Consider the following 57,671-nt stretch of genomic DNA (forward strand, 5'->3'; position numbering starts at 1 on the left):
GAACCGCAGGCCTGAAGGGCTGAATTATCTCTCTTAATAAAGGAAACTTGCTATGGCAGTGATTAATACCAACACATTGTCGCTGACGACTCAGAACAACCTGTCCAAGTCTCAGGCTTCTCTGGGTACCGCTATTGAGCGTCTCTCTTCTGGTCTGCGTATTAACAGCGCAAAAGATGACGCTGCAGGTCAGGCGATTGCTAACCGCTTCACCTCTAACATCAACGGTCTGACCGTTGCTGCCCGTAACGCCAACGACGGTATCTCACTGGCTCAGACCGCTGAAGGCGCGCTGTCCGAGATCAACAACAACCTGCAGCGTGTACGTGACCTGACCGTACAGGCGCAGAACAGCTCGAACTCTGCCTCAGACATCGACTCCATCCAGGCTGAAGTTAACCAGCGTATGGAAGAGATCAACCGCGTAACGTCGCAGACCGACTTCAACGGCATCAAAGTGCTGAACACCGGTTCCGGCTCTACCGACTACAGCTTCCAGGTGGGTTCAAAAGATGGCGAAACCATCGCTATCACCATCAGCGCCAGCGATGGTTACAACCTGGCGAAAGCGGGCACCAGCGGCACCGCACTGAACACCCGTGCGATGACCTCAGGCGATACCGTTAACGGTACCGCGCGCTCTACTGAAGCCGTTGGTTTTGACGTGCTGAAAGGCGCAGTCACCGGCGGCGCGTCTGGCGCAGCGTCCGGCACCACGCCACTGGCAGACATCGATGCGGCCATCAAATCTGTTGACTCACAGCGCAGCCTGCTGGGTGCGTCTCAGAACCGTTTTGAGTCAACCATCACCAACCTGAACAACACCGTGAACAACCTGTCAGCTGCGCGCAGCCGTATTCAGGATTCTGACTACGCGACAGAAGTGTCGAACATGTCGCGCGCGCAGATCCTGCAGCAGGCGGGTTCTTCGGTGCTGGCGCAGGCCAACCAGGTGCCTCAGACCATGCTGTCTCTGCTGCGTTAATTCTTTCTTACGCAGATCAGGCCCCCAACTGGGGGCCTTTTTTATGGGCGGGATTAACCGCTTTTTTACTGGATAATGGCGCGATTGTTTCCGGGCGCGCCGCGTATTCTGAGCTGAAAGAGACGTCGCACAGACGTGAGTTATCGCCGAGGCTGAGGATACAACCGACAATGAACGCGAACGCACTGGTAAGCATAATCATCCCTGCTTATAAAGCCACCTGGTTTGAACTGGCGCTGAAAAGTGCATTAGCACAGGATTACCCTCATTGTGAAATCATCATTGGCGATGATTGTCCTGATGCAAAAATCGAGGATATTGTCAGTGCGTATCAGGTAAACAGTAAATTTCCCATCTATTACCAGCATCATCATCCCGCATTAGGCGAAATCGCCAACCTCAGTCAGGCAATACGTCGCGCCAAAGGCGAATACGTAAAATTCCTTTATGATGATGATGTACTTCTGCCGCAGGCCGTGTCGCAATTAGTCGCGGCGCTGTCGCAGGTACCGCAAGCGGTGATGGCGACAGCCAGACGTAATCGCATTGATTCCGTCGGTAAGGCGATGGCAGACGAGATTTACAGTGTATCGCCGGTATTAGAAGACACGATTTTTCATGGTCAGGATATGGCCCGCTGGCAGGCTGATTTCCTGAACAACTTTATCGGGGAACCCAGTGCCGTTTTGGTGCGCAGCGCGGCGCTGCGCAAGCTGGTAGACGAGCCGCGCGAGCTGCATGCGTTGATCGATGAAGGATTACCGTTCATTGCCGATCTGGTGATTTACCTGCGCTTGCTACGTTATGGTCATCTGGTCTATTTACCGCAGGTGCTGGCGCAGATTCGTATCTCGCGTGAGCAAACCAGTCAGGAAGCGCGCCTCGATGGCAATATAGCCAGTCAGTCTCACCAGCGCTTTCCGGAAGAGATCAAAAAACTGGGCTGGTATGATGAGCAGCTGCCGCAGGGCTGGATTCGTCACGCCACGCTGCGCAGCCAGCAGGACTTCCAGCCGTTTGACCTGACAACGGCGCTGCAGAATGCGCGGGTAGAGAGCCATTTTGCCGAGTGGTTCCGTCAACGCACGCTGCGGCCCATCGAACAACAGCTGATTGCACAGCATCTTACCAGTCAGCCGGTCGCACGTATTGCCGTCGTGATTGATGTGCGCGACGCGACTGAGACCGAGTGGCTGCTGACACAGGCCAGCCTGGATGTCGCTGTGGCCGGTCTGAGCCTGCTGCCGGTGGTGCTGGCGGCACCGTATCAATCATTTATTCCGGCCTCTGTACAGCGTATTGATGTGCGCGACAATCAGGTAGTCGCTGCGCTCAACACGCTGACCGAAGAGGGACATTTCGACTGGCTGATAGTATTACGGGCCGGCAGTCAGCTGTATACCTCAGGTTTGCAGGCGCTGGGAACGGTGCTGCCGGAGGTCGGTCATTGCCAGTTGATTTATGCCGATGAGGTGTATCCGGTCAATGGCCGTCCGGTTGGCGCATCCTTCCGCCCTGACTTTAACCTTGACCTGCTACTCAGTAATCCATCGAGAATGGCCTGCCACTGGCTGTTCCGCCGCGAATTTTTGCAACAGACAGGCGGGTTTGCCACGCACTGGCCGGGCTGTTTTGAACTGGACGTGATTCTGCGCACCATTGAAAGCCAGCCTTTTAATGTGATTGGGCATCTGGCTGAGCCGTTAGTGCAGACCGCCTCATTACGACAGCCGGTGGATGAAGAGCGCGCCCTCATCCGCAACCACCTGCAGCACCGCGGCTACGCACAGGCCGATGTCACCCTGAGCCCACACAATGTTTATCAGCTGCATTATGGTCACCCGCAGTCGGCCCCGGTTTCCATCATCGTTCTGGTGAGTAATCACCTCGCGAACCTGGTGAGTTGCGTCACCTCGCTGATGGAAAAAACCGCCTCACAGAATTATGAATTGCTCCTGGTTTCTGCTCAGGGCGGAAGTGCCGCCCAGGACGAATGGCTGCGCGGTATCGCTGAGATCGACCCGGCACGCATTCGCACATTGCAGATTGAGGGCGGTTTTCATCGCGCCAGAATGGTCAATGCCGCCGCCGCTGTGGCCAGAGGCGATTACCTGCTGCTGCTGAGTAGCGATTTAGCCATGCTTGATAACAGCTGGCTGGAAAACCTGCTTAACCATGCACAACGTCCGGAAGTCGCTATTGTTGGCGCCCGGCAAATCTACGCAAATGGTCAGGTACGCCACGCCGGTTATGTGCTGGGGATTAACGGCCTGGTAGGTGAGCCGTTCTATGGTGAGAGCCATGAAACCGCGGGACACATGGCGCGTTTGCAAGCCGACCAGAACTACAGCGCGGTGTCAGGCGATCTGATGATGGTGCGTACCGAGGTGTTTCGCGCCGTTGAGGGTCTGGATGAGACGCTGCAGCATTTCGACGATGTCGACTTCTGTCTGCGCGTGCGCGAAGCCGGGTTGATGACGGTCTGGACACCGTACGTGCGTATGCTGCGGCAGGTTAATCCTGAACTGACGGTCGACACGCAGAGTCGAAGCCAGGAGGAAGATCGTCAGCTGCAGAAATGGCAGGCCATCGTGACCCAAGATCCGGCGTATAACCCCAACCTGACGCTCAATAACATCAACTTTAGCGTGTCCTCCGACAGCGAACTGACATGGCGTCCGCTTTCGTGGCGGCCATTGCCGGTGGTTATGCCTTTCATGGCTGATTTTGCCGGTTGTGGTTACTATCGCATCATCAAGCCCTATGAGGCGATGCGTGATGCCGGCCTGGTGGATGGCAAACTCTCCTCCACGCTGATTAATGTTGCCGAGCTCAATCGCTTCGCGCCCGATAGCCTGATTTTCCAGCGCCGGATTGACGCGGAGTTTCATGAATGGCTGGAGAAAGTCAGTAAGCATACGCAGGCGTTTAAAATTTACGAGCTCGACGACTACCTGCCGAATATTCCGCTCAAAAACCATCATCGCTCACAGTTTGGCAACGATGTTAAAAAACTGATGCGGCGCAGCCTGAGTTATATGGATCGCTTTGTCGTATCCACCGAACCCTTAGCCGAAGCGTTCGCGGATATGCACCACGATATTGTGGTGTGTAAAAACCGTCTTTCGCATGACTGGTGGGGCAAGCTGCAGTCGCTGCGCAATCAGGGGAAAAAACCACGCGTTGGCTGGGCCGGGGGCTCCAGTCATACCGGCGATCTGGAAATGATTGTCGATGTGGTGCGCCATTTTGCTAATGACGTGGAATGGGTGTTTTTTGGCATGTGCCCGCCAAAGCTGCGGCCTTTTATTCATGAATATCACCACGGCGTAGAAATTGAGCGTTATCCGGCCAAACTGGCTTCGCTTAATCTCGACCTCGCGTTAGCGCCTGTCGAAGATAACTTTTTCAACACCTGTAAAAGTAATCTGCGCCTGATGGAATATGGTGCCTGCGGCATTCCGGTGATTTGCAGTGATGTGGCGTGTTATCGCGGTGATTTAACCGTTACGCGCGTGAAGAACCGCCACAAAGACTGGGTGGACGCCATCAATATGCATCTGCTGGACCCCGCGGCGAGTGCCCAAATGGGCGCCAGGCTGCAACAGGAAATTCGCCAGGACTGGATGCTGGAAGGCGAGAACCTGCAAAGCTGGTCACAAGCCTGGACGCTGAAGCGTTAATTTTTGACCTGCTGCACTGCAGCAGGTCAATGCAGTTTCAATCTGGATAACACCACACTCTGCGGTCATTCACCGCCTCATCGCTGGCTGAGGCGGAAACCTGTTCTGCAGGGAATGACCCGGCTGATAACTTTCAAGGGTGGGTTGGTGTGAAAAGGCACTCTGCTGAGGTGAAAGATTATGAATAATAAACCTGTGTATGTAACCAGCCCGCTTATGCCACCGCTGGAAGAGTTCATGCCTTACCTTGAACAGATCTGGCAGAATAAAGTTCTGACCAACGGCGGGCCCTTCCATCAGCAACTTGAACAGGAGCTGGCACGCTATTTAGGTGTTGAGCATCTCTGCTTATTTACCAATGGCACGCTGGCGTTGCTGACGGCGCTGCAGGCGCTGCGTATTACCGGTGAAGTCATCACCACACCTTATTCTTTTGTCGCCACCTCGCATTCTCTGTTGTGGAATGGGTTAACCCCGGTGTTTGTCGATATCGACCCGGTAAGCTGTAATATCGATGCCTCCAAAATAGAGCAGGCCATTACACCGAGAACCACAGCCATTATGCCGGTCCACTGCTACGGCAATCCGTGCGACGTGGAGAATATTCAGCGCATCGCTGACCTGTACGGGCTGAAAGTCATTTACGATGCTGCTCACGCCTTTGGCGTCCGTAAAAACGGCAACAGCATATTGAATTATGGTGACTTGTCGATTTTAAGTTTTCACGCAACGAAGGTTTTCAATACCATTGAAGGTGGCGCAATTATTTGCCCGGATGCTAAAACCAAAAAGCGCATCGATTACCTGAAGAATTTTGGTTTTGCAGATGAAACCACCATTGTGGCGACCGGCATTAACGGCAAGATGAACGAGGTGCAATCGGCCTTTGGCCTGCTGCAGTTAAAGCACATCGACCAGGCATTAGCGGAGCGGGCGCGTATTCAGGCACACTATTATGATTTGCTCGCGGAAATCGATGGCATTACGCTGCCGCATATTCCGGCTGATGTTGAATGGAACTACTCTTATCTGCCGGTGATGGTAACGGAAGATTTTCCGCTGAGTCGTGATGAGCTTTATGCTCATCTGCGTGAGCACAACATTATTGCCCGTCGTTATTTCTATCCGCTGATCACCAGTTTCCCGATGTATCGTGGATTACCTAGCGCTGATGAAGCGGCCTTACCGATTGCACAACAAATGTCTCAGCGCGTGTTATGTTTGCCGGTCTATCCTGGCTTAGCATTGGCCGAAGTTGACAATATTGTGCAAATCATTCACCGCCTGGCTGAGCAAAAGCTAACGAGCCGCGCGTTACCTCTGGTGGGATAATAACAAGGCGTCTGAGACGCCTTGTTTTATATTTATTGCAGGGCGGTAATGTCAGGAACAGGCTGAACGGTGGCTGAATCACCGGTTAAGCAGGCGGATTGCATGCGGTTTTGCCAGTCCGATGCCTCAACCCCCAGCGCCGCTATCCGCGCGGTATTCATTACGCTGTTGACCGGCCTTGCGGCAGCCATCGGATATTGCGCGCTGCCAATCCCTTTCACCAGCACATCCCGCTGCGCGGCCACAAAAATCGCCTGGGCGAATTCGCACCAGCTGACCGCCACATCGCCACAGTAGTGATAAACGCCGGCGGCTTCCGCGCGGGATGCCAGGGTGATAATCGCCTGTGCCAGATCGCCGGCATAGGTCGGGCAGCCGCACTGATCGTTCACCACGCTGATTTCGCTGCGGGTTTCTGCCAGCCGCAGCATGGTTTTGACAAAGTTTGCACCGTACTCACTGAACACCCATGAGGTGCGAATCACTACGGCATCGGGCAGCACGGAGAATACGCGTTTCTCACCCTCCCATTTGCTCAGGCCGTAGAAATTAATCGGGCAGGGCAGATCGCTTTCGGTATAAGGCGTTTTTTTACTGCCATCAAACACGTAATCGGTGGAGAGATGAATCAAGCGGGCGCCCTGCTGGTGAGCGGCGATGGCGAGATTTTCCGGGCCGATGGCGTTGACCTTCATGGCGCGGATACGGTCGGTTTCTGCCTTATCGACCGCGGTATATGCGGCGGCATTGATGATCACATCGGGACGGAATTTCTTCACCACCCGTTCCACCGCCGGGCGGTCGGTAATATCTAACTCGGCAGAGCCACAGGCCAGCAGGATCCACTCTGCCGGCACCCGATCCAGTAAACAACGGCCAAGCTGGCCATAAGCACCGGTTAACAAAACGCGCATTGCACTAACTCCTGCAGGGAGAGTCCTTGTTGATCTTTTACCGATAGCAGAGGCGTCGCTACCGGCCATTGCACCGCAATTTCAGCGTCATTCCACATCAGGCAGGCTTCATCCTGTGGGTTGTAGTAATCAGTACATTTGTATTCGAAGTCAGCGACCTCGGAGAGCACCACAAAACCGTGTGCCAGACCCGGCGGGATCCACAGCTGGGTTTTGTTCTCTTCAGACAGCTCCAGCCCGGTCCATTGGCCAAAGGTGGGCGAATCCGCACGGATATCGACGGCAACGTCAAATACCGCGCCGCGTACCACGCGCACCAGTTTGCCTTGCGGCTGGGTTTTCTGAAAATGCAGCCCGCGCAACACGTTACGCGCCGAACGGGAGTAGTTGTCCTGCACAAAATCCAGGTCAATATCCAGCAGTTGCTGATAACGCCGCTTCTCAAAGGTTTCGAGGAAGAAGCCGCGGGCATCGCCAAACACTTTAGGCTGGATAATTTTTACATCAGCAATTTTCGTGGTGATGACCTCCATCTCACTCCTCCACCAGCATCTTCAGATAGTGACCATACTGCGTTTTACCGAGATAGGCGGCGCGCTTCAGCAGCGATTCGCTGCCGATCCAGCGCTTGCGCCAGGCGATCTCTTCCAGACAGGCAATTTTGAAGCCCTGGCGCTTTTCAATGGTATGAATGAAGTGTGACGCTTCGAGTAAGCTCTCGTGGGTACCGGTGTCGAGCCAGGCAAAGCCACGTCCCAGCACTTCGACGTTGAGCAACCCATCGTCGAGATACATCTGATTGAGGGTGGTAATTTCCAGCTCGCCGCGGGGAGAAGGGCGAACTTCCCGCGCCATGGCGCAGACGTTTTTATCGTAAAAATAGAGGCCGGTGACGGCATAGTTCGATTTTGGCTGTGGCGGTTTTTCTTCAATGGACAGCGCGCGGAATTGCTTATCAAACTCCACCACGCCGAAGCGCTCGGGGTCCATCACCTGATAGCCAAATACCGTAGCACCCTGCGGTCGCGCGACCACGTCTTCGAGCTTTTTACCAAAGCTTTGCCCAAAGAAAATGTTATCGCCCAGCACTAATGCGCAGCGCTCACCGGCAATAAAAGACTCACCGATGATAAACGCCTGCGCCAGGCCATCGGGCGATGGCTGCACCGCGAACTGCAGATTAACGCCGAAATGGCTGCCGTCGCCCAGCAAACGCTGGAATCCCGCCAGATCTTCAGCGGTAGTAATCACCAGGATGTCACGAATGCCTGCCAGCATCAGCACCGAAAGTGGATAGTAAATCATCGGTTTGTCATAAACCGGTAACAACTGCTTCGATACGCCGCAGGTTACAGGATGCAGGCGGGAACCTGTCCCGCCCGCCAGCACTATACCTTTCATCATTGCCTTCCTTATTACGCGTCTCTGCTCTCCACAGAGTCATGCTGTGAGCATACGAGCGCGCAGGAATAATTGATGGCGCGAATAACCGATAAAAAAGCGGGCATTGCCGGGGATAAGCGGAAGGAGAGAAAAGCAGCGCGTGGGCATTCCTGCTGAGCTAAATCAAATTGGGCTCTTGCGCGGCAGACGATTTCCCCTTGCGCATCATAACCTCAAAAAAGTAACCATCCTGTTACAGCCTGGGTCAGAACTGCCGATAACCCTCTTCAGAATCATTCCAATTTTTACGCTCTATTTTTCCTGTTTCTGGGGTGTCTATGCGCTTCAATTATGACTTGTTACCGGGTGAGCAACTGACCTTCGATGAGATCGCGCTGCGCTATGCGCAGCAGCATCCGGAGGAGAAGGAGCTCACCGCCCGCGGGTTGCTCAGCCCGTCAACCAGCTACCGCAACCTGGTGATCCGCGCGCTGTTTGCGCAGGAGGAGCTGAACAGTCCGCTGGAGGATCTGCTGTTCGTCTCCGACGATAACGAGCGCAAAAACTACCTGCGCCGCTTCGAGCATTACCTTAAGAACCAGCAGGCGTTTCTCTATTTTCGTCGTAACGATGAAGCGCGTAAAAGCGGACGCTGGAAAGTGATCGGCGAAACCCGGGTGTACGCGATGCTCGATCCCCGCTCGGCGGAAGCGCAAAACCTGCTCAACAGCCGCGGTTTTAAGCTGGTACTGATGCGTCAGACCGAAGAGGATGAGTACTGGCAGCTGTTTGATCCGCAGGCGCATCCCTGTTTCCCGCTGTCGCGCAAGATCCAGTTTTTAGTGGTGCTCAGCACGCCGCAGCAGAAAATGCCCAGCGCGGTGATGCCGGGTACCGAAGTGGGGCGGCGCGTCAAGGCGAAAGTGTTCCAGCGCGCCAGCCAGGCGGAGTTCAGCGCGGCGGTGAAAGCGCGCTATGGTGCCTGCATTATTACCGGCACGCGCTTAACCGAGCGCCACAGCTGGCCGTGGGTGGAAGCCTGCCATATCGACACCCAGGAGAATGAAGAGGGCTTTCTGGCGGATAACAGCGTCGACAACGGCCTGTTCCTGCGCAGCGACCTGCAGCGGCTGTTTATCAACAAAATGATTAGCATTGACGCAGAAACCGGTCAGGTGCTGTTTAATTCCGCGCTGGAATGCGACGAGTCCATTAGCCCTTTTTATCAGGCGCTTGAGGGCAAAACCTGTGCGCTGTGGGACGCCGTCCCGCCTGGCACAAGGCAGCGGCTGCGTAATCTGCGCTGAACCTGCGCACAATGGCGGTGCGATCCACCGCCATCCATAACAAATTTGAAATAACCTCGCTTTTGCCTGCCTATTCTGCCAATCGAAACCGCTACAGAATTGGATAATCATGCCGATAACTTTATTAACGCAGGGTAGTCAACGTGAACGATCTCTATACCGCCGATGGCGTGATGGATAAACATTCGCTCTGGCAGCGCTACGTTCCTCTGGTGCGGCATGAAGCGCTGCGCCTGCAGGTGCGTTTGCCAGCCAGCGTTGAGCTTGACGATCTGCTGCAGGCCGGTGGTATTGGCTTACTGAATGCCGTGGAGCGCTATGACGCGCTGCAGGGCACCGCCTTTACCACCTACGCCGTGCAGCGTATCCGGGGCGCAATGCTGGATGAGCTGCGCAGCCGCGACTGGGCACCACGCAGCGTACGTCGTAATGCGCGCGAGGTGGCCGGCGCCATGCATCAGGTAGAGCAAGCGTTGGGGCGCGCGGCTACCGAGCAGGAAGTGGCTGAGCGGTTGAATGTTTCGCTGGAAGAGTACCGGCAGATTCTGCTGGATACCAATAACAGCCAGCTTTTCTCGTACGACGAGTATCGGGAAGAACACGGCGACAGTGCGGAACTGGTCACGGAGGGGCATGAGGAAGCCAACCCGTTGCATCAGTTAATGGAAGGAAACCTGCGTGAACGCGTGATTGAAGCGATTGAGGCGTTGCCTGAACGCGAAAAATTGGTGCTCACACTGTACTACCAGGAAGAACTGAACCTGAAAGAGATTGGCGCGGTGCTGGAAGTGGGGGAATCCCGCGTCAGCCAGTTGCACAGTCAGGCGATCAAACGCCTGCGGGCCCGTTTGACGGGAGCGCGCTAACAGACTCAGTTCCTGGGGAACCAAAAATAAAAAAACCGGGGACTCAGCAATGGGAGCCAAAGTTAAAGCCAGACCGTTAAGTCGCTACCTTAAAGACTACAAACACAGCCAAAGCAACTGTTCACACTGTGGCAAAGTTTTAGACCGTATGGCGTTAGTGTTCCGCGGCCAGATCATCAATAAAGAGGCCATCGCACGCATGGACCAGATGATTGACGATCAGGTATGGATGAAACTCCAGCCGGAACTGACGGCGCTGTGCCGTTTCTGCAGCGATATTTTTTGTAATACCCATCCGAATTACTTCGATATCATGGCGTTCAAACAATATCTGTTTGAGCAGACCGAGATGAGTCACAGTACCATTCGTGAATATGTGGTGCGTCTGCGTCGTCTTGATGACATGCTGAAAGCGAAAAATTTCCCGGCAGAAAGGTTACGGGGCAACAGCTGGCATGAGTGTCTGCAAAACGATCTGCCCGATGCGGGCAACAATAACTACCGTATTGCACTGCGCAAATATGACCAGTTCTTAGGCTGGCAGCGCGGCTAAGGGTGATTCAGCCCCGGTTACTGGTGAGCATGCCAGCAACCGGGGCGCGTCGCGATCAATTCCGGATGCGACTTTTCTCATCTTCTGCAACACTGTAGGGATAACTGCATATTGCCCGAATGGAGGCTGCATTGTCCTTACATCTTCTGCACCAGTTTCCCCGTCTTGAACTGCTTGGCGCACCGACGCCATTAGAGCATTTGCCACGCCTGTCTGATTACCTCGGACGCGATATCTTTATTAAACGTGATGACGTCACGCCGGTGGCGCTGGGCGGTAACAAGCTGCGTAAACTGGAGTTTCTCGCTGCCGATGCGCTGCGGGAAGGCGCCGATGTGCTGCTGACCGCCGGCGCGATCCAGTCCAACCACGTGCGCCAGACGGCAGCCGTGGCGGCGCGCCTGGGCCTGAAGTGCGTGGCGCTACTGGAGAACCCGATTGGCACCGACGCCGCCAACTACCTGAGCAACGGCAACCGCCTGCTGCTGGACCTGATGGATGTCGAGGTCGTGATGGTTGATGCGCTGCACAATCCGCCGCAGCAGCTGGCAGAGCAGGCAGAACGGCTGGAAGCGCAGGGCTTCCGGCCTTACATTGTGCCGGTGGGCGGCTCGAATGCGCTTGGCGCGCTCGGCTACGTCGAATGCGCGCAGGAGATCGCCCATCAAAGCGAAGGCGTGGTGGATTTCGCTGCGGTGGTGGTGGCGTCGGGCAGTGCCGGGACGCATGCCGGGCTGGCGATCGGTCTGGAACAGCTGCTGCCGAATAGCGAGCTGGTGGGCGTTACGGTGTCGCGCAAGGTTGAGGCGCAGCTGCCGGTGGTGGAGCGCATTCGCAGCGCGCTGGCACAGCAGCTGGAGCTGGAAGCGCGTGCGCCGGTAACCCTGTGGGATGACTATTTTGCGCCGCGCTACGGCGAACCCAATGACGAAGGCATGGAAGCGGTGCGCCTGCTGGCGCGGCTGGAGGGCATTATGCTCGACCCGGTCTACACCGGCAAAGCGATGGCGGGTCTGATCGATGGCATCAGCCAGAACCGTTTCCGCCGGGAAGGGCCGCTGCTGTTTGTGCATACCGGCGGCGCACCGGCGTTATTTGCTTATCATCCTTCGGTATGAGACAGCAGCAAAAAAAGGTTTATAATCCAGCGGTTATTACAAAGAGCACATGCCGGAGCGGCACCCTTTATTGCGAGATAAAGCGCCGCGCCCAAAATGAGCGTTAATTAACCATAAGCACACAACACATCACAATAATGGGGTAAACATGGCTTTCTCTCCGATTCGTCGCCAGCTGGTGATGGGAATGATGGCGGTCGCACTGGTGGCGGGCGTGAACGTAAAAAGCTTTGCGGCAGAAGATTTGCTGGCGCAGGTCAAGAGCAAAGGTGAGCTGCGCGTCGGGCTGGAAGGCACCTATCCGCCGTTCAGCTTCCAGGATGAAAACGGCAAGCTGACCGGTTTTGAAGTCGAGTTTGCCCAGGAGCTGGCAAAACACCTCGGCGTGAAAGCGGATCTCAAACCGACCAAATGGGACGGTATGCTGGCCTCGCTGGATTCCAAACGTATCGACGTGGTGATCAACCAGGTGACCATCTCCGACGAGCGCAAGAAGAAGTATGACTTCTCCACGCCGTACACCATCTCCGGCGTGCAGGCGCTGACGCTGAAGAAGAACGCGGGCTCCATCACCAAACCGGAAGATCTGTCCGGCAAGAAAGTCGGCGTGGGTCTCGGTTCTAACTATGAGCAGTGGCTGCGCGACAACGTCAAAGGCGTGGATATCCGTACCTATGATGATGACCCAACCAAATATCAGGATCTGCGTTCAGGCCGCGTTGATGCCATTCTGGTCGACCGCTTAGCCGCGCTGGATCTGGTGAAAAAAACCGGCAATACCATGGCGGTGGCTGGCCCGGCGTTCTCCCGTCTGGAAGCGGGCGTGGCGCTGCGCAAAGGCAATGAATCGCTGCTGAAAGCGATTGATGGTGCGATTGCCGACATGCAGAAAGATGGCTCGCTGAGCAAGCTGTCTGAGAAGTGGTTCGGCGCGGACGTCACGAAATAATGCAGGAAAGTTTACAGCTGGTGCTGGATTCAGCACCTTTTCTGCTGAAAGGCGCGCTGTTCACGCTGCAGCTGAGTATCGGCGGGATGTTCTTCGGCCTGATACTCGGCTTCGTGCTGGCGCTGATGCGCCTGTCACGCTTCTGGCCGGTCAACTGGCTGGCGCGTTTCTATGTGTCGATCTTTCGCGGCACGCCGCTGATCGCCCAGCTGTTTATGATCTACTACGGTCTGCCGCAGTTTGGCATTGAGCTCGACCCGATTCCGTCAGCCATGATTGGTTTGTCACTTAACACCGCGGCCTATGCCTCGGAATCGCTGCGTGGCGCGATTGCGGCTATTGAGCGCGGTCAGTGGGAAGCGGCCGCCAGTATCGGCATGACGCCGTGGCAGACGCTGCGTCGCGTTATTCTGCCGCAGGCGGCGCGAACCGCGCTGCCGCCGCTCGGTAACAGCTTTATCAGCCTGGTGAAAGATACCTCGCTGGCGGCCACCATTCAGGTGCCGGAGCTGTTCCGGCAGGCGCAGCTGATCACCTCGCGCACGCTGGAAGTGTTCACCATGTATCTGGCGGCCTCGCTGATTTACTGGGTGATGGCTACGGTGCTGTCGGCGCTGCAAAACCGGCTGGAAGCGCACGTCAATCGTCAGGATCGGGAGGCAAGATGAGTGCAATTGAAGTCCGTCAGCTGGTGAAACAGTTTCACGGCCAGACGGTGCTGCACGGCATCGACCTCGATGTCGCGCCCGGCGAAGTGGTGGCCATCATCGGTCCGAGCGGCTCGGGCAAAACCACGCTGCTGCGCAGTATTAATCTGCTGGAAGTGCCGGAAAGCGGCCTGGTCAAAGTCGGTGACATCAGCATCGACGCCAGCCTCGGCCTGCATAAGCAGAAGGATAAAGTGCGGCAGCTGCGCCAGCAGGTCGGCTTTGTGTTCCAGAACTTCAATCTGTTCCCGCACCGTTCGGTGCTGGAGAACATCATTGAAGGGCCGGTAATCGTCAAAGGCGAAGCGAAGGCGGAAGCCATTGCGCGCGCGCGCACGCTGCTGGAGAAGGTTGGTCTGCACGGTAAGGAAGAGAGTTTTCCACGCCGGCTTTCCGGCGGTCAGCAGCAGCGCGTCGCAATTGCCCGGGCGCTGGCGATGCGTCCGCAGGTGATTCTGTTCGATGAGCCAACCTCGGCGCTGGATCCTGAACTGGTGGGCGAGGTGCTCAGCACCATCCGCGCGCTGGCGCAGGAGAAACGCACTATGGTGATCGTTACGCATGAGATGAGCTTCGCGCGTGACGTCGCCGATCGCGCCATCTTTATGGATCAGGGGCGTATTGTGGAGCAGGGCCCGGCTAAAGCGCTGTTCAGCAATCCGCAGCAGGCACGCACCCGGCAATTTCTCGACAAGTTTCTCAATCAATAATCTCTCCGGGCCGGTTCGCTGGCCCGAATTATTTTTCCTCTAGCAAAATATTAAATACCGCGCTTACCTTTTTGACGCATTAATAAATTTATTTCCCGGCGATATAATTAATGCTGGTTTACTCCGCTGCGGAATGTTCTTAATTTCCACGCGGCATTACGTGCGCGGCGCACCGTCAATTTATGCCATGAAGGCTTAAATAACAGCTATTCACAGCTAACCCGCCGGGCGGTCAATTTATCTCTGGTACTGTAAAGTATTGTTATATCAGGACCAGCGAAAAAGTTTTAGGAGTTTCGCTAGAGTCAGCCCCTGCTGCTTGTTGAATAATCGTTGAATAACCATAAAGGCTTCACTGCCTGTTTCTTCATTCTTCTCCTTTAAGACCTACACCTCAGCAGGAGTCAAAAATATGAATAACGCCAGGAAAGAAGATATTGCATGGGTGAATACCCTGAAAGGGGTGTGCATATTGCTGGTGGTGCTGTATCACACCGTATTACCCGGCTTTGAGGGCACGGTTAAATATCTCAGCGCCGGCTGGATCCCGGCGGAAATATGGGTGCAGTTTAATACGGTGTTATCACCGTTGCGTATGCCCGCCTTTTTCTTCGTCTCCGGCCTGCTTGCCACCAACGGCATTCTCAACCGGCCGTGGAAACAGGTATTTACCAGCCGCATTACCAATCTGTTCTATCTCTATGTGCTGTGGGGCTTTATTCAGTGGTGGTCGATTGTCGGCATTTCGACTGAAATCACCGGCCAGCGTATCTCGCAGAACCTCAACGCGGCTTACGCCGGTTCGCTGCTGGAGTTCCTTAAGCTGACCTTCCTGGCGATGAGTACCTCGTGGTACCTGTACGGTCTGGCGATCTACTTCCTGTGCGCCAAAATCTTCCGCCAGCACAAAGTGGCGCTGCTGGTGGCGGCGGTGGTGCTGAATTATCTGGCGGTGGAGAAGATCATTCCCTACTGGGGACCGCAGAGCGTGGCGCAGTATTTCCTGTTCTTCCTGCTGGGCGCGTTCTGGAGCCCGCTGATGTTGCGCCTGAGTCAGCTGCGCCGCGAGAACCTTCTGCCGTGGGCCGCGCTGGCCGCGCTGTCCGGCCTGCACGTGATTTTTGGCCTCGATAAGAGCCTGTTCATGTGCATCATCGCGGTGCTGGTGAGCGTGGCGGCGTGCCGCTGGCTCAACGCGCACTTCAGCATGCGTTACTTCAACTGGATTGGCCGCAACACGCTGCAGATCTACGTTATCCACCGCATTTTTATTGAGTTCTTCGGCATGTCAGCGATTCTGTTTGCGCAGCGCCATCATCTGTTTGAGCAGGCGTGGTTTGCGCTGCTGTGGGCGTGCTTCTATCCGCTGGCAATTGTCGGCATCTGTTCGCTGTGTTCGGTGGCGGTGTGGTCGCTGACCAACCGCGGGCTGGGGCAGTCGCTGTTTGTGTTCCCGACGCTGATTGGTTTGAAACGCAGTAAGTCGGTGGCGTGATGTGCGCAGGTAAGTTTTAAAATGGTACAAAAACGACGGAACGTTTCGTAGCGGCGCGATTCATCGCACAATGAATCGCGCCGCTACGACCTTATTGCAACTTGCGGTGTCCTTCACCGATCTCCATTACGCCATCCATGGCGATCCTGCTTTACTTAACCAATGGTCATCAGGCTGGCGTTGCCGCCGGCGGCCGCGGTATTGACGCTCAGCGAGCGCTCAATCAGCAGACGTTCCAGCAGCAGATTGGTCTCGCCGCGGGCAAAGCCCTGCACTGACACAATCGCGCCTTCGCGGGCGGCAATCTGTTCGCACAGGCTGCGCAGCTGATCGGCATCGCCGTGATAGATCACCGCATCAAACTCCGCCGCCAGCATATCTTTCGCCAGCGTGATGCGTGCCTGCACCGCGGCCGGCAGCGACTGGCGCAGCGTCCGATGCAGTTCGTCATCCTGCCACAGTGCCTGGCTACCGACGCTGGTGACCGCCGCCAGCTGAATCAGTGCATCCTGCTGATTGTCCGCGATACACAGTACCCGATCGCGCGGCAGCAGCGTAAAGGTATTGCGCTCACCGGTCGGGCCTGGCAGCAGTCGCACGGTCCCGGCCTGGCTCAGCGCATCGTAACGCTGACACAGCGCCAGCAGCTCCGGCTTATCCTGTGCCCAGCTCTGCAATGCCTGATGCGCGCTCAGCAGCGTGGTGCGCACGCTGCTGTCCACCGGCCGTTCGGCATCCTGACGATCAAAGGTGATGCGCAGGGCACCGTCCGGACGATGGGCCAGCAGGCGGTAGAGATAGAGCGGACCGCCGGCTTTCGGACCGGTGCCCGACAGGCCTTCGCCACCGAACGGCTGCACGCCAACCACCGCGCCAACCATGTTACGGTTAACGTACAGGTTGCCGACTTTCGCCCCGGCCGTCACCTGCGCAATGGTTTCATCGATTCGGGTATGCACGCCGAGCGTCAGGCCATAGCCCGAGGCGTTAATCTGCTCAATCAGCTGCGGCAGGTTGTTGCGCGCAAAGCGCACCACGTGCAGCACCGGACCGAACACCTCTTTATCCAGATCGCTGACCTGATCGAGCTCAATCAGCGTCGGTTTGATAAAGGTGCCGCTGTGCCACTCTTTGCTGTCCTGCGGATGCTCCTGCACCGCCTGATACACGGTAAAGCCTTTATTGCGCATCGCCTGGATATGGCGCTCGATGTTGGCTTTGGCTTCAGCGTCGATCACCGGACCGACGTCGGTCGACAGACGCTCCGGATTGCCCATGCGGCATTCGGCCATGGCACCACGCAGCATCTTCAGCGTGTGGTCCGCCACATCGTCCTGGATGCACAGCAGACGCAGCGCCGAGCAGCGCTGACCGGCGCTGTCAAACGCGGACGCCACGATATCCACCACCACCTGTTCGGTAAGCGCTGAAGAGTCGACGATCATGGCGTTCATGCCGCCGGTTTCGGCTATCAGCGGCGTCGGGCGACCCTGCGGATCGAGACGGCCAGCCAGGTTGCGCTGCAGCAGGGTGGCGACTGCGGTTGAGCCGGTGAACATCACGCCGCGCACCCGCTCGTCGCCGGTCAGCTGCGCACCCACCGTTTCGCCCTGGCCGGGCAGCAGTTGCAGCACGCCGGCCGGTACGCCGGCATCCAGCATGATCTGCACCGCCTGCGCGGCAATCAGCGGCGTCTGCTCGGCGGGTTTCGCCAGCACGCTGTTGCCGGCCGCCAGGGCGGCAGCAATCTGGCCGGTAAAGATCGCCAGCGGGAAGTTCCACGGGCTGATGCACACTACCGGACCGAGCGGGCGATGGGTTTCGTTATCGAAATCGTCACGCACCATGCCGGCGTAGTAATAGAGGAAGTCCACCGCTTCGCGCACTTCGGCAATGGCGTTGTTGTAGGTTTTACCCGCCTCACGCACCAGCAAACCAATCAGCTGCTGCATCTGATCTTCCATCGTCTGGGCGGCACGTTCGAGGATCGCGGCGCGCTCCTGCGGCGGCGTGGCGAACCAGATCGGTCCGGCATTCACCGCGGCATCCAGCGCACAGGAGACCTCTTCAGGGGTGGCTTCCCGCACGCTGCCGACGATATCCGCCGGCGTGGCCGGGTTGATCACCGCGCGGCTGCTGCCGCTACCCAGCTCGCCATCAATGATCGGCTGAGCCTGCCACGGCTGGCTGGCGCTGGAGAGCAGGGCGCTGGAGAGCGACGCCAGGCGGTGTTCGTTGGCCAGATCCAGACCGGCAGAGTTAACACGCTTGTCGCCATACAGATCGCGCGGCAGCGGGATCTTCGGATGCGGCAGACCAATTGCGCCTTCTGCGACACCCATTTTCTCCACCGCAGCCACCGGATCGGCCACCAGCTCGTCAATCGGCAGCGTGTTGTCAGCGATGCGGTTGACGAACGAGGTATTGGCGCCGTTTTCCAGCAGGCGACGCACCAGGTAGGCCAGCAGCGTTTCGTGGGTACCGACCGGCGCATAAATCCGGCACGGCCGGTTCAGCTTGCCGTCGGCCACTTTGCCCACAACCTGCTCGTACAGCGGTTCGCCCATGCCGTGCAGGCACTGGAACTCGTACTGGCCAGGATAGTAGTTGTTGCCCGCCAGCTGGTAGATCGCCGCCAGCGTGTGGGCGTTGTGGGTGGCAAACTGCGGATAAATCAGGTTAGGCACCGCCAGCAGTTTACGCGCACAGGCGAGGTAGGAGATGTCGGTGTACACCTTGCGGGTGTAAACCGGATAGCCTTCAAGGCCTTCCATCTGCGCGCGCTTGATTTCGCTATCCCAGTAAGCGCCTTTCACCAGACGGATCATCAGACGACGGCGGCTGCGCTGCGCCAGATCCACCAGCGCATCAATCACAAACGGGCAGCGCTTCTGATAAGCCTGAATCACGAAACCGATGCCGTTCCAGCCTTCCAGCTCCGGCTCAAAACAGAGTTTTTCCAGCAGATCGAGCGACAGCTCCAGGCGATCGGCTTCTTCGGCATCGATGTTGATGCCGATGTCATACGAGCGCGCCAGCAGCGTCAGCGATTTCAGGATCGGGTAAAGCTCTTCCATCACCCGCTCATACTGCGCGCGGCTGTAGCGCGGATGCAGCGCCGACAGCTTAATGGAAATGCCCGGACCTTCGTAAATGCCGCGTCCGTTGGAGGCTTTACCAATGGCGTGAATCGCCTGCTGATAGGAAATAAGATAGGCTTTGGCATCGCTGGCGGTGAGTGCCGCTTCGCCCAGCATGTCATACGAGTAGCGGAAGCCTTTCTCTTCCAGCTTGCGCGCGTTGGCCAGCGCCTCGGCGATGGTTTCGCCGGTGACGAACTGTTCGCCCATCAGGCGCATCGCCATATCCACGCCTTTGCGGATCAGCGGTTCGCCGCTCTTGCCGATGATGCGGTTCAACGATTTAGACAGGTTGGCTTCATTGTGCGTGGAGACCAGACGCCCGGTAAACAGCAGGCCCCAGGTGGCGGCGTTGACGAACATCGACGGGCTGCGGCCCAGATGGGACTGCCAGTTGCCGTTGCTGATTTTATCGCGGATCAGCGCATCGCGGGTGGGCTTGTCAGGAATACGCAGCAGCGCTTCCGCCAGGCACATCAGCGCCACGCCTTCCTGAGACGAGAGCGAGAACTCCTGCAGCAGGCTTTGCACCATGCCGGCGCGTCCGGTTGCCCCTTTTTGGTGCCGTAGCTTGTCCGCCAGGCTGTATGCCAGCTGGTGGGTTTTCTCTGCCAGCGGGGCAGGGAGACGCGCCTGCTCCAGCAGCATCGGCACCGCATCGGTCTCCGGACGACGCCACGCGGCGGTGATGGCCGAGCGGCTGACCGACTGCGGCAAAATGTGTTCGGCGAAGTCGAGGAAAGGCTGGAAGCTCTCTTCCGGCACACGCTCATCGTCTGCGGCATCATTCAGCTGCAGCGGGATCTCCGCCAGCGTTTCTCCCGCTTCCAGCTGGCCGAGATAGTTAAAAATTGCCTGCTTGATCAGCCAGTGCGGCGTGCGGTCAATCTTTTGCGCCGCCAGTTTAATGCGATCGCGGGTGGCTTCATCCAGCTTCACCCCCATGGTGGTGGTTCCCATGATTTCCTCGTCCTCAAAGTGTGAATCAACTTCAGCGTGGGCTGCACTATCACTCATGTTGCAACTTTGTGCAACCGTGTTAAATGTGACCTCGGTTGCACGTTTTTAACCGCCTTTTTTGTTAACGCAGCAAAAGCGGCACAGAACTTGCTGCAAGAATCTCGCCAGAGTTGCAACCCACCGCAACAAAACGCATCCTGGCTGACATCAGGTGCAACTTAAAATGTGAACAGGCGCAACCTGTGAGCATGAAAAATGCAAAGTCAGGTGAAACCCAGGTAACAGCTGTGTTAAATGCATTGTGCGCGTCGCACCTTTGCGGCAGGATACCGCGCCTTATGAGAAATCGCTTTCTCTGGATGCGGTAAAGCCCTGACGTTATCCCGTTCCGGTAACGCAGGAAAAAGATTTCTCTTAAGAGATCAAATAATAAGTGGAGAGACAGATGACAGTAAGTACACCGATGCTGGTGACATTTATCATTTACATCCTCGGGATGGTGTTGATTGGTTTTATCGCGTACCGCTCAACCAAAAACTTTGACGACTATATTCTGGGCGGTCGCAGCCTGGGCAGCGTGGTAACCGCGCTGTCGGCCGGGGCCTCGGACATGAGCGGCTGGCTGCTGATGGGACTGCCGGGCGCGATTTTTCTCTCCGGGATCTCTGAGAGCTGGATTGCCATCGGCCTGACGATTGGCGCGTGGCTGAACTGGAAAATTGTTGCGGGTCGCCTGCGCGTGCAGACCGAGCATCACAATAATGCCTTAACCCTGCCAGACTTTTTCACCAGCCGCTTCGAAGACCACAGCAAAATTCTGCGCGTCATCTCGGCACTGGTAATCCTGATCTTCTTCACCATTTACTGTGCCTCGGGCGTCGTGGCGGGTGCGCGCCTGTTTGAAAGCACTTTCGGCATGAGTTATGAAACCGCGCTGTGGGCCGGCGCGGCAGCAACCATTCTTTATACGCTGGTGGGCGGTTTCCTGGCGGTGAGCTGGACCGATACCGTGCAGGCCAGCCTGATGATTTTTGCCCTGATCCTGACGCCGGTGATTGTGATTATCGCCGTCGGCGGACTGGATGATTCGCTGGCGGTGATTGAAGCGAAAAGCCTGGAAAACCTCGATATGCTGAAGGGCCTCAACTTCGTGGCGGTGATTTCACTGCTCGGCTGGGGCCTTGGCTACTTCGGCCAGCCGCACATTCTGGCGCGCTTCATGGCCGCAGACTCGCACCGTTCTATTCGCACCGCGCGCCGCATCGGCATGGCCTGGATGATCCTGTGCCTGGCTGGTGCTGTTGCGGTGGGCTTCTTCGGTATCGCCTATTTCCAGAACCATCCGGAGCAGGCGGCGGGCGTAAGCGAAAACGGCGAGCGCGTGTTTATCGAGCTGGCGCGCATTCTGTTCAACCCGTGGATCGCCGGTATTCTGCTGTCGGCCATTCTGGCGGCGGTGATGTCGACCCTGAGCTGTCAGCTGCTGGTGTGCTCGAGCGCGCTGACTGAGGATCTGTATAAAGGGTTTCTGCGTAAAAATGCCAGCCAGAAAGAGCTGGTGTGGGTTGGCCGTTTAATGGTGCTGGTGATTGCGCTGGTGGCAATTGCGCTGGCCTCCAACCCGGAGAACCGCGTGCTGGGGCTGGTGAGCTACGCCTGGGCAGGTTTTGGTGCCGCATTCGGTCCGGTGGTGCTGTTCGGCGTGTGCTGGAAGCGTATGACGCGCAACGGCGCGCTGGCCGGCATGATTATCGGGGCCGCTACGGTGCTGATCTGGAAGCAGTACGCCTGGCTCAACCTGTATGAAATCATCCCGGGCTTCCTGTTTGCCAGCATCGCTATTGTCGTGGTGAGCCTGGCCGGCCGCGAACCGTCGGCTGAAGCGCAGCAGCGTTTCGATGCCGCCGAAGCAGAATACAACACCAAATAACGGTGTTGGTCTGAGTAAAGCGGGGAGCGCGAGTGCCGTGCTCCCCGCAGTTTTCGTGTCTCGTCCTCTGCGCACGATTTATCGCGCAATCTGTCCCCCCGTCCTGACTTTCCCGCATCGCTACCTGGTCCGCAAAAGCAAAATTAATTTCGCGCGGTGACTTGTATTTTCATCCGCGATAATGATAATCGATATCGTTCGCACTTTACGTATTTTTACCTAAGGTTTACCCTCCTTAACATTCAAGAGGTTGGTGATGTTCGTTCCCTTTCTCATTATGCTGCGCGAAGGTCTCGAGGCAGCGCTCATCGTCAGCCTGATTGCCAGCTATCTCAAACGCACCCAGCGCAGCCAGTGGTTCCCCGCGATGTGGGCTGGCGTGTTTATCGCTGCGGCGCTGTGCCTCGCGCTCGGTATTTTCATCAACGAGACCACCGGTGAGTTCCCGCAGAAACAGCAGGAACTGTTTGAGGGCATCGTGGCGGTAATTGCCGTGGTGATCCTCACCTCAATGGTGTTCTGGATGCGCAAGGTGTCGCGCAATATCAAAGCCACGCTGGAAAAATCCGTCGATCAGGCGCTGCAGAAGCCGGGCGGCAGCGGGTTGCCGCTGGTGCTGATGGTGTTTCTCGCCGTGGCGCGTGAAGGGCTGGAGTCGGTGTTCTTTCTGCTGGCAGCGTTTACCCAGGATGTCGGTTATGCGCCGCCGATTGGCGCGGTGCTGGGTCTGGCGACCGCCATCGTGCTGGGCATGCTGATTTACTACGGCGGCGTGCGGCTTAACATGGCGCACTTCTTCCGCTGGACCAGCCTGTTCATCCTGCTGGTGGCGGCCGGTCTGGCGGCGGGGGCGATCCGCGCCTTCCATGAGGCGGGACTGTGGAACCACTTCCAGGCGACCGCGTTTGACTTCAGCAACACGCTCTCTACCCATTCGATCTTTGGCACGCTGCTGGAAGGCATTCTGGGTTATCAGGAAGCGCCGAGCGTCAGCGAAGTCGCAGTATGGCTGATTTATCTGATCCCGGCGCTGCTGCTGTTTTTCTTCCCGGCGCGTCCGGCACCCAGCGCTGCACGTTCGGTGCGCTAAATTTTCGCAGGCGCGCGTGCGCCTGTACCTTCATGTAACAGGGATATGACTATGACGATTCGCTTCCGCCGTAAGGCGCTGTTGCTCTCCATGCTGGCGCTGTCCGGTGCCGCTTCTGCCGCTGCCGTACCGCAGGTCACGGTGACGGTCACTGACAAGCAGTGCGAGCCGATGTCGCTCAACGTGCAGGCCGGTAAAACCCAGTTCATCATCAAAAACAACAGCCAGAAAGCGCTGGAGTGGGAAATCCTCAAAGGCGTGATGGTGGTGGAAGAGCGCGAAAACATCGCGCCCGGCTTCAGCCAGAAGCTCACCGCCAACCTGGAAGCGGGTGAATATGACATGACCTGCGGCCTGCTCACTAATCCGAAAGGCAAGCTGGTGGTCAGCGGTGACAGCAAAACCGCCAGCAGCGGCAAGCCAGATGTGCTGCAGCTGGTCGGGCCGATTGCCGATTACAAAGTCTACGTGATGGCAGAAGTGAGCGCGCTGGTGGCCGGCACCAAAGCCTTTACCGACGCGGTAAAAGCCGGTGACGTGGAAAAAGCCAAAGCGCTGTATGCGCCGACGCGTGTGCACTATGAGCGCATCGAGCCGATTGCCGAACTGTTCTCTGACCTCGACGGCAGTATTGACGCGCGTGAAGATGACTTCGAGAAAAAAGCGGAAGATCCGAAATTTACCGGCTTCCACCGGCTGGAAAAACTGCTGTTCGCCGACAACACCACCAAAGGCGCGGACGCGTTCGCTGACCAGCTGTATAAGGATGTGCAGGATCTGCAAACCCGCGTCAGCGAGCTGGCCTTCCCGCCGGCGAAAGTGGTCGGTGGCGCGGCAGGCCTGATTGAAGAGGTAGCGTCCAGCAAAATCTCCGGTGAGGAAGATCGCTACAGCCGTACCGATCTGTCCGATTTTCAGGCCAACATCGACGGCGCACAGAAAATCGTTGATCTGCTGCGTCCTCTGCTGCAAAAAGCCAATCCGCAGCTGCTGGCGAAAGTGGACGCGAACTTTAAGAAGGTGGATGGCATTCTCAGCAAATACCGCACCAAAGACGGTTTTGCTTCCTATGAAAAGCTGACCACCAGCGACCGTAATGCGCTGAAAGGGCCCATCACCACGCTGGCGGAAGATCTCTCCCTGCTGCGCGGCACTTTAGGTCTTGATTAATCATGAGTAAAAAAAATGACGCGGCGCAACCGTCGCGTCGTCGTCTGTTACAGGGATTGGGCATGCTGGGTGGCGCGGCGGCACTGGGCGGCGGCTGTCCGTTCCATGCCGCCAGCGCGGCAGAGAGTTTCTCACCTGGCACGGTTGCACCCGACGCGCGCCAGCAGGCGCAACCGTTTTACGGCGCTCATCAGGCCGGCATCCTGACGCCGCAGCAGGCATCTATGATGCTGGTGGCGTTTGATGTGCTGGCCAGTGATAAAGCCGAACTGGAACGCCTGATGCGGCTGCTGACGCAGCGCTTTGCCTTTCTCACCCAGGGCGGACCGGCGCCGGCGGTGCCCAATCCGCAGCTGCCGCCGCTCGACTCCGGCATCCTGGGTGCTGACATTGCGCCCGATAACCTGACCCTGACGCTGTCGGTGGGTGATTCACTGTTCGACGAGCGCTTCGGGCTGGCCGCGCATAAGCCCAGCCAGCTGCAGACGATGACACGCTTTCCCAACGATTCGCTCGACGCCGCACAGTGCCATGGCGACCTGCTGATTCAGATCTGTGCCAATACCCAGGATACGGTGATTCACGCGCTGCGCGATATCATTAAGCACTCGCCGGATCTGCTGGCGGTGCGCTGGCGGCGCGACGGCTTTATCGCCGATCACGCTGCACGCAGCAAAGGGCGCGAAACGCCGATCAACCTGCTGGGTTTCAAGGATGGCACCGCCAATCCGGATACCCACAATACTCAGTTGATGGACCAGCTGCTGTGGGTGACACCAGAACAGCAGGAACCGGCGTGGACGCACGGCGGCAGCTATCAGGCGGTACGCATCATCCGTTTTCACGTTGAAATGTGGGACCGCACGCCGCTGGGCGAGCAGCAAACCATTTTTGGTCGTGAGAAGTTGTCCGGCGCGCCGCTGGGGATGCAGCACGAGCACGACGTGCCGGATTACGCCCGCGATCCGGACGGCGAGATTATCGCACTGGATGCGCATATCCGGCTCGCCAATCCGCGCACGCCGCAAACCGACAGCAGCCTGATGCTGCGACGCGGCTACAGCTATTCCTCGGGGATTACCGGGGCAGGACAGCTGGATATGGGGCTGCTGTTCGTCTGTTATCAGCACGATTTAAGCAAAGGCTTTATTACCGTGCAGAAACGACTCAATGGCGAAGCGCTGGAAGAATATATTCGTCCCATCGGCGGCGGATACTTTTTTGTTTTGCCCGGCGTGGCGGACAAAAATCATTATCTGGGGCAGCCGTTGCTCGAAGCCTGATTAATTAATGTACAGCGCTTGTCCGCCGTTCGCGGTGCCAGGCGCTGCTGTTAAGCCCGCCTTAAATTTCTCCTGTCTCGCTGTCATGTCCGAATTTTCTGAAACAGTTTGTTAAGTGCTGAATTACCTATCTTACTGAATATTAATATTAATTTAATTTAAGCGCACCGGGCTGATGCAGCGCCACGCGGGTTTTCTTTGCCGTAAAGTAAAAATAGTGTTGCAAATCGGCGGAAATATGATGAACTTTAGTCATAGCGTCGTCAGTTGTGTGGCTAAGTCCACTGGAGTTCGCGCATGGCCCGGTCCTTATACGGACAGTTAAATACACTTCAGCTAGCGCAGTACGCTGTGGGGGATTGCCTCCCGCGTGAGAATCCTCTTCACTTTTCTTTTATCGCCTTCGAATTCTTTTCCGATGTTTACCGGTGCGCGGCAGCGTTTCGGCGTTGTTGCACACTTTTCTCACTGGCTCGATACGGCTTACAAGGAAGCCAACAAAACCTCTAAAGCGTTCAAATCATCGCCGCGGGTGATCCGCCGCGATAAATGAAACCAACTGTAAGGTGCCACTATGGGAAGACAGAAAGCAGTGATCAAAGCGCGTCGTGAAGCCCGCCGAGTGCTTCGCAGTGACTCTCGCAGTCATCGTCAGCGTGAAGAAGAATCGGTCACTTCGCTGGTGCAGATGGGTGGGCTGGATGCAATTGGCATGGCGCGCGATGTGCGTGACCGGTCACCAATTGAGGCCAGAAACGATGCTCAGGCGCACTATCTTAACGCCATAGAAACGAAACAGCTGATATTCGCGACCGGTGAAGCCGGCTGCGGTAAAACCTGGATCAGCGCTGCGAAAGCAGCCGAGGCCCTGATCAATAAGGACATCGAAAGGATCATTGTGACGCGCCCGGTTTTACAGGCGGATGAAGATCTCGGTTTCCTGCCAGGAGACATCTCCGAGAAATTCGCCCCCTATTTCCGACCGGTTTACGACGTTCTGGTTAAACGTCTCGGCGCTTCCTTTATGCAGTACTGCCTGCGACCCGAAATCGCCAAGGTAGAGATCGCGCCCTTCGCTTATATGCGCGGACGTACCTTTGAGAATGCGGTGGTGATTCTGGATGAGGCGCAAAACGTCACCGCTGCGCAGATGAAGATGTTCCTGACCCGCCTGGGCGAAAACGTCACCGTGATTGTCAACGGGGATATCACCCAGTGCGACCTGCCCGCCAGCGTCAAATCTGGCCTTGCCGATGCGCTGGCGCGCTTCGAAGAGGATGAGATGATTGGCGTGGTGCGTTTCGGTAAAGACGACTGCGTTCGCTCGGCACTGTGCCAGCGTACGCTGCATGCTTACAGTTAACCTTGAAAAAATAGCTAATCTCAACCCGGCTGCGGCCGGGTTTTTCATTGCTATGCTTACGGGAAGAAAAAGGGCGGAAACGATGAGCGGAGAAAGTCATGCACTCTCTTGATGTGCAGGTGGTAAGGATGGCGCAGCAGTGGGCGGAAGCGCAGCCGGTGTGGCTGTGTACCGTGCTCAGCACGTACGGCTCATCGCCGCGCCCGCCGGGCGCGATGATGGTGATTCGCGCCGATGGGCGCTATAGCGGTTCCCTTTCCGGCGGCTGCGTCGAGGAGAATTTTATCACCCGCGTTCAGCAGCAGGCGTTCTCTGCCGCCAGTCAACTGGTGCGTTACGGTGAGGGGGGCGACACGCCTGACCGCGCGCTGCCGTGCGGCGGCGTACTGGATATTCTGGTCGAATGGTTGCCTGCAGGTGCCGCCACGCTGCGCTACTTACAGCAGCTGGAGGATGCGCTGACCGGCGCGCGTGCCATCACCAAACGCCTGACGCTGCCGCAGCCGTGTCACGCGCTCGAACCGGCGCCTTATACCCACCGCACCCGCACCCAGGTCACTGACGGTGAAATCGTTCTGACCCTGAGTGCCGCGCCGCGCCTGATCCTTGCCGGACTCTCCAGCGTCGCCGTTTACTGTGCCAACTTCGCGCTGGCGCTGGGATTCGAAACCATCGTCTGTGAACACCGTGAAGAGGTGCTGAGCAACATGGCGGCCGAACTGGCGCCGGACGTCAAACTGGTGCAGCAGTTTCCGGCGGTGTATCTGGAGCGCGAGGGCTGTCATGCCGCCACGGCAATCCTCTCGCTGACGCATGATGCGCGTATTGACGATCTCACCATGATGGAAGCGGTCAATCTGCCGGCGTTTTATCTCGGTGCGATGGGCTCGCAGCGCAACAGCGCAAAACGCAAAGCGCGCCTGAGCGCGATTGCGGAGCTGACGCCGGCGCAGTTGCAGCGCATGCACGCACCGGTTGGGCTGGATATCGGCAGCAAAACCCCGGCGGAGATCGCGCTGGCAATCATGGCGGATATTGTGCGTCACAAAAATGGGTTAGCGGCAACGGATGCGCTTAGCCCGGTGCACGCAGCGTCTGAATGATCACATCACTCATCCCAAGAAAAACCCGGATGCACCAGGACGCCAGCAGACGGGAACGGCTATGCCAAATTTTCGCGCCGCAAATAATCAATAAGCTATGCTTTATGTTTCATGATGTGATCAACGCTTGCGCTTTACCGGTAACATCTTATCTTCAGAGAAGCGTGTACAAACACCTAAACTGAGAAGGGGTATTTATGGCTAAGCGTCATTGGGTTAAATCAATTGAAATTACAGCAATTATTGTCTTCGCGCTGGTGATCGCCTGGCTGGCCGTCACGGGCATCCTGTCATCAACCGGCCTCGATCATGCGTGGCCTTATCCACATCAATAACTGAGTCCGGCACCAGGGAAATCAATTACGCTTAAATATAAACAAAATAAATTATCTAACCTGTACACCCGTATCAGCGGTAACACCGTGGCAGCACACAGGGTTTCGCTCTCAGGTTTGCCGCGTATAAATCAGCGACGTTCGGGAAACACGTTATGCTGTTATTCGAAATCCGCATGGCGGCTGAACATGCTCTCGCTGGTTTCACCACACTGATGCATGATTTCAAGCACCATGGCATCACAGGTGATGAAGCAAAGCTGCTCAAAGGCCGAGCCCATTGGCTGCGAGAATCGCCCGGCGCTGCGTGCGTTATCGGTTTTAACGGTGCCGGGTAACACCAACACGCATTTGGCCAGTCTGCCGATGCCTGAATCTGCTTTCAGGGTAATCAGCGCCACATCGACACCGCGCTCAACGGCGTTCAGCGCCAGCGCTTTCAGGCTCGCGGTTTCGCCACTGCCAGAACCAATAATCAATAAATCGCCAGGTCTGGAGTGGGGTGACGAGATTTCACCCACCATGCTGACAGAGAAACCCAGATGCAACAGACGGTTAGCGAACGCGCGGATAGCAATGCCGCTGCGCCCGGCGCCCTGCAGGAAAATGTGTTTCGCGCTGCGAATATGTGCGATCAATGCCTGCGCCTGGCTCTCGTCTATCTGCCGGGCGTTGTGCGCGAGTTCGTTAAGAATGTGGGATACGTTTGACTGAACGGCCATGTTAACGCTCTCCCGTCAGGCAATGGTTCGTCCGTCTCATTAAGCAGCGAAAAGAGTGGCCGGAACATGGCCGGTGCTTTTTCAGTCTGGTCATCGCGCATTCCCTCTTAATTCAGCGACATCATCAGTGGATGAAAAGGATACCCTGCAGAATTTCCGGTAAGAGTACACGGTCCGCTGCCCACGCGATATTGCAGCGAAAGGGGATCTTTCGATTATGCGTCCTGTGGCACAAAAGCACCTGGAGAACAGACAAATAAAAATGCCCAGCTGTTAACCGGGCACCTATATATAAATGATGGCGGTGAGGGGGATTGATGAGCTTCGCTCACCCTGCGGGCAGTGTCGCAGGCTCCGCTGTCCAACTGGCATGCGCCAGTTGTCGAACCCCCATCGGGGATTCTCATCCCCCCCCCAGGTCGGGAGAATATACAAATAAAAATGCCCAGCTATTAACTGGGCACTTTTATATAAATGATGGCGGTGAGGGGGGGATTGATTCGCTTCGCTCACCCTGCGGGCAGCGTCGCAGGCTCCGCTGTCCAACTGGCATGCGCCAGTTGTCGAACCTCCAATCGGGGATTCTCATCCCCCCACGCGTGGAGAATATAAATGAGAAAAGCCCGTACTTGCGTACAGGCTCTTCTCTGAATGATGGCGGTGAGGGGGGGATTCGAACCCCCGATACGTTGCCGTATACACACTTTCCAGGCGTGCTCCTTCAGCCACTCGGACACCTCACCACATTTTGTTTGCTGACCGCACTGGGTCAACGGGGCGCTACTATAGGGAGTTCAGCGATAAGGGTCAAGGGCTATTTTCTCCTTTTTTTCTATTCGCTTAACCTCTGCGCAGATTGCCTTAAGCCTCTCCACTTTGCCGGCTTTGTCATCAAAATATTCCTTAACTGACACAAAAGTGTCACCGCACTGTCGCAGACTTGTCGGCGGAAACATTTGGTTATATCTACGGATAAGGATGCTGATAAATGAAACACTTACCTCTTTTCACGCTCTCTCTGCTGGCTTCACTCACCACCACGTCCGCGCTGGCAGAGAGCGCCAGCTATCAACGCGCCGCCATCGGCGATATCACCCAGCACGGCGGCGCGCGTCGCCTGAGCGGCGACCAGACCGAGGCGCTGAAAGCCTCATTGAGTAATAGCACGGCGAAGAATGTCATCCTGCTGATTGGCGATGGCATGGGCGATTCCGAAATCACCGCGGCACGCAATCAGGCAATGGGGGCTGGCGGTTTCTTTCCCGGTATTGATACGCTGCCGCTCACCGGCCAGTACACCCATTACTCACTGGACAAGAAAACGCATAAGCCAAACTACGTAACGGATTCTGCCGCGTCGGCCACCGCCTAGGCCACCGGCACGAAAACTTATAACGGCGCGATTGGCGTCGATGTCAACGGCACAGATCAGGTCACGCTGCTTGAGCTGGCCAAAGCAGCCGGCAAAGCCACCGGCAACGTCTCCACCGCAGAACTGCAGGATGCCACGCCGGCCGCGCTGATGGCGCACGTTACCTCGCGCAAATGCTACGGCCCGGAAAAAACCACTGAGCTGTGTCCGGGTAACGCGCTGGAGCAGGGCGGGAAAGGATCGATCAGCGAGCAGCTGCTGCAAACCCGTCCCGACGTCACGCTGGGCGGCGGCGCCAAATCCTTCGCTGAGCGAGCTAAAGCGGGCGACTACCAGGGTAAAACCCTGCGCGAGCAGGCCGAAGTACGGGGATTCCAGCTGGTCGATAATCTCGCCGCGCTGAATGCGGTACAGCAGGCTAATCAACAGACGCCACTGCTGGGGCTGTTCTCGGAGGGCAACATGCCGGTGCGCTGGCAGGGGCCAAAAGCCAGCTATCATGGCAATCTGGATAAACCGGTGGTGACCTGTGAGGTCAACAAAGATCGTCCGGCATCAATGCCAACCCTGGCGCAGATGACACAAAAAGCCATCGACCTGCTCAGCCACAACAGTCATGGCTTCTTCCTGCAGGTGGAGGGCGCGTCGATTGATAAGCAGGATCACGCTGCTAACCCGTGCGGTCAGATTGGTGAAACCGTCGATTTAGATGAGGCGGTGCAGGTGGCGCTGGCGTATGCGCGCGAGCACGGCGATACGCTGGTGGTGGTAACCGCCGATCACGCGCACAGCAGCCAGATCGTCGAAAACGGTACCAAAGCGCCAGGTCTGACTCAGGCGCTCAACACCAAAGATGGCGCGGTGATGACCATCAGCTACGGTAACTCGGAAGAGGATTCCCAGGAGCACACCGGCACCCAGTTGCGCATCGCGGCCTACGGTCCGCACGCGGCGAATGTGGTCGGCCTGACCGATCAGACCGATCTGTTCTTCACGCTTAAGCAGGCGATGGCACTGAAGTAAGCGCGTCAGTGCGGGCGGATGCGCAGCACCAGCAGCCCGCCCAGCACCAGTCCGCCAGCGGCCAGCAGCAGCGCAGGGTGCAGGGAAGCAAAAATCTGCACGCTGGCGGCGGAGATCAGCGGCCCGATCAGCTGACCAGTGGCATAGCCTGACGTCAATATCGCCACGGTTTTTGCCACGCTGATATTGGAGACGGCGCGCGCCAGCTGCATCGACAGCTGCATAATCGAAAGAAACCCCAGCCCGACCATCACCGTTGAGATCAGCAGCCCGCTCACGCCCGGGATGAGCACGCCGCTGGCCACGCCCAGCCCCTGCAGGATCATAACCCACGCCAGGCTGAGGCGCGTATTCAGGCGCGCTGAAAACAGCATAATCAGCACCACACCAGCCACTGCGCAAAGTCCAAACAGCGGCCAGAAAAGCGCTGCCAGCTGACCCTGAGCAAACAGGCTGTGCGCCATTTGTGACAGAAACGTCGCGGGCAAAATGTAGCCGAAACCGGCCAGCGTATAGGCCAGCCATAGCCGTTTTACCGAGCGACCTGGAGCCGCCGACGCACTTTCCCGCTGCCGGGCGGGGAGCGACGCGGGCAGCGCGCGCCACACCAGCAGCACGCCAGCCAGCGCGACCAAGCCATAGCATTGCCAGGCGCGATCGTCATTCAGGTGTAACCGGGCGATAAGCCACGCCAGCACGCCGCTCAGGGTGATGCCGGCTCCCGGGCCGGCAAATACCGCGGCGGACATGCGCGGGGCCTGCTGCTGTGCCAGCACCATCTGCGTCCAGGAGGTGACGATAATCAGGGCCCAGGCACCACCGATACCCGCCACCACACGGAACAGGCACTGCAGTACCCAGGCATGACTAAAGCCGGAGAGCAGAGTCACCAGCGCGGTGGCCAGCAAACCGGCCTTCAGGTAGCGCGCGTGATGGGCGGTGATCCGGCTCACGTGCAGTGCACCCAGCAGGTAGCCGATGTAATTCATCGCCGCCAGCACACCAGCGCTGGAGAGGGTCAGGTGACCGTTGGCGATCATCAGCGGGATCTGCGGCGTGAGTGAAAAGCGGCCGATACCCATTGCCACAATCAGGGTCACCATGCCGGTGAGCATGGTGATCAGGCTCACCCGGGTGTGCCGGACTGCTTGCCGTCCGGCGGAAACTGAATCTGCTGACATACTTTGCTTTACTCCGCTGAGATACCTTACTCTGTCCGGTGATAGTAAATGTCAATCAGTCAGTGAAAAATGGGGTGGTTTATCCTATGACTACAGGTCATACCCAGGCCGTAAAATCGCGTGGTGAAGATGTGAAAAACTTCCTTACCCGCCAGCGCGCGCGTATTGATCCGCAGATCTATGGCTTCAGCCGGCAAAACCGGCGCGTCAGCGGACTGCGGCGCGAAGAAGTGGCACAGCTGGCGGCGGTTAGCGTCAGCTGGTACACCTGGCTCGAGCAGGGTCGCGACATCAGTATTTCGCCCGCTGCGCTGCAGCGCATCGGCAAAGTGCTACAGCTCTCGGTCACCGAGCAGGAGTATCTTGAAGCGCTGGTGTTTGGCAACGCACATTCGCAACCTTTCAGTCATGAATTGCCGCCTGAGGTGAGGGCGATGGTGGATGCGCTGGACCCACATCCGGCGTTTGTGCGCCGCGCCAACATGGATATTGTCTACTGGAATCCGGCGGCGCAGTCGCTGATTGTCGACTGGGCGGCCCTGCCACCGGCGGATCGCAACTCGCTCAAGCTGATGTTCATCAGTGAAGCCTACCAGCAGCGCATTCATGGCTGGGAAGAGGCGGCGCGCCATACGCTGTCGGCGTTTCGCGCCGGTTATGCCGCCAGCAATCAGGCGCAGGAATTCGAAGTGGTGATCGAGGATTTGCTGGCGCGCAGCGCCGGGTTTCGCACGCTGTGGAATGACCATGATGTGGGGAAAATCGGCGCGGGCAATAAAACCCTAATTGATGTCGAAGGCAGGATGCAGACATATACCTTTACCTCGCTGCAAATTGAGCAGGCACCGGGTATGCATCTGATCTTCTATCTGGCGCATTAGCGCGGCGTGCGCGGGTCGGGCGCACGCCGCCGGGGAGGTTACAGACCGCGCTGTGCCATCAGGCGCGCGAGGTCAACCAGACGGTTAGAGAAGCCCCATTCGTTATCGTACCAGGCAAGGATCTTCACCAGGTTGCCACCAATCACCAGCGTCGATAAGCCGTCGATGATCGATGAGCGCGCATCGCCCTGATAATCGCTGGAGACCAGCGGCTCATCGCTGTAGCCGAGGATACCCTGCAGCGGGCCGGCAGCAGCAGCGGCTTTAAAGGCGTCATTCACCTCTTCGGCCGTCACGTCGCGTTTCAGCGTCACCGTCAGATCCACCACCGACACCACCGGCACCGGCACGCGCAGCGAGTAACCGGTTAAGCGGCCTTCCAGTTCCGGAATCACCCGGCCGAGCGCTTTAGCCGCGCCGCTGGAGTACGGTACAATCGACAGCGCCGCCGCACGCGCGCCGCGCAGATCTTTCTCTGGCTGGTCATGCAGCGCCTGACTGTTGGTATAGGCATGGGTGGTGTTCATCAGACCGTGCTCAATACCAAACGCCTGATGCAGCACCTGCGCGGCCGGCGCCAGGCCGTTAGTGGTACAGCTGCCGTTACTCACCACAAAGTGCTGCTGCGGATCGTAGCGCTGGTCGTTGACGCCCATCACAATCGTCAAATCATCATTTTTGCCCGGCGCAGAGATGATCACGCGTTTGGCGCCGCCGTGCGTGATATGCACCGCGGCCTTGTCACGCTCGGTAAAAAAGCCGGTGGCTTCGATGACGATATCCACGCCCACGTCACGCCAGCGAATATTGGCCGGATCGCGCTCGCTGAACACCCGCACTGGTTTGCCATCAATGCGCAGCTCGCCGTCGCCAGCGCTGACTTCTGCCGGCAGCCGACCCAGCAGGGAGTCGTGCTTCAGCAGATGCGCCAGCGTTTTGCTGTCGGTGAGATCGTTAATCGCCACAATATCGATGTCGCTGCTGCCGAGCGCGGCGCGGAATACGTTACGTCCGATACGGCCAAAACCGTTAATGCCTACCTTGATCATGACTGACTCCTTAGTGAAGTTACTGCAGTCACTGTAGGCCTGGCGTGCACTGGCGTAAACGACAAAAAAGGATCACTTTACGCCATTTTGCGGCTGTGAAAGCGCTGGCGATATTCGTTGGGCGTGAGATGCAGCTGGCGCTCGAAGCTGCGCCGCAGGTTGATACTGCTGCCAAAGCCGGTGGCGATGGCAATGCGTTCCAGCGTCTCGCGCGTCTGCTCCAGCCGCTCGCGCGCCGCCGCCAGCCGCGCTTCTGCCACATAGCGCGCCGGTGAAACGCCGGTTTCGCGGCTGAACACGCGGGTAAAGTTACGTGGGCTCATCGCCACCTGGGCCGCCAGGTTCTCTACCGACAGGTCTTCCGCCAGATGGGCGGCGATCCAGCTCTGCAGCTGAGCAATCGGCCCCGACTCGCTGACGGACTGCAGGTGAAAGCGGCTGAACTGCATCTGGCCGCCGGGACGACGCAGATACATCACCATATCCTGCGCGATGTCGCGCGCCACGCTGAAACCAAAATCTTCCTCTACCAGCGCCAGCGTCAGATCGAAGCCGGAGCTGACGCCACCGGAGGTCCAGATTGGGCCGTCCTGAATATACAGCGGGCCGCCTTCAACCTGCACGCGCGGATAGCTGGCCTGCAGCGTGTCCAGCAGACGCCAGTGGCTGGTGGCGCGCCGGCCATCCAGCAATCCCGCTTCCGCCAGCAGCATTGCCGCCCCGCAAATCGACACCACGCGGCGCGCCTGCGGGGCAGCCAGCTTAATCCAGTCCACCACCATGTTGCGTTCTTCGGGGTTATCACCGCGGCCGGTAATCATGATGGTGTCCCAGCGTTCGCGCGGATCGAGTTCAGCCAGTTTAAGGTCGGCGAGCAGATTGAGGCCGGACTGGCCGTGGATCACCTGGTGCGGCTGCGTGGTCGCGATGCTGATGCGATAGCGTGCGCCAGCAACGCCCACCGGCAGGTGCAGGTTGGCGTGCATGAGGATGTCGGCGATACCCGCCGCTTCGAACAGCATGCCGCCGTCCGGGACAATAATCAGAAAGGTTTTCATGGCGTAAAATGTACCTGCGCCACGAAAGAAGTCAATGTGCTATGGGCGATCAGGCGCGTGAGCTGAATACCCGGCCGCGGCCATCAGACGGGGCGCTTCCGGCCTGTTGGTTCAGGCGCTATATTTATATAAAATCATGATGTCGCAAATGATCTTATATCCATCATCGTGCAGTTAAAAATATCTGCAGACTGAAGCGTTGAATGCCAGATTAATCAGGTGTCTGTTATTTTGGAAGTGAAATGCCAGGATGGGTTAAGAGAAACACTGTTTTATAAAGCATTCCTTTGCCAGGCAGTGATAATGACTAGGATAATGAGCAGCTGAGTAAATCAGACTTAAAACCATCAATTATATTCTACCTGCAGAAAAGTCAAACCACGCTCACGGATAATGCGCGCGGTGCCCAGCGCGTAAGGTAATTCACGCGCGGCACTATTAACCTGCAGGGTTTCGCTCTTTTTAATCCCTTCGCGCGTGCAGTTCAGCGAGACGCTGCGCGTCACGGCATAATCACAGGAGGGTTCAACAATCGCGCCGACGAACGTGATTTGACCGTCGGCGGCAAGGGTGGCGTGGCTGGCAAGTAAAGCTATCATCGGTAACAGCAATCTTTTCATCACAGAGGCCCTTTGAGAAGTCGGGAATTACCCGGTTAATGTCGTCTTAATGACTAATAGCGCGCCACAGTTGAATATTGCTTAAACCGCGGCGTTTCCGTGTTGAGGCATATTATTGCGATGGCTTAGCCAGTGCGTCGTCATGTTTTACGCAATCGCCTCAGCAGTAAACGCTTATGCCTGCATTAAGCGCAGCTATTATATTAGTAAGCAACCAGGATTAATCGGGTGAGCAGGGCGGTGAAATAAGCGTATTAAACCGGATAGATTTATTAGCGCGATAACGTCAGGACAGAAAACGGGCAGATAGCGTGTTGGTGTAAGCCGCTGAGGGAGAGAAAAGCGGGCTGTGGTGAAGTTAAGCAGGCGCACCCGACATCGGTGCGCTCTTGCTTTTATCAGCTGCGGGAAATCTGCGCCAGCGTCACGTCGGCTGACGCAGCGCCTGCGGCGACACCATCGATAAACAGCGCACGCTGTTCACCGGCGGGCAGGGCAATCTGCAACGTTTGCCATGCCGGCTGATAATCACCCTTGCGCCGCAACGTAAGGTGAATGGCTGTGGCTTCGCAGCGCATTTCCCACTGCAGCCACAGCGCATTGCCCTGCTGATAGCCCCAGGATTCGCCATCATCTTCGAACAGTTCGCCGTGGCTAACGCCTTTGCCCTGCAATGGATAAAGCTGCAGCGTGCGACGATCGTCTGCGGCGGCGTCGACGTGAGCAATACGCTCGCTGAGTGGCAGTGCCGCACCTGCGCGCACCAGCAGCGGCTGCGTTTCCAGGGGCGCAGGTAAGGTGATCCACTGACCCCCGCTGTACCACTGCTGCGTGGCGAAATCATACCAGCCGGTCTGGTTGTCTGGCAGCCACAGGCGGCGTTCACGCTGGCCGGGTTCCACCACGCTGGCGACCAGCAGGTCGTGGCCGAGCAGGAATTCATCACACTCAGCAAAGGTCTGGGCATCGTGTTCATGATCGAGGAACGTCGGGCGCAGCATTGGTTCATCGTCCGCATGCGCCTGCCACAGCAGCGTGTAGAGATACGGCAGCAGGCGATAGCGCAGCGCAATGGCCGCCCGAATCGCGGGTGTGACCGAAGGATACATCCACGGCTCATTCACGGTGTGATCGTCATTCCACGAATGAATGGTGAAGCGCGGATGCATGACGCCATTCTGCACCCAGCGCACAAAAAGTTCTGCGTCGGGTTTATCGCCCGAGAAACCGCCGACGTCGTGACCGACGTTATACAAGCCGGACAGGCTCATGCCGAGGCCCATGCGAATGTTGTAGCGCAGCGAGGTCCAGTTGGTGCGGTTATCGCCGCTCCAGGTTTGCACGTAGCGCTGCATCCCGGCACAGCCGGAGCGCGAAATCAGAAACGGTCGCTGTTCGGGGGCAAAGCGCTGTTGCGCTTCCATCGAGGCGCGCATCATCAGCAGCGGCATCACCGGGCGAATATGCTTGATGGCAATCGGCGTACCGAAGCCGTGGCAGCGCGCTTCGCCGTCCCAGACTTCATACTCGTTGTTATCGTTCCAGGTGGCGTCGATGCCTTTTTCCAGCAGCTGACGGGTGACGTTCTCCTGCCACCAGGCCACCGTTTGCGGATGGGTGAAATCGAGGTGCGATCCTTCATCATCCCAGAACACCGAGCGCTCTGGCACATCTTCTTCCGAATCGCGGATAAACAGTCCCTGAGCCGCGACTTCTTCATAGCGCGGGTGATCCTGCAGCAGGCAGGGTTTGATGTTGGCCGCCAGGCGCAGCCCGGCATCGTGAAATGCCTCGCTCATCGCTTCCGGCTGCGGCACTTTGTCGTAGTTCCAGTTGAACACATAACGCTTGTTATTGATCGAGGTATAACCCGAAGAGAGCTGGAAGGAGTCGCACGGAATAGCGTGCTCCTCACACAGGCGGATGAAGTTCATCAGCTGGTTTTGCGCGTCCGGCGCATCGGTGTAGTGCATGGTCGAGCCGCTGTAGCCCAGACTCCATTTGGGGCCGAACAGCGTTTTGCCGGTCAGGCGCACGAAGGTTTTGGTGATATCCAGCACCCGCTTACCGACAAACAGGTAGTAATCGATATCGCCACTCTCCGCCTGCCAGCGGCGATACGGCTGGTGATAGTTATCCAGCTCGTTACCCAGATCGAACCAGCTGGTGCTGAGATTATCGTAGAACAGGCCAAAGCTGACGTCGTTACGCCGCGTGAGGGTGAAGGGCACATGTTTGTACAGCGGATCGGTGGAGGAGGCGTTGTAACCCATAGCATCCAGATTACGCATCTCATAGCGTTTGCCGTTGCGTTGCAGATCGCCGGTTTTTTCGCCAAGACCGTAGTAGCGATCGTCCGCCATGCGGCGCTGATAGTGCGCCACGCCGTCGCCGTGTGCGTTTATCTGATAGGCGCTGGTGGGGCGATCGCCGGTCAGCAGTTGCCAGTGGCCAGCGGCATCACGGTACTGCCACTCCAGCGCCAGCGGCTGACGCACTATCACGCGCAGCGTGTCGGTACTAATAGTCAGACAATCGGCTTCTTCCTCCAGCGTAAAACCGGGCAGGCTAAACCCGGCCAGGCTGTCGCGCGGACGCCCTTCCCACGGAACATCCTGTTCCGGCGCAATGCTCCAGGTGCGGTCCAGACTGTAGTTGCCGTGGCGCTTGATCACCACGCGGAACAGACCTTTTTCCAGCACGTACAGGCACAGATGGTGTTTGCCATCGACGTTAAGCACCACATGGTGACGATCAGAATGGGCTAAAGACCAGTTTTTTAAGGTTTTCATCGTTACCTACTTCATTGGGTCGCTGAACGACGCTCAGCAATAAACGCAATCAGGAAGACTGCACCGATCAGGTCAAAGAAGCCCATGGCGACAAACAGCGGGTTAAAGCCGATTTTGTCAGCCGTTACGCCAATCACCAGCGAAAACAGGAAGCTGGAGATCCAGGCAAACGAGCCGCGCATGCCATTTACCGTGGCCATCTGGCCCTTATCAAATTTTTCCACCACCAGCGCACTTAACATGCAGGAGATGATCTGATGACCAAAACCGCCAATTGAGATCAGGGCAATCGCGACATAGGGGTCTTTGGTCATCGCCACCAGTGCCAGCGACAGCATCAGAAAGGCGCCGGTGACCGAGCTGGCGACGACGGAATTTACCTGCCTGAAGCCAAACAGACGGGTATAGATGCGCGTCAGGTAGCCGCTGGCTGCACTGCCGAGATCCGCCGCGAGGAACGGCAGCCAGGCGAACATGGCAATCTGTTTCAGGTCCATTCCCAGGTCTTTTGCCAGATAGAGCGGTACCCAGAAGCTCAGCACGCCCCATGCCGGTTCAGCCATAAAAGCGGGAATGGCGATACCGTAAAAACGCTTGTTTCTGGAGACGGTTTTCAGAGCTTTAAAGAAGGGCAGTTTGACCGCCGGTGGCTCATTATCCTGACGAATAAAGGCCAGCTCATCGCTGCTGAGATTCGGGTTACGTTCCGGATCGCGATACAACAGCCACCACAGCACCACCCAGCCCAGAGCCAGACAGCCGGTAAACAGGAATGCGCCCTGCCAGCCGAACGAGGCGTGGGCAAAGTAGATGATGGGAGGCGCCAGCATGGCGCCAATCGAGAAGCCGACGCCGGCCCAGCCGGCCGCAATTGGACGCTCTTTTTTCGGGAACCATTCACCAATCACTTTGGCGTTAGCCGGCGTGGCGGCCGCTTCAGCTCCGCCCATGACAAAGCGCAAGATGGCCAGGTGCAACCAGCTGGCGGCGCCGGCATGGAACAGACAGGCCAGCGCCCAGATGGTGGCGCAGATCAAGAAGCCGAGTTTGAGGCCAATGACATCAATCAGCCAGCCACAGATCGGTTGAAAGAAGGTATAAGCCAGCTGAAAAGCGCCGACTATCCATGAATATTGTTCTGTGGTGATGCCGAGACTGGTTTTCAGCTCGGGTGCCAGAATGCCTAACGAGTTACGGGTAATGTAGTTGACGGTGACGCCGGCCAGAAACAGCACCAGCACCCACCAGCGCAGATGACGGATGACGCGTTTCGTGCCGGTTGCGGCAATCCCTGGGTTCAAACTGCGGTTCATCGGATTCTCCATTCATTATTAACAGCATGTGTGAGCAACGTCTGTGACTGCCTGGCCGCAGGTGGAGTCCATACCGGCCAGCGCATAACCCCTGGCCCTTGATTGCCGGGCGTGGCGTGATGCGTCCTGTTTTAACCATCCGCCGGGAGTGAACCACAGTTAGGCCAGGTGGTCGCCAGCCTGATGCGGTATTTGTGATCTGGTTAACCAAAATCATTTATCAGGTTGACTTCCGCCGGTGAAAAGCTGAATTTGACGCTGCGCAGGCACTTTTTACGACTCAGAAAGCGCTTCGCTTGTAAAATTGGTCAACCAAAATGGAAGGGCTTTGAGAGTGATGCTCAGGCCCGCAGGAGAGAACGACATGAAGCAGACCTGGCGCTGGTATGGCCCTGACGATCCCGTTTCACTCGCCGATGCCCGACAGGCGGGCGCTACCGGCATTGTGACTGCCCTGCATCACATTCCTAACGGCGAGGTGTGGCCGGTGGAGCAGATTTTGCAGCGCAAAGCGATGATTGAGGCGGCCGGGCTGGTCTGGTCGGTGGTGGAGAGTGTGCCGATCCATGAGGAGATCAAAACTGGCAGCGGGCAGTGCCAGCAGTGGATCAGCAATTATCAGCAGTCGCTGCGCAATCTGGCGCAGTGCGGCATCCACACCGTGTGCTACAACTTCATGCCGATTCTGGACTGGACGCGCACCGACCTGGCGTTCGAGCTGCCGGATGGCGCGAAAGCGCTGCGCTTCGATCAGATTGAATTTGCGGTATTTGAGCTGCATATCCTGCAGCGCCAGGCCGCAGAAAATGATTACAGCGCTGACGAGATAGCCGAGGCCGCTGCGCGCTTCGCCAGCATGAGCGAAGAGCACAAGCTGCGGCTGACGCGTAACATCATCGCCGGATTACCTGGCGCGGAAGAGGGCTACACGCTGGCGCAGTTCCGTGCTCAGCTGGCGCGCTATGACGGCATCGACAAAGCCCGGCTGCGCGAGCACTTTGCCACGTTCTTGCGCGGCATTATCCCGGTCGCTGAAGAGGTCGGTATCCGCATGGCGGTACATCCGGACGATCCGCCGCGCCCGATCCTCGGCCTGCCGCGTATCGTCTCCAATGCCGACGATCTGCAGTGGATGATCGACACCATCGACAGTCCGGCCAACGGCTTCACGATGTGTACCGGCTCCTACGGCGTGCTGGCGGAAAATGATTTAGCCGGCATGGTGAAACGTTTTGGGCCGCGCATCTATTTTGCCCATCTGCGCTCAACCCGGCGTGAAGCCAACCCCAAAACCTTTCACGAAGCCGCGCACCTTGGCGGCGATGTCGATATGTTTGCGGTGATCAAAGCGATTGCCGAAGAGGAGCAGCGCCGTCGTAATGCGGGGCAGGAAGACCTGATCCCGATGCGGCCCGACCACGGGCATCAGATGCTGGACGATCTGCATAAGAATACTAACCCGGGTTATTCCGCGATTGGCCGGCTGAAAGGTCTGGCTGAGATTCGTGGCGTTGAGCTGGCGATACACCGCGCCTTTTTCTGACGCCAGTCGCCCTGTACCGCTTGCCCGGCGGACGCGCAGTCGCGCCGGACACTGAGGAGTTCACATGCAACACAACCTTGCCGACGCCAGCATTAAAGTGGCGCGGCCCGCATGGCAGCAGCAGCGGCTGGTGCCGCGCATCGTGCACATCGGCTGCGGCGCGTTTCATCGCGCGCATCAGGCGCTCTATCAGCACTATCTGCTGGAGATAAGCGACAGCGACTGGGGCATTTGCGAGGTCAACCTGATGTCGGCCAGCGGCAGACAGCTGGTGGAACAATTGCGCGCGCAGAATTTGCTCTACAGCGTCACCGAGCAAGGTGCGACGCGTCATGACGTCAAAATCATTGGTTCCGTGCATTCAGCGCTGCACCCGGCGCTGGACGGTTGTGACGGCATTCTTAACGCGCTTGCCCGCGCGCAAACCGCCATCGTCTCGCTGACGATAACCGAAAAAGGCTATTGCACTCATGGCGCAACCGGCGAACTGGACAGCACCCATCCGCTGATCGTGCACGATCTGGCCCATCCCCGGCAGCCGAAATCCGCCATTGGCTTTATCGTTGAGGCGCTGCGCTTGCGGCGTGAAGCCGGGTTAGCGCCTTTTACCGTGCTGTCATGCGACAATCTGCGTGATAACGGCCACGTCGCGCGGGCTGCGGTCATCGGTCTGGCACAACGGCAGGATGCGGCGCTGGCGGCATGGATTGAGCAACAGGTCACGTTTCCCTGCACCATGGTTGACCGCATCGTGCCGGCCGTAACGGAAGAGACGCAGCGCGAGATTACCGGGCTGCTGGGCATCGCCGATCCCTGCGGTGTCGCCTGCGAACCGTTTCGTCAGTGGGTGATCGAAGATAACTTCGTGGCGGGACGTCCCGACTGGCAGCGCGTTGGTGCGCAATTTGTTCCGGATGTCGCCCCCTACGAGTTGATGAAACTGCGTCTGCTGAATGGTACGCACTCGTTTCTGGCGTATCTCGGCTACCTCGGCAGTTGTGAAACTATCGCTGATACCATGCAGCTGCCCGCTTACCGTCAGGCCGCGCTGTCGCTGATGCTGACTGAACAGCGTGCCACGCTGACGATGCCGGCAGGCAGCGATCTGAACGCATATGCACATCAACTGCTTGAGCGCTTCAGTAATCCGTCGCTGCGCCATCGCACGGCGCAAATTGCCAGCGATGGCAGTCAGAAACTGCCACAGCGCATGCTGGATTCGCTGCGTTATCATCTGCACCACGGCAGTGACTGCCGGCATCTGCTGCTCGGCATCGCGGGCTGGATGCGTTATATCCTCGGCGAAGACGAAAAGGGCGAGCGTTACCCGGTGGCTGATCCGCTGGTCGCTAAGTTTGAGCGGATTAATCAGCAGTTCCCTTCAGGTCCCGCCCGCGTGCAGGCGCTGCTGGGCATTAACGAGATCTTCGCGGATGACTTACCCGCCAATCCGGCCTTTGTTGCCGCCCTGCAACAAACCTATGACCGCCTGTGCCAGCAGGGTGCCAGAGCCGCGGTTGCATCCCTCAATCCGGAGGCCAAATGAAGCGTTTTATGGATGACGATTTTCTGTTGCACAGCGAGGTGGCGCGTCGCCTGTATCATGACGTGGCGGCGGGGATGCCGATCTATGATTATCATTGCCACCTCAATCCGCAGGAGATTGCAGAAGACCGACAGTTTGCCAACCTCGGGCAAATCTGGCTGGAGGGCGATCACTACAAATGGCGCGCACTGCGCGCGGCGGGTGTAGAGGAATCATTGATCACCGGTAACACCACCAGCGATTACGATAAATATCTGGCCTGGGCGCAGACCGTGCCAAAAACGCTCGGCAATCCGCTCTATCACTGGACGCATCTGGAGCTGCGCCGGCCGTTTGATATCACAGACACGCTGTTTGGACCAGAAACCGCACCACGCATCTGGCATGAGTGTGCGGAGAAGCTGGCCACGCCTGAATTTTCCGCGCGCGGCATCATGCGCCAGATGAACGTACGCATGGTGGGCACCACTGACGATCCGATCGACTCCCTGCAGTACCATCGTCAGATAGCTGAAGACAGCTGCTTTGATATTGAGGTGGCACCGAGCTGGCGTCCGGACCGGGTGTTCAAGATTGAACTGGAAGGATTCACCGATTACCTGACCCGGCTGGAAACCGCCGCGGATGTCAGTATCGACAGCTTTGATGCGCTGCGTGTGGCGTTACTGCGCCGTCTGGACCACTTTTCCGCCCATGGCTGCCGCGCCGCCGACCACGGCATTGAAACGCTGCGCTATGCTGCGGTGCCAGCCGACAGCGTGCTGGATGGCATTCTCGCCAGACGCCGCAGTGGTACGGCGCTGAGCGAGCTGGAGATTGCGCAGTTCAGTACCGCTGTGCTGGTGTGGCTGGGCGCGGAGTATGCCCGCCGTGGCTGGGCGATGCAGTTACATATCGGTGCAATCCGCAATAACAGCACGCGCATGTTCCGTCAGCTTGGCCCGGACAGCGGTTTCGACTCCATCGGCGATCATCCTGTTGCCTGGCCGCTGGCGCGCCTGCTGGACGCGATGGACACCAATGACCAGCTGCCAAAAACCATTCTTTACTGCCTCAATCCGCGTGACAACGAAGTGCTGGCTACCATGGCGGGTAACTTTCAGGGCGCAGGGATGGCGGGCAAGATGCAGTTCGGCTCTGGCTGGTGGTTCAACGATCAGCGTGACGGGATGCTGCGGCAACTGGAGCAGCTGGCGCAGATGGGGCTGCTCAGTCAGTTCGTTGGCATGCTGACCGATTCGCGCAGTTTTCTCTCTTATACGCGGCACGAATACTTCCGCCGCATTCTGTGCAATTTGTTTGGCGAGTGGGTGCGTGACGGCATTGTGCCCCACGATGAAGCCGCGCTGGGTGCGATGTTGCAGGATATCTGCTTCCATAACGCCCGACGCTACTTCACCCTTAACCCACGGTGAAAATCACGCCCTGTGTTATAGTGCAGGGTAGAAAATTTGGCGGCCTAATGTCTGAACCAGCAGAAAAGAGCGTTATGAAACCACAAGCTTCAGCACAGCGACCCTATCAGGAAGTGGGCGAGATGCTTCGCAACATGATTACGCAGAAACAGTACGCGATTGGCGAGCGGTTGCCGCCGGAGCGTGAACTGGCGATGCTGCTGAACGTCACGCGCACGCTGGTGCGTGAGGCGCTGATTATGCTGGAGCTGGAAGGGTTGATTGAAGTGCGGCGTGGCGCAGGCATTTATGTGATCAACGACACGCCGGCACCGCGTGCCGCTGCGCAAACCGCCTGCAATGCCGCCGGGCCGTTTGAGATGCTACAGGCCCGCCAGCTGCTGGAGAGTAATATCGCCGAATTCGCTGCGTTACAGGCGACGCGTGAAGACATTATCAAAATGCGCCAGGCGCTGGCGCTGGAAGAGCGTGAGCTGGCGTCAGGCGCAGTGAACGACAGCGAAAACGGCGACCGCAATTTCCATCTGGCGATAGCCGAAGCCACGCATAACAGCATGCTGGTGGAGCTGTTCAAACAATCCTGGCAGTGGCGCGAAGACAACGTGATGTGGAGCCAGCTGCATCGGCATCTGATCAACACCAACTACCGCAAAAAGTGGCTCGACGATCATAAAAAGATCCTCGCCGCCTTAATCAAAAAAGACGCGCGCGCCGCGAAACAGGCGATGTGGCAGCACCTGGAAAACGTCAAGCAGCTGCTGCTGGAGTTTTCTGATGTGGACGACATTGATTTCGACGGCTACCTGTTTGAGTCATGGCCGCTGTATGCTACTAACGGATCGGATAATTAGCCTGGCGACAGGGCTTCAGCTATAAAAAAATCCACGCTATTGCGTGGATTTTATTTTTTCCGGGTTCATGAGATAAGTGGAACCTCATGACACCCTGGAAGCCAATCAGACGTTAAACAGGAAGTTCATCACATCGCCATCTTTCACGATGTACTCTTTACCTTCTGAACGCATTTTGCCGGCTTCTTTCGCGCCCTGTTCACCTTTGTAAGTGATGAAATCTTCGAAGGCGATAGTCTGAGCACGGATAAAGCCTTTCTCGAAGTCGGTGTGGATTTTGCCGGCTGCCTGCGGTGCGGTGGCGCCAACCGGGATGGTCCAGGCACGCACTTCTTTCACGCCCGCGGTGAAGTAAGTCTGCAGGTTGAGCAGGGCATAACCGGCGCGGATCACGCGGTTGAGGCCCGGCTCTTCCAGGCCCAGCTCGGCCATGAACTCGTCACGCTCTTCATCTTCCAGCTCGGCGATGTCCGATTCCACTGCCGCACAGACCGGCACCACCACTGAGCCTTCGGCTTCAGCAATCGCGCGCACCTGGTCGAGATACGGGTTGTTCTCGAAACCGTCTTCATTGACATTGGCAATGTACATGGTCGGCTTCAGCGTCAGGAAGCTGAGATAGCGAATCGCCGCTTTCTCATCGGCGTCCAGCGCCAGCGAGCGCAGCATACCGGCGTTTTCAAGATGCGGCAGGCACTTCTCCAGCGCGGCCAGTTCCGCCTTAGCATCTTTGTCGCCGCCTTTGGCTTTCTTCTGGCAGCGCTGAATGGCACGTTCGCAGGTGTCGAGATCCGACAGCGCCAGCTCGGTGTTGATGACATCAATATCTTCCGCCGGGTTTACTTTACCGGAGACGTGGATGATGTTGTCGTTTTCAAAGCAGCGCACTACGTGGCCGATAGCTTCAGTTTCGCGGATGTTGGTCAGGAACTGGTTGCCCAGGCCTTCACCTTTGGACGCGCCTTTTACCAGACCAGCGATGTCCACGAACTCCATGGTGGTTGGCACCACGCGCTGTGGCTTAACAATCTCGCTCAGCTGATCGAGGCGCAGGTCAGGCATCGGCACCACGCCGGTGTTGGGCTCGATGGTGCAGAACGGAAAGTTGGCTGCTTCGATACCCGCTTTGGTCAGCGCGTTGAACAGGGTGGATTTACCGACGTTCGGCAGGCCCACAATACCGCATTTAAATCCCATGATCTTACCTTTCTCACTGAGTGTGCAGCGCTGGCAGACAGCGCCGACTGATTCAAAAATTTTCGCGCATTATACACAGAATTCCCTGCGGCGGCGCGGGAATTGGCTTAGCTGGCTTTGAAGGCGTGCAGGCGGTTCATCGCCTTAATCTTGTCTTCTTTTAGCCACAGCTCGGTGCAGCGCACCGCTTCGTCGACCGCCTCGTCAATCAGCTTCTGCTCGCTGGCCGGTGCCTTGCCGAGTACAAATCCGGTGACCTTGTTACGATCGCCCGGATGGCCGATACCGACGCGCAGGCGATGAAAATTGTTGTTATTACCGAGCTTGCTGATGATGTCTTTCAGACCGTTATGACCGCCATGGCCGCCGCCCTGTTTGAATTTCGCCACGCCTGGCGGCAGGTCCATTTCATCATGTGCCACCAGAATCTCTTCCGGCGTAATGCGATAGAACGTTGCCATCGCCGCCACCGCTTTGCCGCTCAGGTTCATAAAGGTGGTGGGCACCAGCAGGCGCACATCCTCGCCGGCCAGCGACAGGCGCGCGGTGTAGCCGAAAAACTTCGGCTCCTCTTTGAGGGACTGATTATGGCGCGAGCAAAGTAAATCCACATACCAGGCGCCAGCGTTATGGCGCGTTGCCGCGTATTCAGCGCCGGGATTGGCCAGCCCCACAATCAGTTTAATGCTGCTCACGATGTTTATCCTGTCTCGCTGCGAAAGGGCGATAGTTTACTGCCTGCCGGCGGGGATGACAAAGGGCGCAATGACAGATTAATGACCAAAGGTGACTAATCAATTTCTATCGAAATCAAGGTGCTGGCGGTAAAGTTTTGTCAGACATTGTGAAGGATGTGTGATCCTGTACGCATCTTAACCGCCAGCCATTGCCTAAACTTATGGCCAGTTAACCAAACGTGCTGTTTTCTGCGTTGCTGAAAAGGATGGAGGTGAATCATGAAACGTCAACACTGCCGCACCGTCGGTAATGGTTTGATGTGTCTCGGCTTGTTAACCATGGTGCTCGGGGTGGGGTATTCCATCATTAACCAGCTACCGTCGGTCAACCTGCCACAGTTCCTCGCGCATGGAGCGATGTTCAGTATTTTCGTGGGTGCGCTACTGTGGCTGGTCGGCGCACGCGTCAGCGGGCGGGAGAGGGTGGAAGACCGCTATTACTGGCTGCGTCACTACGGTGACAAACGCTGCCGTCGCGATCACCACTCAACGCACTAACCGGCTTCAGCCATTGCCGCCTGCGGCGTCTGATAACCTTCGACGCGGTTACGTCCGGCGGCTTTAGCGCGATACAAGGCTTCATCAGCCAGCGCCAGCAGGGCGGGAAACGCCTGATGCCGCTGGCTGGCAGTGGCAAAGCCAATGCTCACCGTATAGCCGATGTCGTTGGGTAGCGACAGCTGTGTCGCCAGCCGGATACGCTCACATATGCGCTGCGCCTGCTCACTGTCGCCAGGAAGCAACGCGGCAAACTCCTCACCGCCCAGCCGGGCAAACTGACCTTCAACCGGCATTAACGCTTTTACCACCTGACAAAAATCGACCAGCACCCGATCCCCCTGCTGATGGCCATAGCGATCGTTGATGCTTTTGAAATGATCGAGGTCGAACAGCACTGCATTGTAAATATAGGGCTGCGGCAAACGTGCGTGGCGCAGCAGCAGTTTTTCTGCGGCCTCAAACAATGCGCGCCGGTTCCAGACGCCGGTAAGCGGATCGTGCAGCGACGCCAGCTTATGGGCGATCTGCGTACGCTCATTGACCATCGCCAGGATAGTGAATGTCAGGCCGATGACGAAGAGGATCGACTCCAGAATCACATACACCGAAAAGCCGGACCCGCCAATGGCGCCCGGTACGGGGGTGGCTACCGCATCGTCAAGGAAAATGCGCGCCAGATGGAACAGTAAGTGGATCCACAGCAGTATCTGCGCGGGCCAGAAAGTGACGGTCAGCGAGGCGCGTGCCTGCCACAGCAGACGAATCAGCGCGGCGGTAAAGATGATGCACAGCAGGCACATGACCAGCACGCGTTTCGGCTGGCCGTGGTAGAACTGCGGAAAGGCACAAAGCAGCGCCCACAGTAGCGCGCCAGTGATCCAGCAAAAACCGAGTGGAAGGCGGCAAAAAGTACGAAAGGCGTTGAGCAGGGTGCCGTAGGCCAGCAGCATGATGACATTCCCGACTGCCACCGGCAAAAAGTGCAAACCGGCGCTGCGCAGGCTACTGAGCAGCACGGCGGCAAGCGTCAGTATTAGCGTCAGGGTGGTAAAACCCAGCACCCGGTCGTACTGCGCCCCGACCCAGGCAAAAATCAAAATAATGCTCAGAAACCCCAGCACGTAGAGCTCGCAAATAAACAACGTATAAATGTCGAGTGGCATGGTGGTCGGAGTTCTCAGCAAAAGTGTGGTGAAAAATATCACTAATCACTGGACCGCTAAAGCCCGGATGCGCTTGTCTGATAAAAAGAGTGGAAGGCGGGGAGATTGGCGGATTTTGAGGCCATTTATCGCGCAAATAGTGGCGGCGGAAGCGGCTTTATCGGGATGTTACTCTGCGCACAGGCAATAAAAAACCGGGCAGGGCGCCCGGTTTTTCGCGAACAATTAATGTTCGAACATCGCCGAAATCGATTCTTCGTTGCTGATACGACGAATGGCTTCGGCCAGCATGCCAGACAGCGTCAGCGTACGCACGTTAGGCAGTGACTTCATCTCTTCCGACAGCGGAATGGTGTCGCAAACAATCACCTGATCAATCACTGACTTGCGCAGATTTTCCACCGCGTTGCCAGAGAAGATTGGGTGGGTGGCGTAAGCGAACACGCGTTTCGCGCCGCGCTCTTTCAGTGCTTCAGCCGCTTTGCACAGCGTACCGCCGGTGTCGATCATATCGTCGACCAGTACGCAGTCACGACCGGCAACGTCACCGATGATGTGCATCACCTGCGACACGTTCGCACGCGGGCGACGTTTGTCGATGATGGCCATGTCGGTGTCGTTGAGCAGTTTGGCGATAGCGCGAGCGCGCACCACGCCACCGATGTCCGGCGAAACCACAATCGGGTTTTCCAGACCAATCTGCAGCATATCTTCCAGCAGAATCGGGCTACCGAACACGTTATCCACCGGGACATCAAAGAAGCCCTGGATCTGTTCAGCGTGCAGGTCAACCGTCAGTACACGGTCCACGCCGACGCTGGAGAGGAAATCAGCCACAACTTTGGCGGTAATTGGCACGCGGGCAGAACGCACGCGGCGGTCCTGACGGGCATAGCCAAAGTAAGGGATTACAGCAGTAATACGACCAGCAGAAGCCCGACGCAGTGCGTCGACCATCACAACCAGCTCCATCAAGTTATCATTGGTGGGGGCACAGGTGGACTGGATGATGAAAATATCACCACCGCGTACATTTTCATTAATCTGTACACTTACTTCGCCATCGCTGAAACGGCCGACAGCGGCGTCTCCGAGGCTGGTGTAAAGGCGGTTGGCAATACGTTGTGCTAGTTCCGGGGTGGCGTTACCAGCAAATAGCTTCATATCAGGCACGAGAAGAACCTCAGGCTTGGCGTCCAGAGAATGAACCGCTCAAAAATAACCGGCGAATACATTTGAGCCTGTTCATACGGGTGTGTTAATGCGTCACGTGCAGTGTCTGGAACAGGGTGACACTGTCACGTTACGCTTAGAGCCCGGAAAGGGTGCGCTGTAACGGCGAGAGATTAAGCCCACGCGCCACAAATCCGCACATCCATTTCGGGGCAAGCTCCAGCACCTGACGAGCAGCGGACTCGGTGTCAAATTCAGCAAACACACAAGCGCCGGTCCCTGTCAGGCGCGACGGCGCGTATTCTAGCAGCCAGGAAAGCAGCGCATCAACCTCACGAAAACGTTTTCTTGCTACCGCTTCACAATCATTGTGAAAAGGACGCTGCAACAGTTCATCTAATGTGCGTATTGGTGAATCGCGCGTCAGTTCAGGATCGCGAAACAGATCCGGGGTAGCGATGCTGACGCCAGGATGCGCCACCAGATACCATTTTTCCGCAGGATTTGCGGGCTGCAATTGCTCGCCCACCCCCTCGGCAAACGCCGCGTGGCCGCGCACGAATACCGGCACATCGGCACCGAGGCGCACGCCAAGCGTAGCCAGCTCATCCACGCTGAGTTGGGTGCGCCACAGATGGTTCAGCGCCACCAGCACCGTCGCGGCATCAGACGAACCACCGCCCAGACCACCGCCCATCGGCAGGCGCTTCTCCAGCGCGATCCGGGCACCGGCCTGCGGCGGCAGCGTGCCTTTGTCCGCCGCTGCGGCACGCAGCGCCAGCGCCGCCCGCACGATCAGGTTGTCTTCATCGGCCACGCCGTCGAGCGGCGTCAGCAGGGTGATACTGCCGCTGTTATCCGGGGTAATCTCCAGGGTGTCGCCAACATCGAGAAACTGAAACAGCGTCTGCAAATTGTGGTAGCCGTCTGCACGACGGCCGGTAATGTAGAGAAACAGGTTGAGCTTTGCCGGCGCGGGCCAGGTGGTGATCATTGTGTGGTCCAGCTATCCATGCGCAGTTTGATGCGCTGACCGCCTTCGGTCAGTTCGAGGTTGGCCGGCAGCGGCGGGTTAACCTTGCTGTCGTAATCGCTGATATTCACCTTCCACTGCTGGCCGTTGCGGCTGTAGGTCAGGCTTTGCAGCTGATAGTTGTTGTTCAGCTGATAGTCGCTGGCGTCGCCTGGCAGACCCATCATCCACTGACGCAGGTTCGCCAGCGGAATATCCATGCCGGTGAGCTGGGAAATCATCTTCTCCGCGTCGTTGCTGACGTAGCGTTTGCCTTTGTTATCGACAATCTGCACCACCGAACCCTGCGCGTCGAGCTGCAGTTCTGTGCTGCCGAGCGGGTTAGTCAGCAGCAGACGGTAACGGTCTGCAGCAGTTTGCTGCCAGTTAAAACGGGCATAAACCTTCTGCTTATCCGACAGATAGGCAAAAGCGCCGCGCGTCTGGTACTGAGTAATTTTCGCTACCGCCTGCTGGTGTTGCTGCCACTGCGGCGATGTCGTGCTGGGACCGGGACCTTGCTGGGGTTTGTTGATGCTACAGGCAGCCAGCAACACGCTGGCAAGGGGCAAAAGGCGCAACAGCTGGCGCGGGGGCAAATGCATCACGTGGTCGTCTCCTCAGACACGTTTTTATGTCGTAACCGGTAACGCTAACCATCCGTCTCTGTGCCGTCAATGGCGATGTCAGGATAATTGCGCACGATCAGTTTAATCTTATTACAGTCATAGGCTTTGTATGGCTTTTCTTGATCTGTTGCATCTTGTAGAATGCGCAGCACAAAACCTGACAATTATTGGGACTTCCCAACCCGAATCACCATGACGCTGCTTGCTCTCGGAATCAACCACAAAACCGCACCTGTTGCGCTGCGCGAACGTGTTTCGTTCACGCCAGACACGCTGGACCAGGCGCTGAACAGCTTGCTGTCTCAGCCGATGGTGCAGAGCGGGGTGGTGCTTTCTACCTGTAACCGGACGGAACTCTACCTCAGCGTAGAGCAGCAGACCGATCTGCAGGAGCAGCTGGTGCGCTGGTTGTGCGAGTATCACGACTTACGTGAAGAGGACGTGCGCAACAGCCTGTACTGGCATCAGGACAACGCGGCGGTTAGCCACCTGATGCGCGTGGCCAGCGGGCTCGACTCGCTGGTGCTGGGCGAGCCACAGATTCTCGGTCAGGTCAAAAAAGCCCATGCTGACTCCTCGCGCGACCATGCGCTGAGCAGCGAGCTGGAACGCATGTTCCAGAAAACCTTCTCTGTGGCCAAGCGCGTGCGCACCGAAACCGAAATCGGCGCCAGCGCGGTGTCGGTCGCCTTTGCTGCCTGCTCCTTAGCCCGTCAGATTTTCGAATCACTCAGCAGCGTTAACGTGCTGCTGGTCGGTGCCGGTGAAACCATCGAACTGGTGGCGCGTCACCTGCGCGAACACAGCGTGCGCAAACTGATGATCGCCAACCGCACGCGTGAACGCGCACAGCTGCTGGCGGACGAAGTCGGCGCCGAAGTGATTGGCCTTGCCGATATCGAAACCCGTCTGGCCGATGCTGATATCATTATCTCCTCCACCGCCAGTCCGCTGCCGATTATCGGCAAAGGCATGGTGGAACGGGCGCTGAAGGCGCGCCGCAATCAGCCTATGCTGCTGGTGGATATCGCCGTGCCGCGCGATGTCGAGCCGGAAGTGGGCAAGCTGGCTAACGCCTATCTGTACAGCGTGGATGATCTGCAGGCGATCATCGAGCAGAACATGGCGCAGCGCAAAGCGGCGGCGGTGCAGGCGGAAAGCATTGTGGTGCAGGAGAGCGGTGAATTCATGGCCTGGCTGCGCGCGCAAAGCGCCGGTGAGACCATCCGCGAATACCGCGCGCAGGCTGACGACGTGCGCGCCGAGCTGCAGGATCGTGCGCTGGCGGCATTGCGTCAGGGTGCTGATGCCGAAAAAGTCTTGCAGGAGCTGGCACACAAGCTCACCAACCGTTTAATTCATGCACCAACCAAATCACTGCAGCAGGCCGCGCGCGACGGCGACAGCGAACGCCTGCAGATCTTACGTGACAGCCTCGGTTTAGAGTAATCTGGTCTGTCACGACCTATCACTGGGATACCCTCTATTAGATGAAGAGCTCGATTGTTGCCAAGCTGGAAGCGCTGCAGGAACGCCATGAAGAAGTTGAAGCGTTACTGGGCGATGCCGGCGTAATTGGCGATCAGGACCGTTTCCGCGCGTTATCACGTGAATATGCCCAGCTGAGCGACGTCACCCGTTGTTTCCGCGAATGGCAGCAGGTGCAGGAAGATGTCGAAACGGCTGAAATGCTGCTCGACGATGCGGAAATGCGCGACATGGCGCAGGAAGAGTTGAAACTATCGCGCGAAAAGCGCGAGGTGCTGGAACAGCAGCTTCAGGTGCTGCTGCTGCCGAAAGATCCCGACGATGAACGTCCGTGCTTTATCGAAGTGCGCGCCGGCACCGGCGGCGACGAAGCGGCGATTTTCGCCGGCGATCTGTTCCGCATGTACAGCCGCTATGCCGAAGCGCGCCGCTGGCAGGTGGAGATCATGAGCGCCAACGATGGCGAGCATGGCGGCTACAAAGAAGTCATTGCGCGTATCACCGGTGACGGGGCTTACGGTCGCATGAAGTTTGAATCCGGCGGTCATCGCGTGCAGCGCGTGCCGGAAACCGAATCGCAGGGGCGCATTCACACTTCCGCCTGTACCGTGGCGGTGATGCCGGAGCTGCCGGAAGCCGAACTGCCGGACATCAATCCGGGCGATCTGAAAATTGACACCTTCCGCTCTTCCGGCGCGGGCGGTCAGCACGTTAACACCACCGATTCGGCGATCCGTATCACCCACCTGCCAACCGGCATCGTGGTGGAGTGCCAGGATGAGCGCTCGCAGCACAAAAACAAAGCCAAAGCGCTGGCGGTGCTGGGTGCACGCATTCACGCGGCGGAAATGGCGAAGCGCCAGGCGGCGGAAGCCTCGACGCGGCGTAATCTGCTGGGCAGCGGCGACCGTTCCGACCGTATTCGTACCTATAACTTCCCGCAGGGGCGCGTCACCGATCACCGCATCAACCTGACGCTCTACCGCCTCGACGAAACCATGGAAGGCAAGCTGGATACGCTGATCGAGCCGATTGTGCAGGAGTATCAGGCTGACCAGCTGGCCGCACTGGCCGGGCAGGAGTGATGAACGTCCGGCGCTGGCTGCAGCAGGCGCAGGCTGCGTTGTGCGGAGGCGATAGCCCGAAGCGCGACGCGGAGATTCTGCTGGGTTTTGTCACCGGCAAGTCGCGCAGCTGGCTGATAGCGTTTGATGACAGCCCACTTGATGATGCGCAACTGGCACAGCTGGAGACGTTACTGGCACGCCGCGTGCGCGGTGAGCCGATTGCGCATCTGGTGGGCGAACGCGAGTTCTGGTCGCTGCCGCTGCGCGTCAGTGATGCCACGCTGATTCCGCGTCCGGATACCGAAGTGCTGGTGGAGCAGGCGCTGCTGCGGCTGCCCGCGACGCCCTCCGCGGTGCTCGATCTCGGTACCGGCACCGGCGCCATTGCGCTGGCGCTGGCCAGCGAGCGGCCCGATAGTCAGATTACCGGCTGCGACCGCATCGCCGCCGCGGTTGCGCTGGCGCAGGACAACGCCCAGCGCCTGCACCTCACCAACGCCGGATTTGTGCTCAGCCACTGGTTCGACGATCTGCCCGCCCAACGTTTCGATCTGATTGTCAGCAATCCGCCTTACATTGATGCCGCCGATGAACATCTGCAGCAGGGCGACGTGCGTTTTGAGCCGCTCAGCGCGCTGGTGGCGGAGGAGGCCGGGCTGGCCGATTTACGATTAATCATTGAACGCGCGCCGCACTGGTTGCAGTCGCAGGGTTGGCTGCTGCTGGAACACGGCTGGCAGCAGGGCGAGGCTGTACGCGCGCTGCTAACCCGTAATGGCTTTCAGGCGGTTACTACCGTTGAGGATTACGGCGGCAATCCGCGCGTCACGCTTGGACAACTTACTTAAGGAAGCACTATGGCCAGCTGGTATCCGCTGATTAAAAATTTCCATCTGCTGACGGTCGCGATCACCATCACACTGTTTCTGCTGCGTTTTTACTGGCTGACCACCGGATCTGCCCTGCTGCAGCGCCGCTGGGTGCGCATTGCGCCGCACATCAACGATACATTCCTGCTGCTCAGCGGTGCACTGCTGGTGCTGATTACCCACTTTTATCCGTTTACCCCACAAGGAAGCTGGCTGACGGAGAAGCTGTTAGCGGTTATCATCTACATCGCCTTAGGTTCCGTTGCATTGAGTCGTCGCCCGCGCAGCATGGCGACCCGCTGGGTCGCCTGTTTAGTCGCCGTGGTCGCATTATTACTGGTGATTAAACTGGCGATGACCAAAATGCCGTTATTGGGGATAGTATGACCTCGCCAGTGCAACTTGATTACAGTGAAACACCGTTAAGTGAAGCGGTGATTGGCGCGACCTGCGCCATACGCAATGATTTTTCCGCGCCTTCCGTCCAGCAGCAGCTGGCTGACCTGGTTGAAGAGGCGCGGCGCTATGTCAGTAGCGAACAGGATGCGGATCTGCAGCTGGAGAAGCTGCTCGATCTGTTTTACCAGCAGTGGGGCTTTGGCGGTGCCAGCGGCGTCTACAATCTGTCAGACGCGCTGTGGATCGATAAAGTGCTGAAGAGCCGGCAGGGAACGGCGGTATCACTCGGCGTGATTCTGCTGCACATTGCGGATGAGCTAGAGCTGCCGCTGATGCCGGTGATTTTCCCGACGCAGCTTATTCTGCGTGCCGACTGGCTCGACGGTGAAATGTGGCTGATCAATCCGTTTAACGGTGAAACGCTCGACACCCATACGCTGGAAGTGTGGCTGAAGGGCAACATCAGCCCGACGGCAAAGCTCTACTCTGACGACCTCGACGAAGCAAAAACCGTCAGCGTGATGCGCAAAATGCTCGACACGCTGAAAGCGGCGCTGATGGATGAGAAGCAGATGGAGCTGGCGCTCAACGTCAGCCAGGTGCTGCTGCAAATCGACCCGGACGATCCCTATGAGATTCGCGACCGCGGTTTGATTTACGCCCAGCTGGAGTGCGAGCATATCGCACTGACCGATTTGATCTATTTCGTTGAACAGTGTCCTGAAGACCCGGTCAGCGAGATGATTAAAGTGCAGATCCACGCAATTGAACAGAAACAGGTGACGCTGCACTAAGCGTCCCCCGACATTTAAGGAAAGGGCATGACACAGAAAGTAGTGAGTATCGGCGATATCAAGGTCGCAAACGATCTGCCATTTGTTCTCTTCGGCGGCATGAACGTGCTGGAATCCCAGGATCTCGCCATGCGCATCTGCGAACATTACGTGAAGGTAACCGACAAGCTCGGCATTCCGTATGTGTTCAAAGCCTCTTTTGACAAAGCCAACCGCTCTTCTATCAAGTCTTACCGTGGCCCTGGCCTCGACGAAGGCATGAAAATTTTCCAGGCGCTGAAGCAGGCGTTCGGCGTGAAAATTATCACTGACGTGCACGAAAGCTGGCAGGCGCAGCCGGTCGCCGACGTGGTGGATGTGATTCAGCTGCCGGCCTTCCTGGCGCGTCAGACCGACCTGGTGGAAGCGATGGCGAAAACCGGTGCCGTGATCAACGTGAAGAAGCCGCAGTTCGTCAGCCCGGGCCAGATGGGCAATATCGTCGATAAGTTTGCCGAAGGCGGCAACGACAAGGTGATTCTGTGCGATCGCGGCAGCAACTTCGGGTATGACAACCTGGTGGTTGATATGCTCGGTTTCAACGTGATGAAGAAAGTCACTAACAACAGCCCGGTGATTTTTGACGTCACCCATGCGCTGCAGACGCGCGATCCGTTTGGCGCGGCCTCTGGCGGTCGTCGTGCGCAGGTTGCCGAACTGGCGCGTGCGGGCATGGCGGTAGGCATCGCCGGTCTGTTCATCGAAGCGCACCCGGAGCCGAATAGCGCCAAATGCGACGGCCCGTCCGCGCTGCCGCTCGATAAGCTGGAACCGTTCCTGGCGCAGATGAAAGCGATTGACGATCTGGTTAAAAGCTTCCCGGAGCTGGACACCAGTAACTGATTTGTCATAGCAACAGCA

The 57,671-nt window shown here is 57.5% G+C and carries 47 protein-coding genes, 1 tRNA gene, 1 other RNA gene and 1 pseudogene; 31 read left to right on the plus strand and 19 right to left on the minus strand.

Annotated features, from left to right (window positions below; translation table 11 throughout):
• The first annotated feature begins 52 nt into the window (after window positions 1-52).
• The 3 genes from C1N84_RS07850 (at window position 53) to C1N84_RS07860 (ending at window position 6,000) form a co-directional block, all read left to right on the plus strand.
• On the plus strand, window positions 53-985 hold the full coding sequence (locus C1N84_RS07850; RefSeq protein ID WP_021509893.1) for a flagellin N-terminal helical domain-containing protein: 933 nt from the start codon (window positions 53-55) through the stop codon (window positions 983-985).
• A 170-nt stretch (window positions 986-1,155) separates the two neighbouring features.
• Window positions 1,156-4,668, plus strand: a complete 3,513-nt coding sequence (locus tag C1N84_RS07855) for a glycosyltransferase (protein ID WP_264443143.1) — start codon at window positions 1,156-1,158, stop codon at window positions 4,666-4,668.
• 180 nt (window positions 4,669-4,848) lie between these two features.
• The gene (locus C1N84_RS07860; protein WP_262257737.1) at window positions 4,849-6,000 is read left to right on the plus strand and encodes a DegT/DnrJ/EryC1/StrS family aminotransferase; all 1,152 of its coding nucleotides are present in this window, start codon (window positions 4,849-4,851) and stop codon (window positions 5,998-6,000) included.
• 32 nt (window positions 6,001-6,032) lie between these two features.
• On the opposite strand, the gene rfbD is transcribed toward C1N84_RS07860, so the two are convergent.
• From rfbD to rfbA, 3 genes are read right to left on the minus strand one after another with little or no spacing between them, the layout of a single operon-like run.
• On the minus strand, window positions 6,033-6,914 hold the full coding sequence (gene rfbD, locus C1N84_RS07865) for a dTDP-4-dehydrorhamnose reductase (RefSeq protein ID WP_264443151.1): 882 nt from the start codon (window positions 6,912-6,914) through the stop codon (window positions 6,033-6,035).
• Window positions 6,899-7,447 (minus strand): dTDP-4-dehydrorhamnose 3,5-epimerase, encoded by a 549-nt coding sequence (gene rfbC, locus C1N84_RS07870; RefSeq protein ID WP_021509897.1) that lies wholly within the window; start codon window positions 7,445-7,447, stop codon window positions 6,899-6,901. Before rfbC ends, rfbD begins: the two co-directional genes overlap by 16 nt.
• A 1-nt stretch (window position 7,448) precedes the next feature.
• Window positions 7,449-8,315, minus strand: coding sequence for a glucose-1-phosphate thymidylyltransferase RfbA (rfbA, locus tag C1N84_RS07875; RefSeq protein ID WP_088517720.1), 867 nt, complete (start codon window positions 8,313-8,315; stop codon window positions 7,449-7,451).
• Between the two features lie 320 nt (window positions 8,316-8,635).
• Between rfbA and C1N84_RS07880 the strand changes: the two genes are divergently transcribed.
• The 8 genes from C1N84_RS07880 to C1N84_RS07915 all read left to right on the plus strand — a co-directional run bounded on the left by C1N84_RS07880 (window position 8,636) and on the right by C1N84_RS07915 (window position 16,002).
• Window positions 8,636-9,604 carry an HNH endonuclease signature motif containing protein gene (locus C1N84_RS07880; RefSeq protein WP_088517721.1) on the plus strand — a complete coding sequence of 323 codons (969 nt, stop codon included), beginning with the start codon at window positions 8,636-8,638 and terminating at the stop codon, window positions 9,602-9,604.
• A 143-nt stretch (window positions 9,605-9,747) separates the two neighbouring features.
• Window positions 9,748-10,470, plus strand: a complete 723-nt coding sequence (locus tag C1N84_RS07885; protein WP_021509900.1) for an RNA polymerase sigma factor FliA — start codon at window positions 9,748-9,750, stop codon at window positions 10,468-10,470.
• A gap of 49 nt (window positions 10,471-10,519) precedes the next feature.
• A complete protein-coding gene (gene fliZ, locus C1N84_RS07890; protein ID WP_031280184.1) occupies window positions 10,520-11,023 on the plus strand; it encodes a flagella biosynthesis regulatory protein FliZ in 504 nt (167 codons plus the stop codon).
• 131 nt (window positions 11,024-11,154) lie between these two features.
• Window positions 11,155-12,141: a D-cysteine desulfhydrase gene (locus C1N84_RS07895; RefSeq protein WP_058774542.1), complete on the plus strand. Its 987-nt coding sequence runs from the start codon at window positions 11,155-11,157 to the stop codon at window positions 12,139-12,141.
• A gap of 148 nt (window positions 12,142-12,289) precedes the next feature.
• Window positions 12,290-13,090, plus strand: a complete 801-nt coding sequence (tcyJ, locus tag C1N84_RS07900; protein WP_021509903.1) for a cystine ABC transporter substrate-binding protein — start codon at window positions 12,290-12,292, stop codon at window positions 13,088-13,090.
• The gene (gene tcyL / locus C1N84_RS07905) at window positions 13,090-13,758 is read left to right on the plus strand and encodes a cystine ABC transporter permease (RefSeq protein WP_058757420.1); all 669 of its coding nucleotides are present in this window, start codon (window positions 13,090-13,092) and stop codon (window positions 13,756-13,758) included. The genes tcyJ and tcyL overlap by 1 nt, the downstream gene beginning before the upstream one ends.
• Complete coding sequence (tcyN, locus tag C1N84_RS07910) at window positions 13,755-14,507, plus strand: L-cystine ABC transporter ATP-binding protein TcyN (RefSeq protein WP_058780700.1); 753 nt, start codon at window positions 13,755-13,757, stop codon at window positions 14,505-14,507. The genes tcyL and tcyN overlap by 4 nt, the downstream gene beginning before the upstream one ends.
• 412 nt (window positions 14,508-14,919) lie before the next feature.
• Window positions 14,920-16,002 carry an acyltransferase family protein gene (locus C1N84_RS07915; protein ID WP_058774543.1) on the plus strand — a complete coding sequence of 361 codons (1,083 nt, stop codon included), beginning with the start codon at window positions 14,920-14,922 and terminating at the stop codon, window positions 16,000-16,002.
• Between the two features lie 155 nt (window positions 16,003-16,157).
• Here the strand turns inward: C1N84_RS07915 and putA are convergent, their stop codons facing one another.
• Window positions 16,158-20,102: a trifunctional transcriptional regulator/proline dehydrogenase/L-glutamate gamma-semialdehyde dehydrogenase gene (putA, locus tag C1N84_RS07920; RefSeq protein WP_264443651.1), complete on the minus strand. Its 3,945-nt coding sequence runs from the start codon at window positions 20,100-20,102 to the stop codon at window positions 16,158-16,160.
• A 445-nt stretch (window positions 20,103-20,547) separates the two neighbouring features.
• Between putA and putP the strand changes: the two genes are divergently transcribed.
• From putP to C1N84_RS07955, 7 genes are all read left to right on the plus strand, one after another.
• On the plus strand, window positions 20,548-22,032 hold the full coding sequence (putP, locus tag C1N84_RS07925) for a sodium/proline symporter PutP (protein WP_058771173.1): 1,485 nt from the start codon (window positions 20,548-20,550) through the stop codon (window positions 22,030-22,032).
• 256 nt (window positions 22,033-22,288) lie between these two features.
• On the plus strand, window positions 22,289-23,122 hold the full coding sequence (efeU, locus tag C1N84_RS07930) for an iron uptake transporter permease EfeU (RefSeq protein ID WP_021509909.1): 834 nt from the start codon (window positions 22,289-22,291) through the stop codon (window positions 23,120-23,122).
• Between the two features lie 51 nt (window positions 23,123-23,173).
• Window positions 23,174-24,292, plus strand: a complete 1,119-nt coding sequence (efeO, locus tag C1N84_RS07935) for an iron uptake system protein EfeO (RefSeq protein WP_104093194.1) — start codon at window positions 23,174-23,176, stop codon at window positions 24,290-24,292.
• A 2-nt stretch (window positions 24,293-24,294) separates the two neighbouring features.
• Window positions 24,295-25,575, plus strand: coding sequence for an iron uptake transporter deferrochelatase/peroxidase subunit (gene efeB / locus C1N84_RS07940; RefSeq protein ID WP_132462274.1), 1,281 nt, complete (start codon window positions 24,295-24,297; stop codon window positions 25,573-25,575).
• A 574-nt stretch (window positions 25,576-26,149) separates the two neighbouring features.
• Window positions 26,150-26,938 (plus strand): phosphate starvation-inducible protein PhoH, encoded by a 789-nt coding sequence (gene phoH, locus C1N84_RS07945; protein WP_058757427.1) that lies wholly within the window; start codon window positions 26,150-26,152, stop codon window positions 26,936-26,938.
• 98 nt (window positions 26,939-27,036) lie between these two features.
• Window positions 27,037-28,041, plus strand: a complete 1,005-nt coding sequence (locus C1N84_RS07950; RefSeq protein ID WP_264443170.1) for an XdhC family protein — start codon at window positions 27,037-27,039, stop codon at window positions 28,039-28,041.
• Window positions 28,042-28,238: 197 nt separating this feature from the next.
• Window positions 28,239-28,376, plus strand: a complete 138-nt coding sequence (locus tag C1N84_RS07955; protein WP_215787697.1) for a hypothetical protein — start codon at window positions 28,239-28,241, stop codon at window positions 28,374-28,376.
• A 161-nt stretch (window positions 28,377-28,537) separates the two neighbouring features.
• On the opposite strand, the gene hxlB is transcribed toward C1N84_RS07955, so the two are convergent.
• From hxlB to C1N84_RS07970, 3 genes are all read right to left on the minus strand, one after another.
• Complete coding sequence (hxlB, locus tag C1N84_RS07960) at window positions 28,538-29,098, minus strand: 6-phospho-3-hexuloisomerase (protein WP_264251593.1); 561 nt, start codon at window positions 29,096-29,098, stop codon at window positions 28,538-28,540.
• A gap of 478 nt (window positions 29,099-29,576) precedes the next feature.
• A non-coding RNA gene (locus C1N84_RS07965) (RtT sRNA) lies at window positions 29,577-29,708 on the minus strand.
• Between the two features lie 45 nt (window positions 29,709-29,753).
• Window positions 29,754-29,841 (minus strand) — tRNA-Ser (locus tag C1N84_RS07970).
• Window positions 29,842-30,086: 245 nt separating this feature from the next.
• Here C1N84_RS07970 and phoA point away from each other — a divergent pair.
• A pseudogene (gene phoA / locus C1N84_RS07975) lies at window positions 30,087-31,493 on the plus strand (alkaline phosphatase).
• A 5-nt stretch (window positions 31,494-31,498) separates the two neighbouring features.
• Here the strand turns inward: phoA and C1N84_RS07980 are convergent.
• The gene (locus C1N84_RS07980) at window positions 31,499-32,674 is read right to left on the minus strand and encodes a YbfB/YjiJ family MFS transporter (protein WP_264443177.1); all 1,176 of its coding nucleotides are present in this window, start codon (window positions 32,672-32,674) and stop codon (window positions 31,499-31,501) included.
• Window positions 32,675-32,760: 86 nt separating this feature from the next.
• On the opposite strand from C1N84_RS07980, the gene C1N84_RS07985 reads away from it, so the two are divergent.
• Window positions 32,761-33,555, plus strand: a complete 795-nt coding sequence (locus C1N84_RS07985) for a helix-turn-helix transcriptional regulator (RefSeq protein ID WP_058757432.1) — start codon at window positions 32,761-32,763, stop codon at window positions 33,553-33,555.
• Between the two features lie 38 nt (window positions 33,556-33,593).
• On the opposite strand, the gene gap is transcribed toward C1N84_RS07985, so the two are convergent.
• The 5 genes from gap to C1N84_RS08010 form a co-directional block, all read right to left on the minus strand.
• The gene (gene gap / locus C1N84_RS07990; RefSeq protein WP_058757433.1) at window positions 33,594-34,604 is read right to left on the minus strand and encodes a type I glyceraldehyde-3-phosphate dehydrogenase; all 1,011 of its coding nucleotides are present in this window, start codon (window positions 34,602-34,604) and stop codon (window positions 33,594-33,596) included.
• Window positions 34,605-34,681: 77 nt separating this feature from the next.
• Window positions 34,682-35,662, minus strand: coding sequence for a GlxA family transcriptional regulator (locus C1N84_RS07995; RefSeq protein WP_058771180.1), 981 nt, complete (start codon window positions 35,660-35,662; stop codon window positions 34,682-34,684).
• A gap of 347 nt (window positions 35,663-36,009) precedes the next feature.
• A complete protein-coding gene (locus C1N84_RS08000) occupies window positions 36,010-36,282 on the minus strand; it encodes a hypothetical protein (protein WP_153001950.1) in 273 nt (90 codons plus the stop codon).
• A 398-nt stretch (window positions 36,283-36,680) separates the two neighbouring features.
• On the minus strand, window positions 36,681-39,074 hold the full coding sequence (locus C1N84_RS08005; RefSeq protein ID WP_394541827.1) for a glycoside hydrolase family 31 protein: 2,394 nt from the start codon (window positions 39,072-39,074) through the stop codon (window positions 36,681-36,683).
• Between the two features lie 11 nt (window positions 39,075-39,085).
• A complete protein-coding gene (locus C1N84_RS08010) occupies window positions 39,086-40,387 on the minus strand; it encodes an MFS transporter (RefSeq protein ID WP_058771183.1) in 1,302 nt (433 codons plus the stop codon).
• 364 nt (window positions 40,388-40,751) lie between these two features.
• Here C1N84_RS08010 and uxuA point away from each other — a divergent pair, with 364 nt between their 5' ends.
• The 4 genes from uxuA (at window position 40,752) to uxuR (ending at window position 45,742) form a co-directional block, all read left to right on the plus strand.
• On the plus strand, window positions 40,752-41,930 hold the full coding sequence (gene uxuA / locus C1N84_RS08015) for a mannonate dehydratase (RefSeq protein ID WP_394541828.1): 1,179 nt from the start codon (window positions 40,752-40,754) through the stop codon (window positions 41,928-41,930).
• 64 nt (window positions 41,931-41,994) lie between these two features.
• Window positions 41,995-43,476 carry a fructuronate reductase gene (locus C1N84_RS08020; protein WP_394541829.1) on the plus strand — a complete coding sequence of 494 codons (1,482 nt, stop codon included), beginning with the start codon at window positions 41,995-41,997 and terminating at the stop codon, window positions 43,474-43,476.
• A complete protein-coding gene (gene uxaC / locus C1N84_RS08025; protein WP_264443191.1) occupies window positions 43,473-44,891 on the plus strand; it encodes a glucuronate isomerase in 1,419 nt (472 codons plus the stop codon). The genes C1N84_RS08020 and uxaC overlap by 4 nt, the downstream gene beginning before the upstream one ends.
• Window positions 44,892-44,965: 74 nt before the next feature.
• Entirely contained in the window at window positions 44,966-45,742 is a 777-nt protein-coding gene (gene uxuR, locus C1N84_RS08030; RefSeq protein WP_031280188.1) for a Uxu operon transcriptional regulator, read from the plus strand.
• A gap of 105 nt (window positions 45,743-45,847) precedes the next feature.
• Here the strand turns inward: uxuR and ychF are convergent, their stop codons facing one another.
• The gene (gene ychF / locus C1N84_RS08035; RefSeq protein WP_021509931.1) at window positions 45,848-46,939 is read right to left on the minus strand and encodes a redox-regulated ATPase YchF; all 1,092 of its coding nucleotides are present in this window, start codon (window positions 46,937-46,939) and stop codon (window positions 45,848-45,850) included.
• Between the two features lie 107 nt (window positions 46,940-47,046).
• Window positions 47,047-47,634 carry an aminoacyl-tRNA hydrolase gene (gene pth, locus C1N84_RS08040; RefSeq protein WP_021509932.1) on the minus strand — a complete coding sequence of 196 codons (588 nt, stop codon included), beginning with the start codon at window positions 47,632-47,634 and terminating at the stop codon, window positions 47,047-47,049.
• 261 nt (window positions 47,635-47,895) lie between these two features.
• Here pth and ychH point away from each other — a divergent pair, with 261 nt between their 5' ends.
• Window positions 47,896-48,174, plus strand: a complete 279-nt coding sequence (gene ychH, locus C1N84_RS08045; RefSeq protein WP_021509933.1) for a stress-induced protein YchH — start codon at window positions 47,896-47,898, stop codon at window positions 48,172-48,174.
• Here ychH and C1N84_RS08050 read toward each other — a convergent pair.
• From C1N84_RS08050 to lolB, 4 genes are all read right to left on the minus strand, one after another.
• A complete protein-coding gene (locus C1N84_RS08050; protein ID WP_264443231.1) occupies window positions 48,171-49,340 on the minus strand; it encodes a GGDEF domain-containing protein in 1,170 nt (389 codons plus the stop codon). The two genes, ychH and C1N84_RS08050, sit on opposite strands and share 4 nt — an antisense overlap.
• Before the next feature lie 225 nt (window positions 49,341-49,565).
• The gene (gene prs / locus C1N84_RS08055; RefSeq protein WP_006118899.1) at window positions 49,566-50,513 is read right to left on the minus strand and encodes a ribose-phosphate diphosphokinase; all 948 of its coding nucleotides are present in this window, start codon (window positions 50,511-50,513) and stop codon (window positions 49,566-49,568) included.
• Between the two features lie 136 nt (window positions 50,514-50,649).
• Window positions 50,650-51,507, minus strand: coding sequence for a 4-(cytidine 5'-diphospho)-2-C-methyl-D-erythritol kinase (ispE, locus tag C1N84_RS08060; protein ID WP_058774563.1), 858 nt, complete (start codon window positions 51,505-51,507; stop codon window positions 50,650-50,652).
• Window positions 51,504-52,130: a lipoprotein insertase outer membrane protein LolB gene (lolB, locus tag C1N84_RS08065; RefSeq protein ID WP_021509937.1), complete on the minus strand. Its 627-nt coding sequence runs from the start codon at window positions 52,128-52,130 to the stop codon at window positions 51,504-51,506. The genes ispE and lolB overlap by 4 nt, the downstream gene beginning before the upstream one ends.
• 216 nt (window positions 52,131-52,346) lie before the next feature.
• Between lolB and hemA the strand changes: the two genes are divergently transcribed.
• From hemA to kdsA, 6 genes are read left to right on the plus strand one after another with little or no spacing between them, the layout of a single operon-like run.
• Window positions 52,347-53,603, plus strand: a complete 1,257-nt coding sequence (hemA, locus tag C1N84_RS08070; RefSeq protein ID WP_021509939.1) for a glutamyl-tRNA reductase — start codon at window positions 52,347-52,349, stop codon at window positions 53,601-53,603.
• A gap of 41 nt (window positions 53,604-53,644) precedes the next feature.
• The gene (prfA, locus tag C1N84_RS08075; protein WP_021509940.1) at window positions 53,645-54,727 is read left to right on the plus strand and encodes a peptide chain release factor 1; all 1,083 of its coding nucleotides are present in this window, start codon (window positions 53,645-53,647) and stop codon (window positions 54,725-54,727) included.
• On the plus strand, window positions 54,727-55,557 hold the full coding sequence (gene prmC / locus C1N84_RS08080) for a peptide chain release factor N(5)-glutamine methyltransferase (protein WP_264443236.1): 831 nt from the start codon (window positions 54,727-54,729) through the stop codon (window positions 55,555-55,557). The genes prfA and prmC overlap by 1 nt, the downstream gene beginning before the upstream one ends.
• Window positions 55,558-55,566: 9 nt before the next feature.
• Window positions 55,567-55,965: a SirB2 family protein gene (locus C1N84_RS08085; protein ID WP_058757490.1), complete on the plus strand. Its 399-nt coding sequence runs from the start codon at window positions 55,567-55,569 to the stop codon at window positions 55,963-55,965.
• Window positions 55,962-56,771 (plus strand): invasion regulator SirB1, encoded by an 810-nt coding sequence (sirB1, locus tag C1N84_RS08090; RefSeq protein ID WP_264443240.1) that lies wholly within the window; start codon window positions 55,962-55,964, stop codon window positions 56,769-56,771. The genes C1N84_RS08085 and sirB1 overlap by 4 nt, the downstream gene beginning before the upstream one ends.
• Window positions 56,772-56,798: 27 nt before the next feature.
• Window positions 56,799-57,653 carry a 3-deoxy-8-phosphooctulonate synthase gene (gene kdsA, locus C1N84_RS08095; RefSeq protein ID WP_021509944.1) on the plus strand — a complete coding sequence of 285 codons (855 nt, stop codon included), beginning with the start codon at window positions 56,799-56,801 and terminating at the stop codon, window positions 57,651-57,653.
• Window positions 57,654-57,671 lie beyond the last annotated feature (18 nt).

This window comes from Pantoea sp. SGAir0418, assembly GCF_043529865.1.

Coding starts and splice junctions, on each gene's coding strand:
- C1N84_RS07850 (WP_021509893.1), top strand. CDS start 53: ATGGCAGTGATTAATACCAACACATTGTCGCTGACGACTCAGAACAAC.
- C1N84_RS07855 (WP_264443143.1), top strand. CDS start 1,156: ATGAACGCGAACGCACTGGTAAGCATAATCATCCCTGCTTATAAAGCC.
- C1N84_RS07860 (WP_262257737.1), top strand. CDS start 4,849: ATGAATAATAAACCTGTGTATGTAACCAGCCCGCTTATGCCACCGCTG.
- rfbD (WP_264443151.1), bottom strand. CDS start 6,914: ATGCGCGTTTTGTTAACCGGTGCTTATGGCCAGCTTGGCCGTTGTTTA.
- rfbC (WP_021509897.1), bottom strand. CDS start 7,447: ATGGAGGTCATCACCACGAAAATTGCTGATGTAAAAATTATCCAGCCT.
- rfbA (WP_088517720.1), bottom strand. CDS start 8,315: ATGAAAGGTATAGTGCTGGCGGGCGGGACAGGTTCCCGCCTGCATCCT.
- C1N84_RS07880 (WP_088517721.1), top strand. CDS start 8,636: ATGCGCTTCAATTATGACTTGTTACCGGGTGAGCAACTGACCTTCGAT.
- fliZ (WP_031280184.1), top strand. CDS start 10,520: ATGGGAGCCAAAGTTAAAGCCAGACCGTTAAGTCGCTACCTTAAAGAC.
- tcyJ (WP_021509903.1), top strand. CDS start 12,290: ATGGCTTTCTCTCCGATTCGTCGCCAGCTGGTGATGGGAATGATGGCG.
- tcyL (WP_058757420.1), top strand. CDS start 13,090: ATGCAGGAAAGTTTACAGCTGGTGCTGGATTCAGCACCTTTTCTGCTG.
- tcyN (WP_058780700.1), top strand. CDS start 13,755: ATGAGTGCAATTGAAGTCCGTCAGCTGGTGAAACAGTTTCACGGCCAG.
- C1N84_RS07915 (WP_058774543.1), top strand. CDS start 14,920: ATGAATAACGCCAGGAAAGAAGATATTGCATGGGTGAATACCCTGAAA.
- putA (WP_264443651.1), bottom strand. CDS start 20,102: ATGGGAACCACCACCATGGGGGTGAAGCTGGATGAAGCCACCCGCGAT.
- putP (WP_058771173.1), top strand. CDS start 20,548: ATGACAGTAAGTACACCGATGCTGGTGACATTTATCATTTACATCCTC.
- efeU (WP_021509909.1), top strand. CDS start 22,289: ATGTTCGTTCCCTTTCTCATTATGCTGCGCGAAGGTCTCGAGGCAGCG.
- efeO (WP_104093194.1), top strand. CDS start 23,174: ATGACGATTCGCTTCCGCCGTAAGGCGCTGTTGCTCTCCATGCTGGCG.
- efeB (WP_132462274.1), top strand. CDS start 24,295: ATGAGTAAAAAAAATGACGCGGCGCAACCGTCGCGTCGTCGTCTGTTA.
- phoH (WP_058757427.1), top strand. CDS start 26,150: ATGGGAAGACAGAAAGCAGTGATCAAAGCGCGTCGTGAAGCCCGCCGA.
- C1N84_RS07950 (WP_264443170.1), top strand. CDS start 27,037: ATGCACTCTCTTGATGTGCAGGTGGTAAGGATGGCGCAGCAGTGGGCG.
- C1N84_RS07955 (WP_215787697.1), top strand. CDS start 28,239: ATGGCTAAGCGTCATTGGGTTAAATCAATTGAAATTACAGCAATTATT.
- hxlB (WP_264251593.1), bottom strand. CDS start 29,098: ATGGCCGTTCAGTCAAACGTATCCCACATTCTTAACGAACTCGCGCAC.
- C1N84_RS07980 (WP_264443177.1), bottom strand. CDS start 32,674: ATGTCAGCAGATTCAGTTTCCGCCGGACGGCAAGCAGTCCGGCACACC.
- C1N84_RS07985 (WP_058757432.1), top strand. CDS start 32,761: ATGACTACAGGTCATACCCAGGCCGTAAAATCGCGTGGTGAAGATGTG.
- gap (WP_058757433.1), bottom strand. CDS start 34,604: ATGATCAAGGTAGGCATTAACGGTTTTGGCCGTATCGGACGTAACGTA.
- C1N84_RS07995 (WP_058771180.1), bottom strand. CDS start 35,662: ATGAAAACCTTTCTGATTATTGTCCCGGACGGCGGCATGCTGTTCGAA.
- C1N84_RS08000 (WP_153001950.1), bottom strand. CDS start 36,282: ATGAAAAGATTGCTGTTACCGATGATAGCTTTACTTGCCAGCCACGCC.
- C1N84_RS08005 (WP_394541827.1), bottom strand. CDS start 39,074: ATGAAAACCTTAAAAAACTGGTCTTTAGCCCATTCTGATCGTCACCAT.
- C1N84_RS08010 (WP_058771183.1), bottom strand. CDS start 40,387: ATGAACCGCAGTTTGAACCCAGGGATTGCCGCAACCGGCACGAAACGC.
- uxuA (WP_394541828.1), top strand. CDS start 40,752: ATGAAGCAGACCTGGCGCTGGTATGGCCCTGACGATCCCGTTTCACTC.
- C1N84_RS08020 (WP_394541829.1), top strand. CDS start 41,995: ATGCAACACAACCTTGCCGACGCCAGCATTAAAGTGGCGCGGCCCGCA.
- uxaC (WP_264443191.1), top strand. CDS start 43,473: ATGAAGCGTTTTATGGATGACGATTTTCTGTTGCACAGCGAGGTGGCG.
- uxuR (WP_031280188.1), top strand. CDS start 44,966: ATGAAACCACAAGCTTCAGCACAGCGACCCTATCAGGAAGTGGGCGAG.
- ychF (WP_021509931.1), bottom strand. CDS start 46,939: ATGGGATTTAAATGCGGTATTGTGGGCCTGCCGAACGTCGGTAAATCC.
- ychH (WP_021509933.1), top strand. CDS start 47,896: ATGAAACGTCAACACTGCCGCACCGTCGGTAATGGTTTGATGTGTCTC.
- C1N84_RS08050 (WP_264443231.1), bottom strand. CDS start 49,340: ATGCCACTCGACATTTATACGTTGTTTATTTGCGAGCTCTACGTGCTG.
- ispE (WP_058774563.1), bottom strand. CDS start 51,507: ATGATCACCACCTGGCCCGCGCCGGCAAAGCTCAACCTGTTTCTCTAC.
- lolB (WP_021509937.1), bottom strand. CDS start 52,130: ATGCATTTGCCCCCGCGCCAGCTGTTGCGCCTTTTGCCCCTTGCCAGC.
- hemA (WP_021509939.1), top strand. CDS start 52,347: ATGACGCTGCTTGCTCTCGGAATCAACCACAAAACCGCACCTGTTGCG.
- prfA (WP_021509940.1), top strand. CDS start 53,645: ATGAAGAGCTCGATTGTTGCCAAGCTGGAAGCGCTGCAGGAACGCCAT.
- prmC (WP_264443236.1), top strand. CDS start 54,727: ATGAACGTCCGGCGCTGGCTGCAGCAGGCGCAGGCTGCGTTGTGCGGA.
- C1N84_RS08085 (WP_058757490.1), top strand. CDS start 55,567: ATGGCCAGCTGGTATCCGCTGATTAAAAATTTCCATCTGCTGACGGTC.
- sirB1 (WP_264443240.1), top strand. CDS start 55,962: ATGACCTCGCCAGTGCAACTTGATTACAGTGAAACACCGTTAAGTGAA.
- kdsA (WP_021509944.1), top strand. CDS start 56,799: ATGACACAGAAAGTAGTGAGTATCGGCGATATCAAGGTCGCAAACGAT.